A 56,619-nucleotide genomic window follows, 5' to 3' on the forward strand; every position below is an offset into this window, starting at 1 on the left:
CGCTGCGCCTCGGTCAACGAACTATACGGATTCAAACAACTACTCCCCGGAAGCGGAACTGATTTCTCAGTCCAACATCCGGGGAGCTGTTCAGAACGGTGCGGCCCTTTCTTCAAGTGGCTAGAAGCCCTTGTCCCTCAATGGGATTCGGTGCTTACCAGTCCTGCGCGGCGCGGCGGCGGCGCATGATCAGGAAGATGGCGGCGGCGGCCACGATGAGCGCGGCGGCCGAGCCGATCATGATCGTCATCGAGCTACCGGTGGTGGGCAGCTGCGGCTGAGCGGACGGGGTGCCGCTGGGCGAGGGGGTCTCCTCGTCGCAGGGGGCCCAGTACAGCTCGCCGCCGGTGGCGTCCTTCGGGGTCTCGATGTAGTACCAGACCCAGAACTCCTCGTCCGCGGCCGGGATCTCCACGACCTGGGTCTCGCCCGGGGCGAGGGTGTAAGGCTCGGCCAGCTCGTCGCCGTCCTTGTAGACCTCGAAGTAGGTCTCTTCGCCGTCGGCGGGGACGGTGAGCGTGATCGTCAGGCCGTCGCAGTCGGACTCGACCGCGATGTAGGAGCACAGCTCGTTGTCGTACCACTCGATGGTGTCGACCAGTTCCTCGCCGACGAAGATGTCGACCGAGAGGCCCTCTTCGGCGCTGTCGACGTAGAAGTACTCGTAGAAGCCCTCGTCCACCTCAGGGGTGTAGGTGACGGCGTCGCCGTTGCTCGGAGCGAAGGTGAACTCCGCCAGGGCGTCGGGGTTGTAGTTGTCGGCCCAGACGTAGACGCCGACGCAGTCGCTGCCGCCGCCGAACTCGTACTCGGGCTCCGGCTCGGCCGGGGGCTCCTCGGTGCAGCCGCCCTCAGGAGCGGAGACCGTGACGGAGCGCTCCCCCGGGAAGCCATTGTTCCACGCGCCCTTGATCGTGATCGAGGCGAGGTCCACGTCGGCGCTGAAGTTCTGGCTGCCTTCGAGGTAATCGCCCGAGTCGTAGGCCGGGAGCGACGCGCCGACGACGATCTCGGTGCCTTCGTTGAAGTCGGTGTCGGTCAGGATCTCGGTGATCGTGCCGACCGCGCCGTTGTCCGAGTCCCAGTCCTTGACCTGCCAGACGACGGTCCAGCCGCCGTCAGGGGTGCATTCGGTGATGCCCTGGATCTCCGGGTGGTGGGCTTGGGCACCGGAAGCGAAGGCGACCGCTCCTGCGAGGCCGAGGACGACGCTGCCGCTCAGTCCCAGCACCCGCTTGAGGGTACGGTTCATGATTCTCCTAAGGATGCAATTGCATTGGGGGGATTGGAAGCCGCGCGGCCGAGGGGTGTGAGTGCTCGACCGGCTTCGGCAACTTACCAAATGAGACACGCCGGAACATGAGCAGAGGTCGCATAACGATCAGATAACGACCCGGCCGCGACGCTCGGTGAGCGCATGAGAACCCTTGGGGCACAAGGAAACGGCCGGGCGCAAGCCCGGCCGTCGCGCAGTGTCCCGTGCGGAGGCTAGTCCTCGTCGGCCGGGGCGTTGTCGATCTCCTCCTCGGTGATGTACTCCGAGTCGACGACGATCTCCTGATAGTTCTCGGCGGTCACGTCGACCGGTTCGAGCAGGAACGACGGGATGAACTTGAAGCCGTTGTCATAGGTGCCGTTGTCGTTGACCTCGGGGGTCGAGCCGCCCACGATGGCCTTCACCATGTTCACGGCGACCTCGGCGAGATCACGGGTGTCCTTGAAGACCGTCTGGGTCTGGCCGGTGCCCTCCTTGATCGCCTTGAGGGAGCGCGCTTCGGCGTCCTGGCCGGTGATGACCGGGAAGTCGTCCGAGCCGGGCTCGAAGTCGGCCGCGACCAGTGCCTCGACGATGCCGCGGCTGATGCCGTCGTAGGGCGAGAGCACGGCGTGGAGCGGCTCGTCCTTGTAGAAGTCGTCGAGCAGCCGGGCCATGCGCTCGCGTGCGATCACGGGGTCCCACTGCTGGGTGGAGGTGGGCTCCTGCTCGGTCTCGTTCGAGGGGATGACGATCTGGCCGCCGTAGATGAACGGCTCGAGGGTGTCCATCCCGCCCTGGAAGAAGTACTGCGAGTTGTTGTCGTCCAGCGAGCCGGAGAACAGCTCGATGTTGAACGTCTCGGTGCTGTCCTGGGAGAGGCCGAGCCGCGAGATGATGTGCTTGGCCTGGAGCACGCCGACCTGGTAGTTGTCGAACGAGGCGTAGTAGTCGACGTCGGGGGTCTCGAGGATGAGGCGGTCGTACGAGATGATCGTGAGGCCCTTGTTCTTCGCCTCGCTGAGCACCTCGCCGAGCGAGGTGTTGCCGATGGCGCCGATGATGAGGAACTCGACGCCCGCGTCGATCATCGACTGGATCTGCTGGATCTGCGTGGGGACGTCGTCCTCGCCGTACTCGAGGATGGTCTTGTAGCCGAGGGCCTGTAGCCGCTTCTCCAGGTCCGCGCCCTCGATCACCCACCGGTCCGAGGCGGTGGTGGGCATGGCGATCCCGGTGTGCCCGGTCAGCTGCTTCGACTCCTCGCCTTTCCCGCACGCCGCGAGCGACGCCGCTGCGGCGCCCGCCGTTCCGAAAAGCAGTCCGCGACGATTGAGACGCATGAGGGAGGTACTCCTTCGTACAGGTGAGGGGGTTCATTGCACCCTCGAAACTTACACGAGTGAAAAGCTCGCCAAACCGGGTCATTCCGTGATCGAACCGTGTCCTGGAAGGAGCGACGAAACAGGATGCAAAGGCGGATCGCGCCCCATTCTTCCCGCAGCGTTCAAGGACCGTGCCCGGCGATTCCGCGAGCCTTCCAGAGCGAACGGTAAACCCGCCGGTAATGCGCGACCGGGCCGCCCCGCCTGAAAGCGACCGGTCTCGCTCCCATTCGAACCCGGTGATCATCGTCGATATGTCCTCGCGCGGACCGCATACCATTGCGCGCATGAGCGAACGGTGGATCGAGGTGGCCCCCCGGGTGTGGGCGCTGCGCGTGCAGGAACTCGACCAGACGCTGGGTCTGGTCATCGGCGACGAGAGCTGCCTGGTGATCGACACCGGCGTCAGCGCCGAGGCGGGCTACGCGTTCGCCACCGCGATCAGGGAGAAGACGGACCTGCCGTGGCAGGTGGCCTACACGCACGACCACTTCGACCACTGGTTCGGGACCTCGGCGTTCGGCGAAGCCGCGATCTGGGCGGTGGGCGACGGCGCCCACTACATCCGCATCGGCGACGAGCAGCGCCAGGCCTGGGCCGCGCGGTACCGCCGGGAGGGCCGCGAGGAGGACGCCCGCAGCATCGCCCGCTCGAAGCTCGTGCCGCCGAACTGCCGCGTGCAGGGCGCGGTCGGGCTGAACCTGGGCGGGCGCACAGTCGTCCTGCGCCAGGCGGGCCTCGCGCACAGCGACAACGACTTGGTGGTCGAGGTGCCCGACGCGGGCGTCCTGTTCGCGGGGGACCTGCTGGAGAACGGCGCGGCCCCGTCGTACACCGCGGCGTTCCCGTACGAGTGGCCGCAGGCGGTCGAGTACCTGCTGAGCTGGAAGCCCGCGGTCGTGGTCCCGGGCCACGGCGATCCGGCGGACTACTGGTGGGCGCGGGCGCAGGTGCGCGACATGGCAGAGACGGCGCGGATGTGCGCGGAAGTGGCGCAGGGGTTCCTCACCGAGGAGGAGGCGCTCGCGCACAGCCCGTTCGGCGAGGCGACCATGCGCGCGGCGCTGGACCGGTGCCAGGAGCTGACGCCTCCCCCGCCGCCGGCGCCCGAGGTCCCGGCCGCGAAGCCGCAGACCCCGCCGCCGCCGGTGGTCGTCTACGACATCTTCGACTACGACATCGACCTGACGCGGTAGGTCAGTCGCCGAACGGCTGGTCCTCGAAGCCGAGGTGGAGCTTGCGCAGCAGCGCGCCGAGCTGGGCCTGCTCCTCCTCGGTGAGCACGGCGAGGGTCTCGAGCTGCAGGTCGATGCCGGTGCGCACGGCCTCTTCGATGACCTCGCGGCCGCGTTCGGTCATGCGGACCTTCAAGCCGCGCCGGTCGGCCGGGTCGGGCAGGCGCTCGACGAACCCGGCGGCCTCGAGCTTGTCGAGCCGCCCGGTGAGCCCGCCCGAGCTGAGCATGAGGGTCGCGCCGATCTCCTTGGGCGAGAGCGTGAACGGCTCGCCCGAGCGGCGGATCGAGGCGAGCACGTCGAACTCGTTGCGCCCCAGGCCCTGGCGCACCCGCATCTCGTGCAGGCGCGCGCCGAGCTTCTGCGAGATGCGGTGCATGCGCCCGTAGAGGGCCATGGACTCGAGTTCGAGGTCGGGCAGCTCGCGGTGCCACTGCGCCACGATCTTGTCCACGGCGTCCTGGTCATCGGCCTTGGCGGCGTCTTCGGTCATGCGCGTCATTGTGGCGCATCGTCCTTCCGGTCGCTGAAGTACCTCAGGCGTGATTTAACTCAAGACAGAGCATCTTGACAAAAAATAGCTTGAGGGTAAGCTACTTCTTATCAAGCTACACCCCGAAGGAGCCACGATGAACCGCAGCACGAAGGACCTCCTCCTCACGGCCCTCGCCCCCGTCATGTGGGGCACCACCTACGTGGTGACCACCGAATCCCTCCCCGCCGACCGCCCGTTCCTCACCGCCCTGCTCCGCGCGCTCCCCGCCGGACTCCTCCTCATCCTCCTGTCACGAAGGCTCCCAAGGGGTTCGTGGTGGTGGAAGTCGGCCGTGATCGGCACGCTCAACATCGCCGCGTTCTTCGCGCTGCTGTTCATCGCGACCTACCGGCTCCCCGGCGGCGTCGCCGCGGTCGCCGCCGCCGTCGGCCCGCTGGCGACGGCCGGTGCGACCCTGCTCATCCTGCACCAGCGGGTGCGGCTGCGCACCTGGCTGCTCGGCCTCGCCGGCGTCGGCGGCGTGGCCATGGTCGTCCTGACCGCCGAAGCGAAGCTCGACACCATCGGCGCGCTCGCCGGGATCGGCGGCGCGGTCTCCATGGCGGTCGCCGTGACCCTCACGAAGCGCTGGGGCATGCCGAAGGACGCGGGACCGGCCGCCCTCGCGGGCTGGCAGCTCACCGCGGGCGGGCTCCTGCTCATCCCCCTGGCCTTCGCCGTCGAGGGCGGCATCCCGGCGCTCACCGGCACGAACATGCTCGGCTACCTCTACCTCGGCCTCGTCAACACCGCCCTGGGCTACTGGCTCTGGTTCCGCGGCATCGGCCGCCTCTCGATCGTGCCCCTGAGCTTCCTGGGGCTGCTCTCGCCGCTCACCGCCGCGACGGTCGGCTGGATCGCCCTCGGCGAGACCTTCTCGGCCTGGCAGACCGCGGGCTTCGCCGTCGCCCTCGCCGCCACGGTCACCGCCCAGCTCCAGGCCAGGCAGAAGGCGCCCGCGCCTGAGCCCCTGGAAGCACCGAAGACCCTCGCCCGGGTCTGAGCGCAGCGACGGCCCCCGCCTTCCGGCGGGGGCCGCTGTTCACTTGCGGTCCTTTAGGACTCCGAGTCCGCCTTCAGGGCCTCCCAGACCGGCTCGGTGTCGAGGTCGGCGGCGAGCGCCGTGATCTGCTCGACCGAGACGTCGACCGCCTCGCCGTTCATGTCGCCCCACCACACGGTGGCGACGGAGCCGTCCTCGAAGAACGCGGCGGCCTCCACATAGGTCCCGTCGGTGGTCCAGGCGACCACGGTGCCGTCCTCGAGTTCCTCCTCACCGCACTCGGTGTCGCTCTCGCGGCAGTGGATCAGGTAGTGCATGTCGAAGTCGTCCCCGCCGGTGACGTCCTGGACACCCGTGCTGATCCCGCCGGGCAGGTACAGCGCGGTCTCCAGGCCCTCACCGGTCTGGTCGACGTAGAAGTCGGCGCGGAACTTGCGCTGCACCGGCGTCTCGTTCTCGCCGTCGATGTAGTAGTTCTGGAGCCGCTTCATCTCCAGCGAGGCGTCGAAGGTCCAGTCCTCGAAGTGCTCGTTGAGCTGCTCCGCGGTCTCCTCGTGGGCTTCCGCGGTGTACTCGTCCTGGACGAAGTCCCACTGCTCGGAGTACTCCCAGCCCTCGGCGGGGATCTCCGGCTCCGCCGCCGCGGCCGCGGTCGCGGGGAGGAACACCGCCGCGGCCGAGGCCGCGACGATCGCAGAGCGCTTGAATGAGGCCATGATGGTCCCTTTCGGTAGGTCCGGTGTCCTCTGTAATATGCGCCGGACCCGGCGAAGGGTTGCCTCTGTGCCCGATGTCCTCACGCGGCCGCCCGGTACGCGGCTTCGAGCCAGGTCCGCACCTCGGCGTCGATCGCGTCGGGATCCTCGACCTCGAGGTGGTGCATCCAGCCTTTCGGCGCGGTGTGCACCACCTCCTTGAACCGGTCGGAGTCGAGGCGCGCCGGCAGCGCGATGGACAGGACGGCGGGCACCTCGGAGTCGATGTACCGCCCGGGCCGCCACACGTACGCGAAGCCCCTGCGGCGCCGGAACGCGATCTGGCTCTTGGTGGTCCGGACCTCGGCTGCGCCGATCCCGGCCACCGCTTCGGCGACGGCCTCGTAGACCGCGAGCCCGTCGGGGTGGCCCTCGAAGAGGTCGCCCGGCACCGGGGCCATCGCGCGGTCGCCTCAGACCATCTTGCGGCGGTAGGCGCGCATCGCCAGCGGAGCGGTCACCGCGAAGATCGCCGCGGCCCACACGAACGTCCACATCATCGGCTCGGCCACGGGGCCGAAGGACAGCAGGCCCCGCATCGTGTCCGCCAGGTGCGTCACCGGGTTGACCTTCGCCCACGCCTGCATGAAGCCCGGCATCGTGTTGATGTCGACGAACGCGCTGGAGGTGAAGGTCAGCGGCATGATGATCACGAACGCGTAGATCTGGACCTTCTCCTCGGAGTCGGCCACGACCCCCATGAGGACCGAGATCCACGAGATCGCCAGCGCGAACACCACGAGGGTCAGCGTGGCGAGCAGCGCGCCCGCGACGGTGCGCAGCTCGAAGCCCATGAGCAGGCCCAGGCTCAGCATGACCACGACGGACCAGACCTGCTTGAACATGTCGGCGAAGATCTTCCCGGCCAGGGGCGCCGAGCGGGCGATCGGCAGCGACCGGAACCGGTCGTAGACGCCCTTGCGCAGGTCGGCGTTGATGCCGGTGCCGGTGTACATGGTGAGGAAGATGGCGTTCTGCGCGATGAGGCCGCCGAGGACGTACTGCAGGTAGTCCGAGGTGGACCCGGCCATCTGGCCGCCGAAGACGTAGACGAACAGCAGCAGGAACATGATCGGGCTGAGGCTGAGGTCGACCAGTTCGAACGGGTTGTGCTTGATGCGGACCATCTGGCGCCAGGCCATGGTGAGGACCTGGCTGACCGTGGCGCCCAGGCCCGGCCGGTGGACAACGGGGACTTCGATGGTGGCGGCGGTCATTTCGCGGGCTCCTCGTTCTCGGCGGCGCCTTCGTCGTCGGCGTCGTCGTCGGTCTCGGTGCGGCGGCCGGTCAGGGTCAGGAAGACCTCGTCGAGGCTGGAGAGACCGAGGTGGAACTCGGTGAGCGCGATGCCGCGGTCGCGCAGGTCGGCGGCGAGGGCCGGCATGATGCCGTCGTCGTTGACGCCGAGGGTGATCGCTCCGGCCTCGACGACGGGGTCGAGGTCGGGGAAGCGTTCGGCGATGAGGCCGCGCACGGTGTCGAGCTGGCCGTGGTCCTCCGGCTGGATGCGCAGGCTCTGGCCGCCGATCTTGGCCTTGAGCTGCGTGGGCGTGCCGGTGGCGATGACCTTGCCGTGGTCGATCACGGCGATCTCGTGGGCGAGCTGGTCGGCCTCCTCGAGGTACTGGGTGGTGAGCAGGACGGTGGTGCCGTCGGCGACGAGGCCGCGCACGAGGCCCCAGAGTTCGCCGCGGGCGCGCGGGTCCAGGCCGGTGGTGGGCTCGTCGAGGAAGAGGATGCGGGGCCGGCCGACGAGGCTGGCGGCCAGGTCGAGGCGGCGGCGCATGCCGCCGGAGTAGGCCTTCGCGGGCTTCTCGGCGGCGTCGGAGAGGTTGAACTGGGCGAGCAGTTCGCGCGCGCGGGCCTTGGCGTCCCGGGTGGGCATGCCGAGGAGGCGGCCGATGAACCGCAGGTTCTCCTCGCCGGTGAGCAGTTCGTCGACGCCGGCGAACTGGCCGGTGAGGCCGATGAACGTGCGCACCTGGGCGCCGTCCTTCACGATGTCGTAGCCGCCGACGCGGGCGGTGCCCGCGGTCGGCTGGGAGAGGGTGGCGAGCATGCGGACCATGGTGGTCTTGCCCGCGCCGTTGGGCCCGAGGACGCCGAGCACGGTCCCGGTGCGGGCCGCTAGGTCGACGTGGTCGAGGGCGACGAGGTCGCCGAAGTGCTTGGTCAGGCCCTCGGTTTCGATGGCGTTGTCTGTCGACACTTCGTCCTCCTTCGGAGTGGTGTCGTGTGCAAGGGTTCTGGTTTCCGGAGTGGTGTGCACCCGGGTTCATCGTGTCATTTTCGACGTGTTCTCACAGCACCTTTACGGCGGCGTGCGGCCGTACGGTGCGCGGCGTACGGCGGAACCCGATCATGCACCCCGGGTGTGACATCCCGGGTGCGAATGGAGGTCAGAGGGTCTGGAGGAGCTTGCGGACGCGCTTCTCGCTGACCTGGTAGCGGGTGCCGAGCTGCTGGGCGAAGAAGCTGACGCGCAGTTCTTCGAGCATCCAGCGGACTTCGCGGCCCTCGCCGGAGCGGAGCGCGGCGGGCCGGGTGCGGGCGAGCGCGTCGCGTTCGGCCTCAAGGGACTGAATCACGTCCATCTTGCCCTTGTCCCCCGCGATGTCGGCGACGGCGCGCTTGGCGCGGAAGCTGATGGCCTTCACGTAGCGGTGCAGGTCGTCGAGGCGCCACCAGCCGGTCGAGCCGATGAAGCCGTCGGCGCCGACGAGCGCTTCGAGCTGGCGGCGCATGTCGCTCAGGGCCGGGAGGGCGCGCAGGTCGAATTTGCCTTCGAGGAGGCGGGACGCTTCGCGGGCCTCGGTGAGGACCGCGGCGGCTTTGCGGGCCACGGCGGCGGACTCCCCCGCGACCTCGGGCCGGGCGCGTTTGAGCAGGGCTTCGAAGCCTTCGCGGTCCCAGGCCGGGCCGCCGCCTTCGATGAGGACCTTGTCGAGGACGGTGCGCACGCAGTCGGCGAGGAGCGCGTCCACGTTCGCGTAGGGGCCGGTGGCGAGCGCGAGCTGCTCGTTGCGGGTGAGCGCTTCTTTGAGTCGTGGGTCGGGAATGTTGAGGCGCAGGAGGCGGCGCGTGCCGGCCCACATGTTCGCGGCCTGCGATCCGGGGTCGGGGAATGCCTTGACGCCGACCGTGCCGCCTTCATCGACGAGCGCCGGGTAGGCCTTGGCGGTATAGCCCTTGCGCGGGGTCTCGTGGAGCTTCGGGAGGGCGTCGAAGTCCCAGGTCTTGAGGCCGGTGCGCTCGAGGTCGAAGGCCTCGGCGGCGGCCTCCTGGGTCTTGGGGGCGAGCTGGCGCTGGAGGGCGCCGAGTTCCTTGCCTTCGGCGAGGACCTGGCCGTCCTCGTCCTTGACCTGGAAGGTGACGAGGAGGTGCCCGGGGACCTTGGTGAGGTCGAAGGCGTCGGCCGGGACGTGCGTGTTCGTCATCGACTTGAGGGTGTCGGCGAGCGCGGCCATCATGGGGCGGCCGGGGGCCGGGGCCATGCGGGCGACGGCGGCCTTGGCGAAGTCGGGGGCGGGCACGAAGTTGCGGCGCAGGGTCTTGGGGAGGCTCTTGATGAGCGCTTCGGCGAACTCGGCGCGCAGGCCCGGGACCTGCCAGGTGAAGGCGTCCTGGTCGAGCTGCTGGAGGGCCGGGAGCGGGACGGCGACGGTGACGCCGTCGCGGGCCGAGCCGGGTTCGAACTCGTAGTCGAGTTCGAGGTCGGCGCCTTCGGAGGTCCAGACCTCGGGGTACTGCTCGGCGGCGACCCCTTCGGCGCGGTCGCCCAGGAGCAGGGCCTCGTCGAAGTCGAGGAGGGTCTTGTCCTTCTGCTTCTTCCACCACGAGTCGAAGTGGCGGCCCGAGACGATGTCGGCGGGGAGGCGCTCGTCGTAGAAGTCGAAGAGGGTCTGCTCGTCGGCGAGGAGGCCGCGCTGGCGCACCCGGTTCTCGAGGTCTTCGACCTCGCTGATCTTGGCGAGGTTCCGCGCCAGGAACTGGTGGTGGGTGTCCCATTCGGCCTGGACGAGGGCGTGCCGGATGAAGAGTTCGCGGCTGGTCTCGACGTCGATGCGTCCGAAGTTGACCTTGCGGCGGGCGACGATCGGGACGCCGTAGAGCGTGACGCGCTCGAAGGCGAGCACGGCGCCGGCCTTCTTCGACCAGTGCGGTTCGGAGTAGGTGCGCTTGCTGAGGTGCTCGGCGAGCGGTTCGACCCATTCGGGTTCGATCTTGGCGCACACGCGGCCCCACAGGCGGCTGGTCTCGACGAGCTCGCCGGCGACGACCCAGCGCGGCTGCTTCTTGGCGAGGCCGGAGCCGGGGAAGATCGCGAACTTGGCGTTGCGGCCGCCGAGGTACTCGCGGGTGTCGGCCTCTTTGACGCCGATGTGCGAGAGGAGCCCGGCGAGGAGCGCGGTATGGACGCGCCGGGGGTCGGGGACCGTGTCGGTCGGCCCGATCTCGATCTTGAGGCTCTTGAGGACGCCGAGGATCTGGCGGACCAGGTCCTGCCACTCGCGGATGCGCAGGTAGTGCAGGTACTCCTGCTTGCACATGCGGCGGAAGGAGGACGAGGAGCGGGAGCGGCGCTCGTCCTCGAGGTACTTCCACAGGTTGAGGTACGCGGAGAAGTCGGAGTCGGGGTCGTTGAAGCGCGCGTGGGACTGGTCGGCCTGGGCCTTCTTGTCCGCCGGGCGCTCCTTCGGGTCCTGGATGGACATGGCGGCGGTGATGACCGCCACGGCGTGGACGCAGCCCTCGTTCTGGGCCTGCAGGATCATGCGGGCCAGGCGCGGGTCGATCGGCAGGCGCGCGATGTCGCGCCCGGCCTTCGTCAGGCGCCGCTCGCCGCTGCGCACGTCCTCGAGCGCGCCGAGCTCCACCAGGAGGTCCATGCCGTCCTTGATGTTGCGCGAGTCGGGGGCGTCCACGAACGGGAACGACTCGACCCGGCCGAGCTTCGCGGCCGTCATCTGCAGGATGACGCTGGCGAGGTTGGTGCGCAGGATCTCCGCGTCCGTGAACTCGGGGCGGGCGTTGAAGTCGTCCTCGGAGTACAGGCGGATGCAGATGCCCTCGGCGACGCGGCCGCAGCGGCCGGCGCGCTGGTTGGCGCTGGCCTGGCTGATCGCCTCGATGGGCAGGCGCTGGACCTTCGTGCGGGCCGAGTAGCGGGAGATGCGGGCGTATCCGGCGTCGATCACGTACCGGATGCCCGGCACGGTCAGGGAGGTCTCGGCGACGTTGGTGGAGAGGATGATCCGGCGGCCGGTGTGCGGGGAGAACACCCGGTGCTGCTCCTGCGCGGAGAGGCGGGCGTAGAGCGGAACGATCTCGGTGTGGCGGAGCTTGGCCTTCTCGAGGGCGTCGGCGGTGTCGCGGATCTCCTGCTCGCCGGAGAGGAAGACGAGGATGTCGCCGTCGCCGACCCGGCCGAGCTCGTTGACGGCGTCGAGGATGCCGTCGATCTGGTCGCGCTGCTCCTCGCCGTCCTCGTCGCGCAGCGGCCGGTAGCGGATCTCGACCGGGTAGGTGCGGCCGGAGACCTCGAGGATCGGGGCCGGGGACTCCGTCGCGCCGCTCTGCCGGTTCGGTTCGCCTCCGGCGCCCTGCTTATTCCGTTCGCCTCCGGCGCCCTGCTGGTTCCGTTCGCCTCCGGCGCCCTGCTGGTTCCGTTCGCCTCCGGCGCCCTGCTGGTTCCGTTCGCCTCCGGCGAAGTGCTTGGCGAAGCGTTCGGGGTCGATGGTCGCGGAGGTGACGATGACCTTGAGGTCGGGGCGCTTGGGGAGGATCTGCTTGAGGCAGCCGAGGATGAAGTCGATGTTGAGGCTGCGCTCGTGCGCCTCGTCGATGATGATCGTGTCGTAGGCGCTCAGCAGCCGATCGTGCTGGATCTCGGTGAGCAGGATGCCGTCCGTCATGAGCTTGATGTAGGAGTTGTCCGACACCTGGTCGGTGAAGCGGACCTTCCAGCCCACGGCCTCGCCCAGCGGCGAGCCCAGCTCCTCGGCGATGCGCTCGGCGACCGCGCGGGCGGCGATCCGCCGCGGCTGGGTGTGCCCGATCATGCCGCGCACCCCGCGGCCGAGTTCGAGGCAGATCTTCGGAATCTGCGTGGTCTTGCCCGAGCCGGTCTCACCGGCGATGATGACGACCTGGTGGTCCCGGATCGCCTCGAGGATGTCGTCCTTGCGCTGCGAGACCGGCAGGGCCTCGGGGTAGACGATCTTCGGGACGCCTGCCGCGCGGGCCGCCAGGGCGGCCTCCTTGCGCTCGACGTCGGCCTCGAGTCTCGCGAAGGCCTCGGCGCGGGCGGGGCCGTCGAGTTCGCGGGCCTCGCGCAGGCGGCGGCGCAGCGCGCGCTGATCGGCCGTACGCAGGGCGAAGACGCGCTCGCGCAGGCTGGTTCGGGAGTCAGGGACGCTGCTGGGCATGACGATCGTCAAGGATACGCGGGCGGCCCGCCGCCGCGCCATCCATTAAGCCGCGCAGTGACCTCAGACGTCTTCGAGGTCCCCGCACAGGACCCGGTCGGAGTCGAGGCCTTCTGACCGGGTGAGCGCTTCGGGCGCGTGGACGACGACGCTTTCGGCCCGTCCGTCGGAGATGAGGTCGCTGGAGACGTCGGCCGAGCCGATGCCCGTGGAGGAGGTCGTGAAGCTCAGCTCGATGATGTTCCCGGCCGCGTCCTCGCCCTCCGGGTCCTCGAGCCAGTGGCCGCCGCCGGGCGGGGTCTCGTCGCATTCGCCGTCGTGGAGGTGCGCCGTGTAGTCGGTGTCCGGGGCGAGTCCGGCGACGGCGAGCCGCACCGAGGTGCTGCCGGTCGATGAGATGTCGGCGGTCCCGGTGGCCTGCGGGGCGGCCTGGCTCCAGGCGGCGGTGACCGCGAGCGTGGCGTTCCAGGCCCCGCCCAGGTCGGGGTCTTTGGGGTCGGTGGCGTCCTCGTCGCCGCCGCAGCCCGCAAGGGCTCCGGCGAGGACGACCGCGGCGGTCAGGGCTCGGATGGACGGCATCGGCGCTCCTTCGTCAGTGCCCCTTGTCGGTGGGCGCACCCAGTATCGGGCCGCCGGGGCCGTCCATCCGGTATTCCACGCCGCTACGCGACCGGGGCGTCGACCGCGATCCCCTCCCCGCGCGTCAGCTCGAGGCGGCGCGTCAGACCCAGGCCTTCCAGGAACGCCTCATCATGGCTGACCACGACGAGCGCGCCGCGGAACGCCGTGAGCGCCTGCTGGAGCTGCCGGATCGAGCTCATGTCGAGGTTGTTCGTCGGCTCGTCGAGCAGGAGCAGCTGCGGCGCGGGCTGCGAGGACAGGACCGCGGCGAGGGCCGCGCGCAGGCGCTGCCCCCCCGAGAGGGTCGAGACCTGCTGGAACACCGCGTCGCGGCGCAGCCCGAAGCGGGCCAGGCGGGTCCGCAGGAGCGACTGGTCGGCCTCGGGCGCGCGGGCGCGCACGTTGTCGAGCACGCTCGCCTCGTCGTCGAGCAGTTCCAGCCGCTGCGTGAGGAACCCGTGCGGGACGCGGGCGGCGTCGGCGATCGCGCGCAGCAGCGTGGTCTTGCCCGCGCCGTTGTCCCCCGTGACCGCGACGCGCTCGGGTCCCCGCAAGTGCAGGCCGAGGCCTTCGCCGTAGAGGTCGCTCACTTTGAGGCCCTTGAGGATCGCGATGTCGCGGTGCGAGGAGACGCTGGTCTCGGGCAGGTCGACGTTGATGCCGCCGTCATCGCGCAGGCCCTCCTCGGCCTCGTCGAGGCGGTCGCGGGCCTCGGCCACGTCGTCGAGCTTCGCGTTGAGCAGCTTCGCGGACGACACCTCCCCCGCGTTCTTCTTGGCGTTGAGCAGTATCTTCGGCGTGCCGCCACGCGCCTGCTCGCGGCGCCAGGACGAGGCGCCCCTGTCGTTCTGGGTGCGGGCGGCGACGAGCTCCTTCTTCTGGCGCACCAGGTCCTGCTTGGCGTCGCGCACGGCGCGCGCGGCCGCCTCCTTCTCGGCCGCGATGACCTCCTCGTAGACGCTGTAGTTGCCCTCGAAGACGCGGATGCGTCCCTTGTAGAGTTCGGCGACGGCGTCCACGTGCTCCAGCAGCGCCCGGTCGTGGCTGACCACCACGAGGGTGCCGTTGAACCGCCGGATCGCCTGGTACAGGCGGTTCCTCGCCGAACCGTCGAGGTTGTTCGAGGGCTCGTCCAGCAGCAGCACGTCGGGGCGGCGCACGAGCCGCCCGGCCAGGCCCACGAGCATCGACTCGCCGCCGGAGAGCGTGGCGACGGTGCGGTCGAAGCCCACGTGGTCGAGGCCCAGCTCGTCGAGCGCGACGCGGGAGCGGTCCAGGAAGTCCCAGTCCTCCCCGATCACGTTGAAGTTCGCCTCGTCCGCGTCGCCGGCCTCGATCGCGGCCAGCGCGCGTCGCTGGTCGGCGATCCCCAGCAGGTCGGACACGGTGTCGCCCAAGCGGAGCGGAAGCTCCTGCGGCAGGTACTCGATGAGCCCGGAGGCGGTGATCGTCCCCGACTCGGGCTTGAGGAGCCCTGCGACGAGCTTGAGCAGTGTGGACTTGCCGGTGCCGTTGTCGCCGATGAGCGCGGTGCGGCCGTCGGAGAAGACGGCGTCGAGGCCGTCGAAGATCCTCTCGCCTTCAGGCCAGAGGAAGCGGAGCTGCTGGACGTTGATATAGGTGGTCATGAGACCTCTCTCAGGTCGATGCGGAACGGGATCGAGATGAGAGACATCGCGCCGAAGAGGGCGGGATACAGAAAAGTCCCCGGAAACAGGCACTCTCTTGATCGAAGACACACCGGTCACGTGCGCAGAGACGTGATGGGCGCGATGTCTGCGACCTAGAGCTTCAAGTGAGTGCCTAACGTCGGGAACAAGGACTCGTCAAGGGTAGGGCAGGCCCGGGGCGGCGTCAAGCGAGATGCGCGACACGGGCGGCCGTGTCGGCGGCCCGTGTCGCTTGCAGGGGAAGCAGGTTGTCTAGCAGGAGGCGATGGGCTTCCAGACGCCCCATTGGCCGGTCGTGCCGGGCTCTTCGCCGGTCGTCCACCAGTCGGCGCGGTACTCGGCGCCGTCGTGGGTGACCGTGTCGCCGGCGGTGTAGACCGCGGTCGCGTCCCAGGCGCCGCAGTCGGCGGGTTGGCCGGTCGGGGTGGAGGACGGCGTCGGGGTCGGTTCGCCGCCGGTCGGGTTCGCGGTCGGGGTCCCGCCGCCGCCGAAGTCGACGTCGATGCAGGAGTAGAAGGCGTTCACCGTGTCGGCGATGTTCCAGACGCTGAGGATCAGCTGCCGGCCGCTGCGCTCGGGCAGGGTCACCTGGTGGGTCATCGTGTGGTCGGGTTTGGCCCCGCCCATCGCGAAGGAGGCGAAGGGCTCGAGGTCGAGCATGTCGCGGGTGAGCGGTCGGTTCGGGTCGTACCGGTCGTTGGTGAGGTAGTAGTCGAAGGTCGCGGTGGCGTGGGCGGCGGTCATGGTCCACGTGAAGGTTCGGGTCCCGGCGTTGACGGCGGTGGCGGGCCAGCCGCCGCCTCGCGGGTCGTCGAGTTCGGCGAACTCGGCGTGGCCGGCGGAGCAGATCTGGCCGTCGGCGGGTCCGGCGGCGGGGAAGCCCTTGGTGCCCTCGACGCTCTGGGGTTCGTATGAGATGGCGCCGCAGTTGGAGACTTCGCCGCTCGCGCAGAGGGCCGAGCGGCTGGGCGGGTCGGAGGTGTAGCCGTGGCCCCAGGCGAGGGCCGCCATGGAGGCCGAGACCGCGAGGGTCGCGGCGCTGGCGATGGACAGGATGATTCTGCGCTTCGTGCGCATCTTCGTCTCCTATCGACGATGGGTCAGCGGTACTTCGGCGTGCCGGTGGGGAACCGGGTTCGGGAGACCGAACTAAAAAGTAACCTAACAGTTAAGATTGCTTCACACAAGGAGCAAGCGCGCGCCGATCGCCGCAAGCCGAATGAGCGTTCCCTTTTCGCGCACAACGGCAATGGCCGCACACGGTTCGTGTGCGGCCATCGTCGACGGAGCGGAGGCTAGACGGTCTCTGCGACCGGCTCCTCCTCGACCTGCTGCGACAGGGGACGGCGCCAGAGCACCGCGGTCATGATGAGGCCGAACAGGATCATGGCCCCGCCGACGCCCCAGTTGATGTAGATGAGCTCGTCGGCCACCGCGGGGTCCGAGAGGTCGGCGATCTGGCCCTGGACGCTCCGGTAGAGCGTGTACACGAGCACCACCGCGGTCAGCCCCAGGCAGGCGTACCAGACGTACCCGAGTTTGAGCATCGACGTCCGGTTCGCCTCGGCGGCGAGGGACTTGATCTTGCCCGTGGCGAAGGCCAGCACGATCGTCGCGAGCCCGCCGAGGACCAGCCCGTAACCCGAGACGGCGAAGTCCACCGCGTCCACCATGGACGAACCGTTGGCGGTCGGGTAGACCAGCAGCGAGAACGCCGCCATCGGCAGGCCCAGCACCACCACGCTCTTCTTGCGGCTCCATCCGAAGCGGTCCTCGAAGGAGCTGAACGGCACGATCACCATGGAGATCAGCGAGGAGACGCCAGCGACGACCAGTGTGGCGAAGAACAGCACGCCGATGAAGGCCCCGCCGGGCATCTGGCTGAGGATGGTCGGGAATGTCACGAACGCGACGCCGCCGCCGGTGCCGACCAGCTGGTCGATGGGCAGTCCGCTCTGGCCGGACATGAAGCCCAGCACCGCGAAGACGCCGATGCCGGCGAGCAGTTCGAACGAGGAGTTCGCGAAGCCGACCGTCACGGCCGTCGTCGACAGCTCGCTGCGCTTGCGCAGGTAGGACGAGTACGCGATCATCGTGCCCATGCCGATCGACAGGGAGAAGAAGACCTGCGCGTAGGCGGCGAGCCAGATCTCCGGATCGGCGATCTTGTCCCACTGCGGCGTGAAGAACGCGTTCAGGCCGTCGACGGCGCCATCCAGGGTCAGCGCGCGGACCACGACGATGCCGAACAGCCCCACCAGCAGCGGGATGCAGATCCGGTTGGCCAGCTCGACGCCCTTGCGCACGCCGCCGGCCATGATGAGCAGTACCAGCGCCCACACCGCGGCCAGCGCCGCGAGCATGACCGGGCGGTACTCGAAGAAGTCGAGGGGCTTCCCCGCCTGCAGGAACTCCCCGCCGAAGAACGCCCCGGCGTCGTCGCCCCAGGACAGGCCGGGCGCGTAGAAGACGTAGCAGAGCGCCCAGGCGATGATGACCGCGTAGAAGGTGGCGAGGAAGAACGCGATGCCGTTCTGCCACCAGCCGACGCCTTCCGCGGGCCGGTGCAGGGCGCGGAACGCTGAGGGCGGCCCCGCCTGGTACTTGCGGCCGATCGTGTACTCGAGCAGCAGGAGGGGGATGCCGGCGGTGAGGATCGCGAACAGGTAGGGCAGCAGGAAGGCGCCCCCGCCGAACTCGTACGCCTCGCCTGGGAAGCGCCAGATGTTCCCCAGGCCGATGGCCGATCCGGCCGCGGCGAGGATGAACCCCGCGCGGGTCCCCCAGGTTTCTCTCGTGGTCATGGGTTGGGTCCTCTAGGGTCTCGACTGCGGAGGGGGCGCAGGGCGGAGGGGCCGATCCGGGGATCGGCCCCTCCGGGACTGTCAGTCTTCGGTCTCTTCAGGGTGGGTCATGAGGGTGATCGCCGAGACGACCAGTCCCCCGAAGATGACGACGATGGCGATGATCATCATCGCCACTGCGCTTCCGCTCACTGGATCTCCTCCTTCCCGGCGGTCAGGGCGGCTTCGCCTTCGACTTCTTCTTCGTCGACCAGCGCGGGCACTTCCCTGCGGCGCAGGACGAGCGCCATCAGGACACCCAGCGCCAGGGCACCGCCCGCGACGCTCCAGCCGTAGACGAGGGTGTTCTGGTCGACCCCGGCCTCGTTGTCGATGGTGGCGCGGATGTTGTCGAAGAGCATCCAGCCCAGGATCGCCGGAGTGACGAGGCCCAGGGCGCCCAGCCACAGGTAGCCGACCTTGATCGTCGAGGTGCGGTTGGCGTCCTGGCGCAGTTCGGCCCACTTCCAGGCGATCCAGACGACCGAGACGATGCTGACGAGCGCCGCGACGGCGATGCCGTAGCGGTTGATGAAGCCGTCGGCGGTGTCGAGCAGCCACAGGCCGTTGGTCGCCGGGAACAGCACGATCGAGAGCAGCGCGATGCCGCCGCCCACGAAGACGGTGCCGGCGAGGCGGCTGACGCCGAAGCGGTCCTCGACGGCCGCGACCGGCACCTGCACGATGCTGACGAGCGAGGTGAACCCGGCGATGACCAGGCTGGCGAAGAACAGCACGCCGAACAGTCCCGCCGCGTACGGCATCGTGTTGATGATGGTCGGGAAGGCCACGAACGCCAGGCCCACACCGTCGCTGACCTGCTCGTCGATCGGCGTGCCCGCCTGCAGGGCCATGTATCCGAGTACGGAGAACACGCCGATGCCAGCGAGCAGCTCGAACGAGGAGTTCGCGAAGCCGACGGTGAACGCCGAGGTCGTGATGTCGGACTTGCGCTTGAGGTACGAGGCGTAGGTGACCATGATGCCGAAGCCGACCGACAGCGAGAAGAAGATCTGGCCGTAGGCCGACACCCAGACGGTCGAATCCTGGAGCGCGCTCCAGTCGGGCGTGAAGAACGCGTCGAGGCCGGCGGTGGCGCCGTCGAGGGTCAGCGCTTGGACGACCAGGACGCCGAACATGACGACGAGCAGCGGGATGAACACCTTCGCGGTGTTCTCGATGCCCTTGCGGACGCCGGCGCCGATGATGAGCAGCGTCAGGACCCAGATGGCGGCGAGCACCACCGTCAGCGCGGGCACCCAGGTGCCGAAGTCGAAGGTCCCGACCGCTTCGCCTTCGGCGTTCATCGCGCCGAGGAAGTCCACGAACAGGAAGCCGTCCGGCGAGTCGCCCCAGGTCTGGCCGATCGAGTAGTAGGTGTACATGGCGGCCCAGGCGATGATGACCGCGTAGTAGGCGGCGATCACGATGCAGATGGCCACCTGCCACCAGCCGATGAACTCGGCGTTCTTGTTCAGGCGGCGGAACGCGACCGGGGCGGAGCCCTTGAATCGCCGCCCGATGGTGAACTCCATGATGAGCAGCGGGATGCCCGCCGTCAGCAGGGCCACCAGGTAGGGCACGAGGAAGGCGCCGCCGCCGTTGTCGTAGGCGACCGCGGGGAAGCGCCAGATGTTGCCCAGTCCGACCGCCGATCCGATGGCGGCCAAGATGAATCCGAGCCTGGTCCCCCAGTTCTCCCTGATGAGTCGCTCTCTGGCCATAGGTCCTTCTTTCCGGTCACGCCGACGCCGAGCTCATAACGGGCCAACCCTAATGGGACGACTAGAGCAGGTCAAATGCTCGTTATGCGGACGTTACCAATGCTCACATAGTGGAACAGGGCTTGTGCGGACAACCGGCGCAGCCGCCGTCGAGCGGACGGTCACGTTCACGCCTGGAACGAGACGATGCCCCCTCGCAAGCGCTAAGCTTTTTCAGTTGCGCCTCACGCGGCCTAGGAGACACTGGCGAGTCGATCGGGTTGAAAGTGCCCAGGCTCGCAGCGCCCAGGACCATTCCGCGCATCTCGTCTTGAATCCGTCCGCTCCGCTTCAGAGGAGAGCCGTGTCCGCTGCCATCAATCCGGCCGTCATGCAGGCGATACTGTTCGAGCAGCAGCGCCTCGACGAGCTGTACGCCCGCCTCGACCGGCTGCGCGACGAGAGCGGCGAGCGGCTCGGCGAGTCGCGCCGCAAGCATGTGGAGAACGACCAGGAGCGCTCGCAGCGCGACGCCGAGACGCACCTGTACCGCCGGCGCATCGCCGAGCTCGACGCCGTCGAAGAGGGCCTGTGCTTCGGGCGGCTCGACTACCTCAACGGCGATGCGCCGATGTACTTGGGCCGCATCGGCATCCACGCCGAAGGCGGCGAGCAGATGCTCGTCGACTGGCGCAGCGAGGCCGGCCGCCGCTTCTACCTCGCCACCGCCGCGTCCCCGGCCGGGGTGCGCCGCCGCCGCCACCTCCACACCAAGGGCCGCCGCCTGCGCTCGGTGAACGACGAGGTCCTGGACCTGGACGCCGCGGGCGAGTCGGGTTCCACGATCGGCTCCGAGGGCGCGCTCATGGCCGCGCTCGACGCGGCCCGCACCGGCACGATGCAGGACATCGTGGCCACGATCCAGGCCGAGCAGGACCGGATCATCCGCGCGCCTTTGGAGGGCGTCATGATCGTCGACGGCGCGCCGGGCACCGGCAAGACCGCCGTCGCCCTGCACCGCGCCGCCTACCTCCTCTACGAGCACCGCGAGCGGCTCAAGCGCCAGGGCGTGCTCATCATCGGCCCCGGCAAGCAGTTCCTGCGCTACATCTCCGAGGTGCTGCCCGGCCTCGCCGAGTCCGACGTGCTGCTGCGCACGCCCGCGCAGCTGTTCCCCGGCGTCGTCGCCGACCGGCCCGAGATCGAGGCCGCGGCCGCCGTCAAGGGCCGGGCCGTCATGGCCGGCGTCATCGCCAGCGCGGTGGCCGACCGCCAGGTGGTGCCGCGCGAGCCCGTGCCGGTCGACTTCGAGGGCCACGAGCTGTTCCTGCGGCCCGAGAAGATCACGGCGGCGCGGGACGCGGCGCGCGAGACGGGCCTGCCCCACAACGAGGCGCGCGAGACCTTCCACAAGCGGGTGATCGCCGACCTGGCGATCCAGTACGCGGACATCATCGGCGAGGACCCGCTCGGCGGGGAGAACCTGCTGGGCCTGGAGGACCGGGCGCAGTTCGCGGTCGAGATCGCCTCCGATCCGGTGATCAGGGGCCAGATCGAGGTGCTGTGGCCCGAGCTGACGCCGAAGGAGCTGCTGGAGGACCTGTTCTCGTCCCGGGAGCTCATCGCCTCGGCGGCGGCGGTGCTCAAGAAGGAGGAGCGGGCGCTGCTGCTGCGCGAGCCGGGCGGCTGGAGCGAGGCCGACATCGCGCTGCTCGACGAGGCCGCCGAGCACCTGGGCGAGGTCGAGGTGAAGCAGCGGGCCGGCGAGCTGACGGCCGAGCAGATCGCGTACGCGCAGGACGTGCTCACGATCGCGGCCGGTTCGGCCTCGTTCGACTTCGAGGACGAGGAGTCGGAGATCCTGCAGGCCACCGACGTCATCGACGAGTTCTGGCTCGGCGAGCGGCAGGTGGACGAGCGGTTCGTGTCCGTGGCGGAGCGGGCGGCGGCCGACCGGCGCTGGATCTTCGGGCACGTGATCGTCGACGAGGCCCAGGAATTGTCCCCTATGGAGTGGCGGGCGCTGCTGCGGCGGTGCGTGACGCGGTCGTTCACCGTCGCCGGGGATCTGGCGCAGGCCGCCGGCCCGACCGCGCCGAAGCGCTGGGGCGAGGTGTTCGGGAACGCCGGGCTCGACTGGCGGGCCGAGCAGCTGACGGTCTCGTACCGGACCCCGGCCGAGATCATGGAGGTCGCGGTGCGGGTGCTCGACGCGATCGACGTCGAGGCGGCCCGGCCGCGCTCGGTGCGCGAGTCGGGGCACCGGCCGTGGCTCGAGATCGCGCAGGAGGACTTGGACGCGCGGGTCGAGGAGCTGGTCGCGGCCGAGAAGGCGGCGGTCGGCGAGGGCAGCGTGGCGATCGTGACCACGCCCGAGCGCGCGGCGGGGCTCGCGGGAATCGCCGATGCGGCGGTGCTCACCGTCAAGCAGGCCAAAGGACTCGAGTTCGACTCCGTGATCGTCGTCGACCCGGACGCGATCGCGGGCACGGGCCTGCGGAACCTCTATGTGGCGTTGACGCGGGCCACGAAGCGCCTCGGCGTCGTGGCGCCTGACAAGCCTGTGTTCCCCGGCGCAGAGGTCCTGTAAGAGTCGTGGCGAACTCCTACACTGTTGACCAAGTAGGAGGTGCGGGTTGACAACGACGACTGGGGACCTGACCGGCGCGCGTATCGACGGGCGGTACCGGCTCGAGCGGCTCATCGCGCGCGGCGGCATGGCCGATGTCTACGAGGCGCGGGACGAGCGCCTCGACCGCACCGTGGCGGTGAAGATCATCACCAACGCGGCGGTCGCCGGGTTCGACGTGAAGGCCTTCGCCGACGAGGCCAAGACCATCGCGCGCCTCTCGCACCCGAACATCGTGGCCGTGTTCGACCAGGGCGTCCACGAGGGACTGCCGTACGTCGTCATGGAGTACGTGCCCGGCACGACCCTGCGGGACCTGCTCAACCGGCGCCGCCGCCTGCGCCTCGAAGAGGCGGTGGAGCTGTGCGGCCAGGTCCTCGACGGACTCCAGGCCGCGCACGACGCCGGGCTCGTGCACCGCGACATCAAACCCGAGAACATCCTGCTCAAGAACGGCGGCCGCGGCGACCGCGTCAAGGTGGTGGACTTCGGTCTGGCCGAAGCGGTCCACGGCGACCGCGACACGGGCGGCCCGCTCGTCGCCACCGCCGCGTACGTGGCGCCCGAGCTGGTGAACGGCAAGCCCGCCACGACCGCGAGCGACGTGTACTCGACCGCGATCCTCCTGTACGAGCTGCTGACCGGGGAGGTGCCCTTCGACGGCCCCGACTCCGGGGCGGTGGCGCGCCGGCACGTCGACGAGGACGTGCCGTCACCGCAGGTGAAGGCCCCCGACGTGCCGGACGGCCTCGCGGAGCTGGTGACGACGGCGGCCGCGCGGCGGCCCGGCGCGCGCCCGGTCGACGCCGGGGCGTTCCTGCGCCGGCTCAACGCGATCGACGTGCGGCCCGCCAAGGGCAGCACCGGGAAGGTCCCGCGGCCCACGCGGGTCGTGCAGACGACGATGGTCGTCGATCCGCCGAAGGCAAAGCGGTCGTGGAAGGCCCTGCTGACGCTCGGCCTCATCGTGGCGCTGCTCGTCGGCGTCGCCGCGGCCGGATGGTGGATCGGCATCGGCCGGTACACGGCCGCGCCGTCGCTGCTCGACCAGTCGCGGGAGTCCGTGGAGGCGTTCGCCGAAGAGGCGGGCTTCGAGGTCGAGATCGTCGACGGCTACAGCGAGAGCGTGCCCGTGGGCGGGATCGTCTCGCAGGACCCCGATGTGGGCGACCGCGTCCGCCGCGGCTCCACGATCACCGTGGTCGTCTCGCAAGGGCCCGAACGGTACCAGGTGCCGAACCTGGCCGGGCTCCCCGAGGACGAGGCTCGCGAGGAGCTCTCGAAGTTCGACGCCGAGGTCAAGGTCGAGCACGAGTACAGCGTCGACATCAGGGCGGGCGAGGTGACCCGCACCGACCCTGCCGCGGGTGAGGAGGTCAAGGCCGGGACCCCGGTGACGGTCTTCGTCTCCGACGGGTTCCCGCCGCTCACCGTCCCGAATGTGGTGGGCAAGTCCGAGGACGACGCCCGCGCGGACATCACGACCGAGGGCCTGGAGATCGGCGAGGTCACCCGCAGCCACAGCGACACCATCGAGGCGGGTCTCGTCATCTCGCAGACCCCCGCGGGCGAGGCCCCCGCCGGGCCGGGCGACACCGTCGACCTCGTCATCAGCGACGGCCCCGAGCCCGTCGAGGTCCCCGACGTGGTCGGCATGGACATCGAGAAGGCCACCGAAGAGCTCGAAAGCCTCGGGTTCACCGTCAAGACCGCGCAGATCTGGTTCACCGGGACGGTCTTCGAGCAGTCCCTCGACGCCGGCAGCGAGCACCCCAAGGGGACCGAGATCTGGCTCTGGGCGAGATAAGGCGAAGGGCCGGACGGTCACCCGTCCGGCCCTCCTCCGTATGACGCTAGTTCGCCCCGGCCGACTTCAGCTCGGTCATCGTGAACAGCGGCCGGATCGCCACGCCGATCTCGGCGAGGTTCTTCAGGCCGCCCGACTCGCGGTCGATGACGCACAGGCCGCCCTCGACGATCCCGCCCCGGTTCCGCAGCTCCGCCACGGCGTCGAGCACGGCGCCGCCCGAGGTGATGACGTCCTCCACGATGAACAGTCGCCGCCCCTCGACCTCGCCGCCCTCGGCCAGGCGGCACGTGCCGTACGTCTTGGCCTCCTTGCGCACGAACAGGGCCGGAAGCCCCGTCACCTGCGACAGCATCGTCACGATGGGGATGCCGCCGGTCTCGAGCCCGGCCAGCGCGTCCACGCCGTGCGCGGGCACCAGCGGCGCCAGCGCTTCGGCGATGCGCCGCAGCAGGACCGGGTCGGACTCGAACAGGTACTTGTCGAAGTACTCGTGCGCGACCACACCGGACCGGAGGGTGAACTCCCCGGTCAGGTGCGAGCGGTTGAAGATGTCGCGGGCGAGGTCAGTGGTGCTCATGCGGCCAGCCTGCCACGTGCGGGCCCTTACGGGCGCAGCGGCGGGTAATCCGGGTCGAGGAGGTCACGCTCGGCGAGCCAGTTGTACAGCGGCGTCTCCTTCGGCCAGTGGCCCCAGCCGTGGTCGCCGGTGGCCATGTGGCCGCCGAGCATCTGCTGCTGCACCGGGTCGAGGTCGTTCCACCACGGCTCGTTCGGCAGGTGGTCGACGATGTCGCGGGCGCGGATCCAGCGCGGCGTGAACCCGAAGAACGCGACCTTGCGGGTCAGGTCCGAGTAGTTGTCGCTGCGGGCGTGCCAGATGCGGCGGTCGAAGAACATGACGTCGCCGGCGTTGCCGGTGACCTCGATGGCGCCTTCGGGGTCGGGCCACTCCATGTCGCGGCGGGGCGGGCCGTCGATCCGGTTCCACTTGTGGGAGCCGGGGATGATCTTGGTGTTGCCGCGGCCCTCTTCGGCCAGGTCGGTGAAGAAGTAGGCGAGCTTGACGGACAGGCGCGGGCGCGGGTCGGTCTCGGTCTCGCGGTTCTGGCGGCCGCCGTCCTGGTGCCATTCGAACCGGAAGGGGCGCTTGCCCTCGATCGGCGGGTGCTTGTCCACGTGCGAGTGGTAGACGTGGAAGTTCCAGCCCAGGATCGACCACACGTAGTGGAAGGTCTTGGGGTGGTTGAGGAGGAACGCGAGTTCCGGGCAGGAAGTGACGGCGTCGAGGCGGTGCATCGCGCCCTCGGGGCTCAGGCGCCCCGCTTCCTTCTCGAGCTCGTACACGCGGTCCAGAGCGTCGTTGCAACGCTGGATCTCAGCGGCGTCGAGCGCGCCGCGGATCATCAGATAGCCGTCGCGATCGAAGGCTTCGCGCTGCTCAGGGGTGAGAGCTGCGGCACCGACCGATGTCAATGCGGTCATCTCAATGCCTTTCCGGTTTCCAGGGGGATCTTGTCGTCTACTTAGACGCGTGATCCGCCCTCGGCGGTTGCACCGCGGGAATCGGAAAATCAGGCAAGATTCCCGCGGCGTTCATTACGGGAAATGGTAGGCGCGATCACTTCGGAAGCGCTGGAGAAAGACTCGAAGTTCCATGGGAAGTCGCGAAACCTCCCCCATAGTGCCGGTTCCGCTACTCTCCGAAAAGATCGGTGATCCAGTCGAACCAGCCGAAGTCGAGCGAGATCCAAGACCAGCTGAGCTGGTCGAGGTAACTCATGCCGACCATGAACAGGAAGACCCCGGTCGCGAGGTGCGCGAGGCGCGCCGACTTGCGCTTGGCGTGCAGCCAGCGGCCCCACAGGATGCCGCCCGCGACGCGGATCAGGAAGAACACGCCGACGGCCACGGCGAGCACGAACAGGTAGCTGAAGACCTGGCTGCCGAGCGTCTCCATGCCCTGCTGGAGGGCCCAGATGAGCCACATGATGAGCGAGAACAGGGCGCCGATCACGGAGAGCTCGAAGCCCTTCGAGAGCGATCCGGGCGGGCCGAGCAGCGGCGGCCGGTCGGCCTTGTCGAGCTCGCGCTCGCTCGGCTCCTCGGGGTCGGTGGCGAGCTTGAGGCGCGGCAGCGGGCCGCGCTCGGGGGACGGCCCGGCGGAGCGGCCGGGCGAGTAGGCGTCGGGGCGCTCGTTCTGGCCGGGCACGCGGACGCGGCCGGTGATCGGCTTCTCCTGCGGGGCCGGGCTCTGCGGGGGAACGCCGGCCTCCATGACGCGGGTGCCGTCGGCCATCACGCGGGTGCCGTCGGACATGACGCGGGTGCTGTCGGCGGGCGGCGCCGAAGCGGGCGTCACCTGCGTGGGCGCGGCGAGCGGCGGGGGCGCCAAGTCGAGGCGGCGGGTCGCGGCGGAGTCGATGGGATTGCCGCCGAGCGGCATCGAGTGCGGGCCGCCCTGGTGCTGGGTGTTCCAGTCGACGCCGAGGTCGGGGAGGTTCGAGCGGGAGACGACGGCGCACAGCTCGCCGATCCAGCGCGGCAGCTCCTCGGTGCGCGGCCGGTTGTCCGGGTTGTCGTCCAGCGGCGCGGTCAAGAGCTCGCGCAGGCGCGGGTTCGACTCCAGGACCGGGTGCTTGCGCAGCCGCGCCCACGGCACCGACTGCTCCTGCCCGGGCGAGTCGGTGCGCGCGCTCGCGCCCGTGACGAGGTAGAACGCGATCGAGCCGAAGCCGTGCACGTCGTAGGCGGGGCCGACGCTCCCCTGGTGCGCTTCGGGCCCGGCGGTCTCGCGGGTGTACGCGATGGTGGTCAAGTGCGCGGGCGTGTAGTAGCGGGCGCCGGTGAAGTCGATGACCTTCGCCGAGCCGTCGGGGCCGATGATCACGTTCGCGGGCTTGAGGTCCATGTGCAGGACGGGGTGCGCGCCCGTGGGCGGGTGGTGCATCGCCCGCATGACATCGGCGACGGACTTGAGGGTGCGCGCGGCGTCGACGCGGCCGAGCCGCCACTGCAGGAGCTGGCGCAGGTCGTGGCCCGGCAGGTACTCGAGGACCTGGAACGGCACCGGCTCGCCCTGCGGGGCCTGGCCGGGCGGGTGCGGCAGCCGGCCGTAGAACGCGTCGATGCGGCGGCAGATCGAGCCCACGTCGCGGCCGTGGAGGTCCATGAGGACCGCGTCGCCCTTGTCCCAGGAGCGGAACTGGTGCTCGCGGGTGTCGTGGGGGTTGAGGCGCAGGACCTTGACGCTCAGCGGCGCCGAGGCGACCCCGGCGGAGACGCGCACGGCCTGGTACACGTCGGCCTGCCCGCCCGAGCCGAGCAGGCCGGTCAGCCGGTAGCTCTGCTCTGACCCCGGCAGGGGGTCGGCCGGTCCGCAGACGAGGTCGACGGTGGCGTGCGACATGAGGTGGTCCTTCGCGATGAATAGATCCGAGCCCATAGCGTAACGCCCGGAATCCACCTTCCACGGCCCCCAGAGGCGGTGCTGTTCGCATCGTCTCAGCTGACAACCCGGCGCGGGGTCCGCGGACTCAGCGCCCCGGGTTCCAGGGGCTGCCGGCCTGCGGCGAGGAGGCCGGGGTGATGCCGCCCGCGGAGGGCTGGCCGTACGAGCTGGCGGGCGGGGCGGGCGCCTGGCTCGCGTTCATCGGCTCGAACGCGTTGCCCGGCTGCTGCTGGGCGGGGACGGGCGCGGGCGGGACGCGGTCGTAGCTGCCGATGGAGGCGGGTGCGGCGGCCTGGCTTCCCGCTCGGGAGAGCGACCAGAGCGAAGGCGAGAGTGCGATCGACAGCACGGTGAGGCCGATGATCCAGGTGTTGAGATGCTGGATCTCCCCGTCGCTGAGGCCGAAGTCGAAGTAGGCGTTGCGGAAACTGAAGGACAGGTACCACAGGGCTCCCAAGAGCGACAGCAGCTGCAGTATGTGGAGGAGAACGCGAAAACCCTTGGACATGTGTCGACGCTACCAACACCGGTCCAATTACTCCAGATGCGCTGTACCGAATTCGCCTGGTTTTCAGGCAACGAGAAAGGCCCGAGCCGGAGCCCGGGCCTTCGTGTGCTCGTTGCGGCTTAAGGCAGTTCGGGCAGCTCGTGAGTGGCCTCCCACTCGGTGAGCATGTCGATGCGGCGCTGGTGGCGCTCGGCCCCGGAGAAGGCCTCGTCCACGAACGCGTCGGCGAAGCTCGTGGCCTCCTCGAGCGAGTGCATGCGGCCGCCGATGGCGACCACGTTCGCGTCGTTGTGCTGGCGGCCGAGCTTGGCGGTCTCCACGCTCCAGGCCAGGGCCGCACGGCAGCCCGGGACCTTGTTCGCGGCGATCTGCTCGCCGTTGCCGGAGCCGCCGATCACGATGCCGAGGCTGCCCTTGTCGGCCACGACCTGCGAGGCGGCGTTGAGGCAGAACGGCGGGTAGTCGTCCTCGGCGTCGTACTGGTGCGGGCCCACGTCGACGACCTCGAAGCCGCGGCCGCCCAGGTGCTTCACCAGGTGGTCCTTGAGTTCGAGGCCCGCGTGGTCGGAGGCGAGATAAATGCGCACGATGGGACCTTAGCCTTTCGGGAGCTCGACGATGGCGAGACCGGCGCGCGCCTTCGGCACGAACCAGGTGGACTTGCGCGGCATCTTGAGCCGCTGGAGGTTCACGTCGATGAAGTCGGGGACCGTGACCGGCGCGATGAGGATCGCCAGGTCGGCCTTGCCCGCGTCCACCTGCTCGGCGAGCCACGACGCCGGGTAGTCGCCGCCCACGTACGTGATGCGCTTGTCCCCCGCGTCCCAGCCGAGCAGACCCGTGAAGACCTCGTTCTCGACCTGCGTGTGGTCGAGCCGGTCCACGACCGAGCCCTCCACGGCGGGGAACGCGATCTCCCAGGTGCGGCCCTGGCCGTAGACGACGACGGTGCCGCCCTCGGCCGGGGTCTCCGGCGGGCCGTCGGTCTCGACGACCGAGGCGCCGATCTGGCCGATCTGCTCCACCAGCTGCGCGGCCGAACCGGGCAGGCCCTTGACGAGGCGGTGATAGGGGCGGATCACGACCGACTGCGGGGTGGTGATGACCGCGAGGAACCGGTCGAGCTCGCCGACCTGCGCGGCGAGCGAGCGGTGGTTGCCGTCGGCGACGATCAGGTCGCCGTCGCCGGCCAGCGCGGTCAGGGCCTCGCCGGCGTCGCCGCCGATGGCCCAGATCTCATGAGAGCGCCCGGCCTCGTCCACATCCTTCGCGACGGGATCGCCGGCGCCGGCGATCGCGGTCTCGATCGCGGCGTGCAGCTCCTCGCCGCGGCTCGACTGGAGCAGCAGCACGGGGCTGAGGAGGTGGCGCAGGCGCTGGTTGAGCTCGTTGCGCTGCTTGACCTTCTCGATGAAGACGTCCTCGTTGCGGATGACCTTGCCGGGCTCCTCGGCGGAGGAGGAGATCTCGGCGGTGTCGACGAGGCAGAACACACCGTAGGCGGTGGGCTCCTCGCCCCCGGAGATCCGGTAGGCGACGGCCACGTCGCCGAACGCGGCGAAGCGCCCGGCTTCCTTGAGCGCGGCGAGGCGTTCGGCGGCGGCCGGGAGGGCCTGCTCGAACGTCAGGCCCGCGGCCACCGCCTCGGGCGTGTGGGCGGGCATCTCGACGCCCAGCATGGACGCGGGGTTCGCCTCGATGATCCGCGTGATCTCGGTTTCGTCGGGGAACTCGTCGTAGTTCTTCGCGCCAGTGCTACCGGTGGAGAGCCAGGCCTGGTCGATCGGGTGTGCAGCAGTCACGCCACGAGCGTAATCGACCCTGTTCGTCGCCGACGTGGCCGCCGAGTGAACTCCCGAGATGTGACACACTTCTTTCATATCCGAACCCTGACTGGAGGCATTGTGGCGGCAACGCACATTCTCACTCGAGACGAGGCTCAGCGACGCGCTGAGCTGCTCCACGTCGAGTCCTACACCGTGGAGCTCGACCTCACCGGGCACGAGCAGGGCGACACCTTCGGCTCGCGCACCGCCGTCAAGTTCTCCTGCACCGAACCGGGTGCCGAGACGTTCATCGAGATCGCCGCCGAGCGCATCGAAGACGCCTACCTCAACGGGGAGCCGGTCGACCTCACGGCCTTCGACCCCAAGGCCGGGCTGAAGATCACGGGCCTCGCGGCCGAGAACGAGCTGGTCGTCAACGCGGTCTGCGCGTACTCGACCGACGGCCAGGGCCTGCACCGCATGGTCGACCCGGTCGACAAGGAGACCTACCTCTACTCGCAGTTCGAGGTGGCCGACGCGCAGCGCGTGTACGCCTGCTTCGACCAGCCCGACCTCAAGGCCGCGTTCACGTTCCAGGTGCGCACCCCGAAGCACTGGACCGTCATCTCGAACATGCCCGCCGAGTCCGAGACCGTCGTCGACGAGGTCGGCCTGAAGGTGACCCTGTTCGAGCAGTCGGTGCGGATGAGCCCGTACATCACCGCGATCTGCGCGGGCCCGTACTACGGGGTGCACGAGGAACACGACGGGATCGGCCTGGGGCTGTACTGCCGCCAGTCGATGAAGGACTACCTCGACCCCGAAGGGGTCTTCGAGGTCACCCGCCAGGGCTTCGACCACTTCCACGAGCACTTCGGGGTGCGCTACCCGCTGCCGAAGTACGACCAGGTCTTCGCCCCCGAGTACAACTTCGGCGCCATGGAGAACTTCGGCTGCATCACGATCGCCGAGGCCTCGTTCCTGTTCCGCTCCCAGGTCACCGACTTCGAGCTCGAGCAGCGCGCGAACGTGATCCTGCACGAGATGGCGCACATGTGGTTCGGCGACCTCGTGACCATGCGCTGGTGGGACGACCTGTGGCTGAACGAGTCCTTCGCGGAGTGGGCCAGCCACTGGGCGAACGTCGAGGCCACCCGGTTCGACGGCGCGTGGACGACGTTCCTGTCGGCCCGCAAGAACTGGGGTTACGGCGCCGACCAGCAGCCGACCACGCACCCGGTGTACACGGCCGCGGGCGACACCGAGGAGATCCAGGCCAACTTCGACGGCATCACCTACTCCAAGGGCGCCTCGATCCTCAAGCAGCTCGTCGCCTACGTCGGCATCGACCCGTTCCTGGCCGGGCTGCGCTCGTACTTCCAGAAGCACCAGTTCTCGAACGCAGTCTTCCAGGACCTGCTGGGCGAGCTGGAGGCCGCGAGCGGCAAGCCGCTCAAGGACTTCGCGGACACGTGGCTGCGCACCGCCGGCGTCTCGACCCTGCGCCCCGACGTGGCGGTCGACGCGGCCGGGAACTACACGAGCGTCACGGTGCTGCAGGAGGTCCCCGCCGAGCACCCGACCCACCGCACGCACCGCATCGCGATCGGCCTCTACGACCTCGAGGGCGGCGCGCTCGTGCGCCGCGACCGGATCGAAGTGGACGTCACCGGTGAAGCGACCGAGATCGCCGCGCTGGCGGGCGTGAAGCAGCCGGACCTGCTGCTGCTCAACGACGACGACCTCACCTACGCGAAGCTGCGCCTTGACGAGCGGAGCCTGGCCACGGCCGTCGAGCACACCTCGGCGCTCGAGGACTCGCTCGCCCGCGCCCTCATCTGGGCCGCGGCCTGGGACATGCTGCGCGACGCCGAGCTCTCCGCGACGCAGTTCGTGGCGCTGGGCACCAAGAGCCTCACCACCGAGACGGACATCAACATCGTCACCGTCGCGCAGCGGCAGGTCGCCGGGGCGCTCGCCTACGCCGACCCCGCGCACCGGGCCGCGCTGCGCGAGTCCTGGGCGCAGGCCGCGAAGGCCGCCATGGAGGCCGCGGCACCGGGCTCGGACCCGCAGCGGTCGTGGGCGAAGGCCTACGCGTCCGCGTCGCGCTCCGAGGCCGACCTGGCCCGCATCGCCGGGTGGCTCGAGGACCGCGAGGTCCCCGAGGGCCTGGCCGTCGACGCCGACCTGCGGTGGGCGCTGCTCACCGGGCTCGCCGGCAACGGCGCGGTCCCCGAGGACGCCATCGACGCCGAGCTCGACCGCGACTCGACCGCCGACGGCCAGCGCCTGGCGATCATCGCCCGAGCGGTCGTGCCGGACGCGGAAGCGAAGCAGCGCGCCTGGGAGCGGATCACCGACCCGAACTCCGAGAACTGGGTCCGCCGGTCCTCGATGCTCGGTTTCGCGCCGCTCGACCAGGCCGACCTGGTGCGCCCGTACCTGCGCCCGTACCTGGAGGCGGTGCCGGAGCTGTGGGAGAAGCTGGGCGCGCAGCAGGCCGTCGAGTTCTCCAAGCTCGCGTTCCCGTCGAACCTGATCGAGGCCGCCACCCTCGAAGCGCTCGACGCGTGGCTCGCCGAGGACCGGCCCGCGCCGGTCAAGCGCGGCGTCGCCGAGGGCCGGGCCGATGTGGCCCGCGCCCTGAAGGGCCGTGAACTGGACAAGTCCGCCTAACACCGGATCCACTCCCATCGGGGCTCCGGGGCTGCCGCGCACAACGGCGGTCCCGGAGCCCTGAGCGCTTCTCGCGCCGTTGGTAAGCTCGCCGTGTTCCACCCCCCGGTGCCTGCCTGCGCCGACCCGGACAGAGAAGAGGAGAAGAGCCGCCTTGTCCGCGCTTTTGCCGGTGACCGTCCTGAGCGCCACCTTGGTCGCGTTGTTCGGGATCGTCCTGCCGCTCCTGCTTCTCGGGCCGGTGCTCGCCTCGCGCACCCGGCCGCAGCCCCAGCAGCTGATGTTCGCCGTCGTGCTGCTCATCCCGACCGTGCTCATCGGCTCCGGTTTCATGGCCTGGTGGGCCGTGGACTGGCTGCGCCGCTACGACGTGCCCGCGCCGGAGCTCACGGGGATCGCGCTGGTCGCGGCGGCCGTGATCGGCTTGATGGCACCGCTGCGCATGCCGGGCGGGAACGGGCCGTTCTGGCTCAAGCCGCTCCTGGGCCTCGCTTCGGGCGTGCTGGTGCCGATGTCGATCATCTGGTCGCTCGACGCCGGGCTGCACGAGGTGGCCGCGGTCGGCATCGGCGTGCTCGTCCTCGCGGTGCTCGTGGTGGCGTTCCGGGTCGTGGCGAAGCCGCTCGCCGAGCGGCGCCAGGCCAAGCAGGCGCGCAGCTCGGTGCGGCGCTTCCAGGGGCAGCTCGTGGACGTCGTCGACACGGCGTGGAGCCTGTCGAGCGCGCGGGGGGACGCGAACCGGATCGTGCTCACCTACAGCGGCGAGTCCGGCGGCAAGGCCGTCGGCGCGGCGCTGGTGCTCAAGCGCGACATGGAATGGGTGCCGAAGGCCAAGGAGAACGAGTCGGCGGTGTTCGAGCTCGCGAAGGGCCTCAACGGCCAGCCGACCGAAGCGGTCCTGGCCCAGAAGCAGATCGGCTCCCCCGCGACCCTGACGATGCGCATCCCGGGGACGACCATCCTGTCGATCCGCGAGACCGTCGCCGATTCGCTCTCGTGGGTCGAGTTCATCTCCAAGCTCGAGCTCACCGAGGCCGAGGATCTCCTCAAGCGCCAGTTCCCGGCCGAGGCCGGCAAGTCGAAGTAGCCCTGAGCAGTGCGAAGGCCCGGAAGCCGCGGCTTCCGGGCCTTCGTCGTACGTCGAGGTCTAGCGGCTCGCGGCGGTCTCCGCGAGCATGCGCAGGCCGGTGATGATGCCGCCGGCGAGCTGGCCGGCGCCGAACGCGGCCTCCATCGAGAAGACCACGAGGGCCGCTGAGCGGTCCGGGATCTTCTCCTGGGCGAGCTTGCCGGTCACGATCTCCAGCTGCCGCTGCTCGGGCGAGACGGCGATGAGGATCGAGCGGTCCGGGTCGGCGAGCTTGTCGTGCAGGGACTCGGCCGCGCCGCGGACCGGGTCGTGCAGCGGGCCGACGTAGACGCTGTAGTGGAGGCCGCCGCCGTCGCGCTCGGCCACGGACAGGGCCTCGTCGATGTGCAGCAGCTCGCGGGTGTCGAAGGGGCCTTCGAGGACGGCCGGCTGGACCTCCTCGGGGCTCTTGTCGACGCCCTCGACGATGACCACCTGGTTACCACTTGCCATGCGAGCCTCCCTTGGGTCCACTGGCGACGGTCGGGGCGACGTGAGCGCCCGACTCGAGTTCGGCCAAGCCGGACTCGCCTGCCACCGCGCCATTGCGGGCGACGAACCACACCGGTTTGAAGTTGTAGGGCTCACCCGCGCGGTAGCGGGACTGCGGCCGCGGGTGCCGCAGGAAGATCACGGCGAAGACCGCGACCACAACCAGGATCGGGGCGCCGAACAGTATCAGCCAGTCCTGGAACGTCATGTTGCTCCCCTAAATGCAGGTACAGGGTGGTCGGCATGCGGGCGCCGACACCCCGCTTCGTTGCGGCTGGTTAGCGGGCGCCGGCCGCCCGGTCGTGCCGGGCCGGCAGGCGGGCTCCTCGGCCTATTTCATCTACGGCTGGCAAGTGGGCGCCGTGCCTGGCCCTCAGACTAATCCAATTACGCCCCTCACATCGCCGCAGGTGGTAACTCCGGTGCACCCGGTCGCACAAGCCCGGGATGCGTTGGTGCGGAGGAGCATGCGCGCGAACGGGGCCCGCCGTCGGTCTCACGACCGGCGACGGGCCCCGCGCGTCCGATGGCGGCTCCTAAGAGAGCCGTGCGCGCTCCTTTCCGTGCTTGGGAAGCCATGCTTCCCAGGCCGGGTCGGGGCGGCGCTGGCCGCGGAAGCCGCGCAGCTGCCAGCCCGAGGGCGGCCGGGGCACCCGAGGGAGGCGCCAGCCGAGCTCGGCCAGGGTCTTGTCGCTCTTGCGGTGGTTGCAGGGGGCGCACGCCGCCACGACGTTGTCCCACGTGTGCGTCCCGCCGCGCGAGCGGGGCACCACGTGGTCGATGGTCTCGGCCGAGGCGTTGCAGTAGACGCAGCGCCAGTCGTCGCGGGCGAACACGCCGCGCCGCGAAGGGCTGGCCCCGACCTGCCTCGGAATCGGCACGTACCGGTTGAGGCGGACCACCGAGGGGACGGGTATGTGCATGGATTCCGAGCGCAGAAAACCGTCACCAGGAGTGACGGTTTCGGCCTTCCGAGTGAGCAGCAGCACTGCAGCCCGCTTGACTGGTATCACGCACAGGGGCTCGTAACTCTGGTTGAGGACGAGGGCGGAGCCCAGCGTGGACGCGTGGTGCGTGAAGAGATTCGGGAGCATCCCTGGGGCAGGGTCGCTGTCGAGCGTGCTCCTATGTCGAGGACCTATCACGGTGACGTACCTCCAAGCCATCGGTCCCGTCAAGTTTGACCTAAATCTCAGAAAATTGCACCCTGGTTCCGTGGGATCTTGAATGACGCGCGAATATCGTCTGTGCGAACCCGAGGCGACGCCGCATGTGGCGGACGTCGGCAAGGGTGCGAGCGGCCTGTGAACACTGCGGCCGCACCCTCATGACCTTGAGAAGGACGAACGTGGAACTGCTTGCCGCCACCGAGGAGGCCTCGCCCTGCGAAGCGGGCTTCAACTCGTGCTCGATGCTGTGGAGCATCACCAAGAGCGAGGGCTTCGCCGTCGACGGCGGCGCGGTCTTCGACAAGATCGGGCAGGTCCTGCTCATCGTCCTCGCGGCCTTCTTCCTCCGCTGGCTCGTCAACCGCGCGATCGGCCGCATCATCAAGCAGGTCACCTCCATCAAGGGCCCGCAGTCGATCGCCGAGCTCGCGGACAAGCTCGGCTCGGGCAACGCCCGCCGCGACGAGCTCCTCGGCGACCGCAGCGAGAAGCGCGCCGAGACCCTCACCGGCGTGCTCCAGCACGTCGCCGGGATCGTCATCTTCTCCGTCGCGTTCATGCTGGTCCTGAGCGCCTTCAACGTGAACCTCGCGCCGATCCTCGCCAGCGCGGGCATCGCCGGCATCGCCATCGGCTTCGGCGCCCAGAACCTCGTGCAGGACTACCTGGCCGGGATCTTCATCCTCATCGAGGACCAGTACGGCGTGGGCGACAACGTCGATGTCGGCGACGCCACGGGCACCGTGGTGGACATGGGCCTGCGCGTCACCACGCTGCGGTCGCTCGACGGGACGCTGTGGTACGTGCGCAACGGCCAGATCCTGCGGGTCGGCAACTCCAGCCAGAGCTGGGCGTACGTGGTCGTGGACACCCCGCTGCCGCCGACGGCGGACATCGACCGGGCGGGGGAGATCATCACTCAGGTCGCCGAGGGCTTCGTCGAGGACGAGGAGTGGAGCGAGCACATCCTCAAGGAGCCCGAGTACCTGGGCCCGATCGAGATGACGATCGACGAGATCAAGGTGCGCCTGGGCGTGCGGACGACCTCGGACAAGCAGTGGGCGGCCGGCCGCGAGCTGCGGCTGCGGGTCACCGAGGCGCTGCGGGCGGCCGGGATCATCGACCTCGGGTCGGCCGGGCGGATCTACGTGCCCCGGACCGTCGCGAACGGCGGGGCCGCTGGTGCTCCAGGGGCGGCCGGGACGACCGCTTAGGTGATGTGCGGCCCATTCGGTGTGACGCGCGCCGGATGGGCTTTCCAGTCGGTCCCGCCCTTGGCACGATTGGGAGATGCCTAGTGACAGCCCGCGCGCCGTGGTCGCCTTGACCCCGACCGGACAGCCTGCGCCCACGCAGTCCTTCTACGAGGCCGTGGGCGGCGAGGAAACCTTCGAGCGCCTGACGAACGCGTTCTACGCGCAGGTCGCCGACGACCCGATCATGCGGCCGATGTACCCCGAAGAGGACCTGGCCCCGGCCGCCCGGCGGCTGAAGATGTTCCTCGAGCAGTACTGGGGCGGGCCGCACACGTACTCGGAGGAGCGGGGCCACCCGCGCCTGCGGATGCGCCACGCGCCTTACACGATCGGCGAGCGCGAGCGCGACGCCTGGCTGCGCTGCATGCGCCACGCCATGGACGAGGTCGCGCTCGCTCCCGAGTACGACAAGGTCATGTGGGAGTACATGGAGCGGGCCGCGGACTTCATGCGGAACGCATGAAGCATGTGAGCAGTATGCGGAACGCGTGAAGCATGTGAGCAGCATGCGGAACGCATGAAGCATGTGAGCAGTACGCGGAGCGCATGAAGCCCGCGACAGACGCGGAGCGCATGAACCATGTGACCAGCACGCGGAACGCATGAACCAAGTGACCAGCACGCGGAGCGCGTAGCGCTCAAGAGACACCAGACGTGAAACGGAGCGGCGGGGAGACCCGCCGCTCCGTCGTCGTGTCAGCGTCGGATCAGACGAGGCACTGGCGCTGGACCTCGCGGTAGAGCTCGTCGTGGGCTTCGGCCCAGGTCAGGTACTCGGCGCTGGCGAAGTCTTCGAGGCTGTCGACGGTGCCCGGGTACTCGTCGGCGATGAGGACGTCGAGCGCGTCGGAGCAGACCTGGCGGGCTTCGGAGTCGGCCTGGAGGTTGTCGCGCTCCAGTTGGAGGGCGACGATCTCGTCCTCGAGTTCGGTCTTCGCGGCTTCGAGCTCGTCGCGTTCGGCCTCGACGGCGGCGAGCCGGTCGGCCTGATCGGAGAAGTCGTTCGCCTTCTCGGAGTAGAGGATCCCGAACGCGGCGGCGGCGATGAACAGCACGATCGCGATGACCGCGAACGTGATCGCGCCCTGGTTGCGGGGCTTGCGCGGGGCCGGGGGCAGCGGCACGGGACCGGTCGGCATGGCGGGCGGTGCGGGCGGTGCCCCGCCCGGAGAACCCATGGGGGGCGGGGTCATCGCGTAGGCGGGGGCGGGCGGGGCCACCGGCGACGGGAGGGTCGTCTGCGGCATGGCGCCGGTCGAGGAGACCGGTGCCGGGGGCACCGCTCCCGGGGCGACCGCGGGCGCCTGGGCCTCGGTGAGGAAGTCGTCGTCCTTTTCGAACGCGGACGGTGCGGGTGCCGCCGGGGGATGCGAGGCGGCGCCCGGGACGACCTTCACGGTCGCGTCGTTCTCGCCGGTGAAGACCGGGGGAGCGGGGAGTTTGGCCGTGGCTTCCGCTTGCGGCGCTTCGGGGTCGGCGCTCGGTGCGGCCGGTGCGGGTGCGGCGGGCTCAGGTGGTCGCGAGCCTTGGGGTGCGGGGTCCATGGGGTCTCCTATCCAATTTGGAGGTGGGGGTTCCTCATGATCGTACCGGCCGAAAGCCGTTCGCACCTGCGCAAAAGCGCCGCCCCGGGCTCCTTTCGGAGCCCGGGGCGGCGGACGCAACGGTCAGACCGGCAGGGTTCAGAGCAGTTCGCCCTCGAGCCACTCCACGAACGTGCCCGAGATCGCGGTGCCGCAGTCGATGAGCTCTTCGAGCAGGGCGGTGGTGATGCCGGGGCGGACGGGGACCTGGATCTCGCCGAAGACCGGGAGCGCGCCCGAGTCGGTCGGCTCGCCGAGGTAGGCCTTGAGGAACCGGCGGGTGCGGTTCCACTCGTTCATGGCCGCGTAGCCGCGCTCGGCCCACTCGCGGGGGACGGTCTGGTAGGCGCGGGCGCGCAGCACCAGGATGTCGGCGTCCGGGCCCTCGGCGCGGACCTGGACGATGTGGCGCTCCCAGAGGGCCACGATGCCGCCGTTCTCGTCGACGAGGTAGCGGATGTCGAGGTTCTTCAGGGCCGCGATGATGCGGTCCGAGTCGAGCGGCGCGGCCTCGTCGGCCTCCTGGGCGACCGCGTCGGCGGCGATCTGCTCCAGGTCGCTGATGAACTCCGGGTCGATCTCCTCGAGATCCCGCTTGATGAGGTGCCAGCGGTCGACCTCGGAGATCTGCTCGCGCTCGGGGCCGAGCAGGAGCTGCTCCGCGGTGAGCTCGTGACGCAGCTCGCGGGAGGCGAACTCGAGGTCGATCTCGAGCGCTTCGGCGTCGACCTCGGGGTCCTCGTGCCGCTCGGCGCGCGGGTTCGGGACCGCGCTCGGCTGGCTGCCGCGCGCTTGGGCGCGCTCGGCGGCTCCGCCGAGCTCGCTGTCGGCTTCGGCGACCGCCTCGGCGGTCGACTCTTGCTGTGCGTCGCGTTTTCTGCTGCGCCACCATGCCATGGTGTTGTCCGCCTTCCCACCCAAAATGCGAATCACTGGCAGTGTTGGGTAATACGTTGGCATTCATGCTGAGCTGAACCATTGGTGCGATTGGTCGTGCTTCGCGGGGCATAGCCAAGTTACGTCGTGTTGCAGTGAGCAGACTAGGGCTCGCCACTGACATGGCACAACCGTCAACCAATCCTGACCAAAAGTATGAACCGTCGCGCGTTTGTTCGCAGGCGCGAACGGGGTACTGTCACCGGTTTCATATGTATCAGAACAGGAAGGGACGTCCCATCCTCCGGACGTCGGGTATCCGTCACCGATCGTGTGACAGTCACTCAGTGTTCTGAATCGGTCACAGCATCGGCAGGCCGCGGTCGCGGTCCCAGACGGTGCCGAAGGTCCCGGCGAGGCCGATCCGCCGTCCCGCCTTGAGCACCCGCACCGGATCCTCGCCGAGGAAGCCCATGCGGCACAGGCCGGCCACGAGCCGGAATTCGACCGGATAGATCCGGCCGTCGTGTTCGACGCGGAGGGTGACGTGGTCGAGCATGGCGTCGCGCAGGCGCCGGTCGCCCACCCCTTGGCCGCGCCGCTCCCGCAGCGCCTGTGCGGCCTTGCGGTCGATCTCGGCGATGTCGGCGGCCGGGACGGTCTCGACGGTCGTCCACGGCTGTTTGGGGAGCCGCCCGCGCCATTCGGCGGCGGGCCGAGGTGTCGCCGTCCCGGCCGCGAGGTCGCCGGCGCGGTAAACGCCGTCGGGCAAGGCGCCGCCGCCGTCGGAGCCGGCCTCGCGCACGGCGAGGACCCCGAAGGGCAGGGCAGCCCAGAGGCGGCCGCCCTGCGCGAGCACGATGGTGTCGGGGTCGAGCCTGGCGGCGCGGGCGGCGAAGGCCGCGTCGTCCCCGGCAGTGGTGGGATCGGTCATCGGAGTGCAGTCACCGCAGGCTTCAGTCGGTCCACTGCTCGAGGTAGACGCGCTCCTCGGCGGTGAGGCGCCGGGGCCGCTGACTGGCGGTGTCGAACGGCACCATCACGGTCTTGGCGCGCAGCGCGAGCTTGTCGTTCGCCATGAGCTCGTAGGCGAACGAGAACGAGGAGTTCCCGATCCGCTCGACCCACAGCTCGACGCGGGTCTCGGCGGGCACGACCACGGGCAGCAGGAAGTCCACCTCGTGGCGGGCCACGACGACGCCCTCGCGGAAGCCGGGGATGCCGGACTCGGCCGCGGCGGAGAACATCATCGCGACCCGGGCCTCTTCGAGCAGCACCATGAACTTGTTGTTGTTCACGTGCCCGAAGGCGTCCATGTCCGACCAGCGCAGGGCGACATCGGTCTTGAAGCGCGCCACGGCTAGTCCCGGGTGAGCTTCCGGTGGGTGACCCGGTGCGGGTTCAGGGCCTCGGGGCCGAGCCGCTCGGCCTTGTTCTTCTCGTAGGCCTCGAAGTTGCCCTCGTACCAGAACCACTTCGGCAGGCCGTTCTCATCGTCGCCTTCCCAGGCGAGGATGTGGGTGGCGACCTTGTCGAGGAAGGCCCGGTCGTGGCTGATGACCACGGCGCAGCCGGGGAACTCCAGGAGCGCGTTCTCGAGGCTCGAGAGGGTCTCGACGTCGAGGTCGTTGGTGGGCTCGTCGAGCAGGAGCACGTTGCCGCCCTGCTTGAGGGTGAGCGCCAGGTTGAGCCGGTTGCGCTCGCCGCCCGAGAGGACCTTGGTGGGCTTCTGCTGGTCCGGGCCCTTGAAGCCGAACGCGGCGATGTAAGCGCGCGAAGGCATCTCGACCTTGCCGACCATGAGGTAGTCGAGGCCGTCGGAGACGACCTGCCACACGGACTTGTCGCCGTCGAGGCCCGCCCGGTTCTGGTCCACATAGGAGATGTCGACCGTGCCGCCGATGTTCACGGTGCCCGAGTCGGGCTTCTCGAGGCCGACGATGGTCTTGAACAGGGTGGTCTTGCCCACGCCGTTCGGGCCGATGATGCCGATGATGCCGTTGCGCGGCAGGTTGAAGTCCAGCCCGTTGATGAGCGTCTCGCCGTCGAAGCCCTTGACCAGGTCCTTGACCTCAATGACGGTGGAGCCGAGGCGCGGGCCCGGCGGGATCTGGATCTCCTCGAAGTCGAGCTTGCGGGTCTTCTCGGCTTCGGCGGCCATCTCCTCGTAGCGGCCGAGGCGGGCCTTGGACTTGGTCTGGCGGCCCTTGGCGTTCGAGCGGACCCACTCGAGCTCGTCCTTGAGGCGCTTCTGGAGCTTGGAGTCCTTGCGGCCCTCCACCTTCATGCGCTCGGCCTTCTTCTCCAGGTAAGTGGAGTAGTTGCCCTCGTAGGGGTAGGTGCGGCCGCGGTCGAGCTCGAGGATCCACTCCGCGACGTTGTCGAGGAAGTACCGGTCGTGGGTGATGGCGATCACGGCGCCGGCGTAGGAGGCGAGGTGGCGCTCCAGCCAGAGCACGGACTCGGCGTCGAGGTGGTTGGTGGGCTCGTCGAGGAGCAGCAGGTCGGGCGCCTCGAGCAGCAGCTTGCAGAGCGCCACGCGGCGGCGCTCGCCGCCGGAGAGGTTGGTGACGGGCCAGTCGCCGGGCGGGCAGCGCAGCGCGTCCATGGCCTGCTCGATCTTCGAGTCGAGCTCCCAGGCGTTGGCGGCGTCGAGCTCCTCCTGGAGGCGGCCCATCTCGGCCATGAGCTCGTCGGTGTAGTCGGTGGCCATCTCCATGGCGACCTCGTTGAACCGGTCGAGCTTGCCCTGGATGTCCGCGACGGCCTCCATCACGTTCTCCATGACGGTCTTCGACTCGTTCAGCGGCGGCTCCTGCGCGAGCATGCCCACGGTCGCGCCGTTGGCGAGCTTCGCCTCGCCGTTGGAGACCTGGTCCTGACCCGCCATGATGCGCAGGAGGCTGGACTTACCGGCGCCGTTGGGGCCGACCACGCCGATCTTCGCACCCGGGTTGAAGTACAGGGTGACGTCGTCGAGGACGACCTTGTCACCGTGCGCCTTGCGCGCCTTTTCCAAGGTGTAGATGAACTGCGCCACGCTGATCCTTCGCTTTGCGACGAGCTGGACTGAACTGACCGGTGTCAATGATGTCAAGTCCACGCGGGTAACCGCCAATCGGGCCTTCGCGGGGACCGTCTGCGTCACCGCCGCCGCCCGCTCGGCGCTCCCGGTAGGCTTGTCAAAAGGAGGAAAACCGAATTGAGCAACGCATCCTTCATTGTCGTAGCCAACCGCCTCCCCGTCGACTCCGTGGTCGACGACGAGGGAAACCGAACCTGGCGCCGATCCCCTGGCGGCCTCGTCACCGCCCTCGAACCCGTTCTCCAGGCCAATCACGGCACGTGGATCGGCTGGGCCGGCACCGCCGGCGAAGCGCCCGCCGCCTTCGAGTCCGACGGCGTCACGCTCCTGCCGGTCTCACTGAGCGAGAACGAGGTCCTGCGCTACTACGAGGGGTTCTCGAACGCCTCGCTGTGGCCGCTCTACCACGACGCGGTCGAGCCCCGCGTCTTCCGCCGCTCCTGGTGGAAGTCCTACTACGAGGTCAACGAGCGGTTCGCCGACGTCTGCGCCCGCGAGGCCGCCCCCGGGGCGGTCGTGTGGGTCCAGGACTACCAGCTCCAGCTCGTCCCCGGGATGCTGCGCGAGAGGCGCCCCGACCTGCGGATCGGGTTCTTCCTGCACATCCCGTTCCCGCCGGTCGAGCTGTTCATGCAGCTCCCCCACCGCATGGAGATCCTCAAGGGCCTCCTGGGGGCCGACCTGGTGGGCTTCCAGCGCCCGCTCGCGGCGCAGAACTTCCTGGCGCTCACCCGGCACCTCCTCGGCTACCGGCCGCGGGGGCACTACGTCACCGTCGACGACCGGCTCGTGCGCGCCGACGCCTTCCCCATCTCCATCGACACCGCCCACAACGAAGAGGTCGCGGGCACCGAGCGGGTCCGTCAGCGCGCCAAGGAGATCCGCGCCGAGCTCGGCGAGCCGGAGACGATCTTCCTCGGCGTCGACCGGCTCGACTACACCAAGGGCATCGAGCAGCGGCTCAAAGCCTTCCGGGAGCTCCTGGAGGACGGCCGGCTGCAGGTGCCGAACGCGGTCATGGTCCAGGTCGCGACCCCCAGCCGCGAGCGCGTCGACCAGTACATGAAGCTGCGCGAGCGGGTCGAGCGCCAGGTCGGGCGCATCAACGGCGAGTACGGGCAGGTGGGGCTCCCGGCGGTGCACTACCTGCACCAGAGCTTCGACCGGTATGAGCTGGCGGCGCTGTACCAGGCGGCCGACGTGATGGCGGTAACCCCGCTGCGCGACGGCATGAACCTGGTCGCGAAGGAGTACGTGGCGAGCCGCATCGACAACCGCGGGGCGCTCGTCCTGAGCGAGTTCGCCGGCGCCGCAGGCGATCTGCGGCAGGCGTTCCTGGTGAATCCGCATGATTTGACCGATTTGAAAGACGGATTTGTGACAGCGGCGAACGCGTCGCTCGACGATAAGATGAAGAGGATGCGCGCCATGAGGCGTTATCTGCGCAAGCACGATGTGAGTCGCTGGGCGCGCAGTTTCCTCACAGCGCTAGGAGTTCCGGAGCGCAGCGCGGCGTACAATCCGGGCAGCCCGCCTGCCGAAGTCTGATACCCGGCGGTCGGGCGGCAGGCACAGACATTTCCGCAACGACGGTGTTGGAGAGATACGCCACGATGACCGCACCACGCCCTGAGGGCCCCGCGCCGGAGGACTTCAGCTCCTCCGAGGAGCTGCGCTCGGCTCTCACTTTGCTCGCCCGTGTTCCGCAGCTGCTGATCGCGTGCGACTACGACGGCACGCTCGCGCCGATCGTCACCGATCCCTCGCAGGCCATGCCGATTCCCGAGTCGGTCTCTGCCCTGCGGACGCTGGCGAACCTGCCGCAGACGAAGGTCGCGGTCATCTCCGGCCGGGCGCTGCGGGACCTGGCGGCGCTCTCCCGCCTACCGTCCGAGATCCACCTGGTCGGGTCCCACGGATCCGAGTTCGACATCGGCTTCACCCGGGCGCTCTCCAGCGAGGACCAGCGGTTGCGCGACAAGCTCGTGGCCGAGCTGTCGGCGATCGCCGAACGCTACGAGGGCGCCCGGGTCGAGCCGAAGCCGGCCGGGTGCGCGCTGCACGTCCGCGAAGCGTCCGAAGCGGATGCGATGCGGGCGGTCGAGGACGTCCGCGAGGGTCCGTCCACATGGGACGGCGTGCAGACCACCGAGGGCAAGGCCGTCATCGACCTGTCCGTGGTCACCACCCACAAGGGCGACGCGCTCGACAAGCTGCGGCACCAGCTGGGGGCCTCCGCGGTCCTCTTCCTGGGCGACGACGTCACCGACGAGAATGCGTTTGCGCACCTGCACGGCCCGGACGTCGGCGTCCGCGTCGGCCCCGGCCCCACCCGCGCCGCGTTCCGCATCGGCGACCCCACCGACGTCGCGAAGCTCCTCGCGCGCCTCGTCGACACCCGCCGGGCCTGGCTCCAGGGCGAATCGGCGCAGCTCATCGAGCGGCACACGATGCTCGCCGACGGCGCCAACCACGCCCTCCTCACCCCTGACGGGCGCGTCACCTGGATGTGCCACCCCCGGCCGGACTCCGGCTCGGTCTTCGCCGACCTGCTCGGCGGCGAGCACGCCGGCCACTTCACCGTCCAGCCCGTCAACGCCGGCATCCCGCTCGGGCAGCGGTACGTCTCCGGCACCATGACCGTCGAGACCCGCTGGCCGGGCCTGTCGGTCACCGACTGGCTCGACTCGACGCCGAGGCGCCGCGGCGACCTCAACGCCACCGTGCTCGTGCGCGAGATCAGCGGCGAGGTCCCCGTCAAGCTCACCTTCGCGCCGCGGCCGGAGTTCGGGCAGCTGCCCGTGCAGCTCCAGCCCGTCGGCGACGACGGCCTGCACGTTCTCGGCGGCCGCGAGCCGATCAGCCTGCGCTCGCCCGGCGTGGACTGGCACATCGAGTACGACGGGCAGCACTCGCTGGCCGTCGCCACCGTCGACCTCGCCGCGATCGGCGGGTCCCTGGTGCTCGAGATGCGCGCCGGCTCCTCGGACCTCGACGCGTGGACGCCCGCCGTCAACGTCCGCCGCCGCACCACCGAGGCCGGCTGGCGCAACTGGTCGGACTCGCTCAAGCTCCCGCGCGTCGAGACCGAGATGGTCTCCCGCTCGGCGCTGGCGCTCAAGGCCCTCTGCTACCAGCCCACGGGCGCGATCCTCGCGGCCGGGACCACCTCGCTGCCCGAAGAGCTCGGCGGCGTGCGCAACTGGGACTACCGCTTCTGCTGGATCCGCGACGCCGCGATGACCGCGAACGCCCTGGTCGACCTCGGCTCGCTGCAGGAGGCCGAGTCGTACTTCGCGTGGGTCGCGGGCATCATCGAGCGCACCGCGGGCCACCCCGAGCGGCTGGCCCCGCTGTACGACATCGAGGGCATGGCCCCGAGCCCCGAGGCGATCATCGACACGCTCCCCGGCTACGCCGGGGCGCGGCCGGTGCGCATCAACAACGCCGCGTCGAACCAGGTCCAGCTGGACGTGTTCGGCCCGGTGGCGATGCTCGTCGAGGCCGTCGCGCAGCGCCGCGGGCACCTCTCGGACTTCGAGCAGCAGGTCCTCGGCAGCATGGTCGAGGCCGTCGCCAAGCGCTGGCACGAGCCCGACCACGGCATCTGGGAGGCCCGCCAGGCCCCGCGGCACCACGTGTACTCGAAGGTCATGTGCTGGGTGACCGTGGACCGCGCGCTCAAGGTCGCCGAGCACTTCGGCATGGAGTACGGCCCCGACTGGCACGAGCTGCGCGACCAGATCGCCAAGAACGTGCTGGAGCTGGGCTGGAACGACGAGGCCGGGGCCTACACGGCCGCGTACGGCCACGACGACCTCGACGCCGCCTCGCTGTGGATCGGCCTTTCGGGGCTGCTCCCGCCGGACGACCCGCGCTACCTCAAGACCGTGCTCAGGATCGAGGCCGGGCTGCGCTCGGGCCCGACGGTCTACCGCTACCACCGCGACGACGGCCTGCCGGGCACCGAGGGCGGGTTCATCATCTGCGCCGCGTGGCTCGCCGAGGCGTACCTGCAGGTGGGGCGCCGCACCGACGCCGAGGAGCTGTTCGAGCAGATCCTCGCGTGCGCGGGACCGACCGGCCTGCTGCCCGAGCAGTGGGACCCGATCGCCGAGCGCGGCCTGGGCAACCACCCGCAGGCGTACTCGCACCTGGGCCTCATCCGGGTGGCGAACCTGCTGAACGGCCAAAGCGGACGCATCTGAGGCACCCTCAAGGCGAGGGCTACTCTGTTCAGGACGGCACGGCGAAGCTTGCGAGCCGTGCATGGACAATCTGCTGCATCCTGACAGGAAGCCCTCGCCTTGAGCTCCCCCACTCCTGCCATCCCCGGCTACCGCGACTTCGCGATGGTCGCGCACGGTTCGACCGCGTTCGTCTACACGGCCGTCCAGGAGCGCCTCGACCGCACGGTCGCCGTCAAGGTCCTGCTCGTCGACGACGACATGACCACCGCGGACTCGGTCGAGAAGGAGCTCGAGGCCACCGTCGCGGTCTCGAACCACCCCCACATCGTCTCGATCATCGACACCGGCCACACCGAGGCCGCGCAGCCGTACATCGTCATGGAGTACTGCGAAGGCGGCTCGTACTCGGCGATCCTCAAGGCCGGCGGGCCGCTCCCCGTCGAAGACGTCATCGACGTGGGCGTCAAGATCGGGCAGGCCCTCCAGGCCGCGCACAACGCGGACATCCTCCACCGGGACGTCAAGCCCCAGAACATCCTGCGCGGCCAGTACGGCCCCGCGCTCGCCGACTTCGGCATCGCCCGCAGCGGCGCCTCGCTCGCCGCCACCGCCGCGATCGACAAGCTCACGCCGCTCCACGCCTCCCCTGAGGCGCTGCTGCGCCAGGCGCAGACGCCCGCGAGCGACCTGTTCAGCCTCGCGTCGAGCATGTGGCACCTCCTCGCCGGGTTCGCGCCGTTCGCGAACCCCGAGGGCGGGACCGACCCCGACACGCACCGCGCGCGCGTCACCTCCGACGCTCCGCCGCCGAAGCTCCCCCGCGACGACGTGCCCGATTGGCTGGAGAGCCTGCTCGTGCGCGGCCTCTCCCGCGACCCGGCGCGCAGGCCCGCCTCGGGCCAGGCGTTCGCCGAGGAGCTGCAGCGCGGCATGTACGGCGGCGGGGTCGGCAAGGCCGCCGCGCCCGCCGTGATCGGCGACGTGAGCAACGAGGAGACGGTCTACCGACCCGAGGTCGCCTCACGGGGCACGCGGGTGCCGCTCGACCCGTTCGCTCCGGTGCAGCCCATGCCGCAGCCCGAACGCGGCGGCACGCTCGGCAGCGGCCTCACCGGAGGCCGCACCGGCGGCGGGTTCGCCGGGGAACTCGGCCACGCCGTGGACCCGCGGTACGCGCAACTCGATGGGCACGCTGAGCAGACCTCCGGCTCCGCAAGCTCCGCCGTGGCTGGCGGTCCGGTCTCGGCGGCGCCGTTCTCCGGCGCCCCGATGAGCGCCCAGCCGTTCTCGGGGGCGCCCATGAGCGCCCAGCCGTTCTCCGGCGCGCCGCAGCAGCAGGCGCTGCACAGCGGTCTCGCGCCCTACTCGGCGCCGCCGCAGGCGCCGGTGAGCATGCAGCCGCCGCCGATGCCGTGGAGCCCGCAGGCCGCGCAGCAGGCGCCGCCGATGCAGGCGGCCCCGCAGGAGCAGGTGTTCGCGCCGCCGGTGATCGGCCGCGACGGCTCCAAGCCGCGGAAGACCAAGGCGTACAAGGCCCCCAAGCAGATCCAGCCGCGCCAGAAGGACGAGCGCGGCCTCAAGTCGTACGTGTACCTCGGGCTCGCGATCACGGTGCTGCTCGGCACGGTCATGACGGTGTGGCTGTGGCTCCTGACCCCCGACAAGACCCCCGACGACCTCGACCAGGCGAACACCGACGGCAAGGGCGCGCCGACCGACGTGACCATCGCGTCCTGGAGCGACGGCGAGGTGACGCTCACCTGGACCGAACCCGAGGGCGCGACCGATTCGCTGCGGTACATCGTGTTCGCCCAGCGGGTGGGCGACGAGAAGGCCGAGGCGCTCGACGAGGTGGGCACCACCGAGCCGACCTACACCTCGGCGGGGTTCAACCCCGACCAGGACTACTGCTTCCTGGTGAGCGCCTTGTGGGAGATCAACGAGGTCCCGAAGTCCGAACCGGTCTGCACCGCCGATCTCGCCGACTGAACGTCCACCCCATTGGGGATCGTCCGATCGGGTGAGGCAAGCCCCTTCGGGTCCTTATTCGGAGTGCCTTCGATAAACGCCAATGCCATTTGCATCCGCAATCGCATCGGCGCAGTGTCGTACAAGCGATCGAGCAATTCGGAGCATGGATCGGGGACAGAGAAAAGCGCTCCACGCCCTGGCGGGCATGGAGCGCGAACGTCGCGGGTGCGAGACCTAGGCGGCGACGGCCTCGGCGGCGAAGGCGCCGGCCTCTTCGAGGGTCTTGAGGGTGGTGTCCCAGCCCTGCTCCGCGGGGAGCTTGGCGGCGAGGCCCTCGATCTCGGCCTTGATCTTCTCACCGTGGCCGGCGGCGGCGAGGGCCTTGACGGCCTCGGTGAACGCCTCGGAGCCGGTGGCGAGGTGCAGGGTCTTGCCGTCGGTCAGGTTGCGCAGGTACACGTGCTTGCCGTTGTTCAGCGGGATCAGGTACTTGAACTCGCCGAGGACGCTGAGGCCGGCGGTGCCCTTGCCCTGGCCGGCCTTGACGGAAGCGCGTGCTGTCTTGGAAGTGTTGGCTGCCACGCCGGTCTCCTCACCTTGTCGTGTAAGACGAATCTTCGGCCTGACACAGGAAGAGCAGCCCTCATGGCGGGCACTGAACCTGGGTTGGACCACAAAAGAAAACCGACAGTACGCCGGTCATGCGCAAGTGTAGCTCAGGTGCCGGGTGCGGCAACTAGCACACGTACCGGGTGTGACGCATCGAATGATCGAAAAAGTGAGCCCCCGGAGCGGTTTAAGCCTAGCGCGATGCTTTCGAAGCTGTCAGTATGTAACTGAGCGGAATAGCGCGCCGGGTTCGAGTTCATCCCACTCTCATCCCGGCCGATACCCGTTGCACGACTTCAAGTCGTTATGAAATGACCACAAGGAGTGAGCCAGTACTCAGATACGCCGATTCCCAAGGAGGTGCGCGATGCAGACACGCGGCGTGATCTACATCCACTCCAGCCCGTCTGCGGTCTGCCCGCATGTCGAGTGGGCGATCGGCCGTGTCCTGGAGCGCTCCGGTTCCGCGAGCCAGGGCGTGAAGCTGGGCTGGACCCCCCAGCAGGCCGAGCGCAGCACCATGCGCGCCGAGCGCGCCTGGACGGGCTACGCCGGCATGGGCGCCGAGTTCGCGAAGGCCCTCGCCCAGTGGCCGATGCTGCGTTTCGAGGTCACCGAGGACCCGAGCGCGGGCGTCGACGGCGAGCGGATCATGCACGTCCCCGGTCGCGGCATCTACCGCGCGGCGATGAGCGCCGGCGGCGAGATCATGATCGCCGAGGACCGCATCCGCGCGCTCCTGGCGACCACCACCAGCGCCGAGGCCCTGCGCAACGGGCTCGACCAGCTGCTGGGCCTGGAATGGGACCGCGAACTGCGCCCCTACCGCCAGGCCGCCGGCGGCAGCGAGCAGTCCTGGCTGTCCCAGGTCGGCTGACGCCGCCGGACGGCCTTGCCGCCCAAGGAGACCACCGTTCGGTCCCCGCGCGATCGTCGCGCGGGGACCGAACGCATCACGGCCGTCCCGAGTCGGCGTGCCCCTGGGCCGCCTTTGATGTCGTACCCCCGCGCCACCATTGATGTGGGGCGACGGCGACCGGACACACCCGACCCCGGGGGACGGAACCCTCTACTGAATACGCCGATGCCCGCGACGCAGAGCGTCGCGGGCATCGGCGTGCTCGTCCGCCTAGAGGTCGGCGGTGAGGTTGTCGAAGTTCGGGCCGTCGGTGCGGGAGCGCTTGAGCTCGTAGAAGCCCGGCGTGGTGGCCACGGCGTAGACGCCGTCCCACAGCTTCGCGGCGGCCTCGCCCATCGGGGCGGGGGTGACGACGGGGCCGAAGAGGCCGACCTGCACGCCCTCGTCGTTCTCCACGGCCACGACCGGGGTACCGACGTCGGTGCCGACGAGGCCGATGCCGCGCTGGTGCGAGGCCTCCAGCGCCTCGTCCCACTCCTCGCTCTTGCCGGCGTCGGCCAGCTCGACGGGGAGGCCGACCGCTTCGAGCGCGGCCGGGATGTAGATCTCGGAGTCCTTCTCGCCGCCGATGTGGATGCGGTTGCCGAGGGCCGTGTAGAGGCGGCCGAGGGTCTCGTTGTCGTACTGCTCGGCGACCGCGGTCGCGACCCGCACAGCCGGACGGGTCTTCGGCAGCAGATCCTGGTAGAACTCGGGGAGCTCGTCGAGCTTCGGCTCGTTGAGCACCCACAGGCTCATCACGTTCCAGCGCACGTTGATCGGGCGGAGCTTCGCGGCCTCGAGGATCCAGCGGGAGGTCATCCACGCCCACGGGCAGGCGGGGTCGAACCAGAAGTCGACGGTCTTGGTTTCAGCCATGCGCATTAGACTACTTCAAATTTAAACAAGTTTCCTGGGCGGCTCGACCCTATGATCGAGACACAACGTGGAACCACGATAAAAGGGATAAACTTGCCGTCGATGCTGGTGAATACGCGACAAGATGACATAACGGGCCGCCTTTTCGCGCCCGCCATGGAGCCGGCCGCGCACGACGGCCGCGGCCCTTCGATCGAGATCGTCACGCTCTCGCGCCTCCGCGCGGGCGGCGACGCCTCCGCGCTGACGCGGCCCTTCCGCTCCGAGCTGCACTGCCTGCTCACGCTCTCCTCGGGCGCGATGCGGCACTCGGTCGACTTCACCGAGCATGCGCTGACCCCCGGCCAGTGGCTGTGGGCGCGGCCGGGCCAGGTGCAGCAGTGGAGCGGCCTCGACCAGGCCGAAGGCACCGTCATCCGCTTCGCCACCGACTTCTTGGACCCCGACACCGCGATCGGTGTGTGCGTCGACGACCCGCACGCTCCGGTGGTGCGCGTCCCCACGGCCGAGGACCACGCGCTGCTGCGGGCGGCGACCACGCAGCTGCAATGGGAGCACTCGGCCGACCGACTGCCTCTGGACACGCGGCTGCAGGTGCTGCGGCACCTGCTCGCAGTCCTGGTCCTGCGCGTGGCGAGCCTGCCCGCACCGCAGGCCGGTCCCGATCCGAGCGAGGTGTACCTGGCCTTCCGCGACGCGGTCGAGCGCGACTTCGCGAACTCGCGCCGGCTCAGCGACTACGCCGAAGCCCTCGCCTACTCCCCCAGGACGCTCTCCCGGGCCACCCTCGCGGCCGCAGGGATCCCCGCGAAGGAGTTCATCGACCGCCGCGTCATCCTCGAAGCCAAGCGCATGCTCGCCTGCTCCCCCATCCCCGCCGCCCGCATCGGCGAACGCCTCGGCTTCACCAGCGCCACCAACTTCAACAAGTTCTTCGCCCAACGAACGGGGACCACCCCGATCGCCTTCCGGGCGACAGCCCACAAGCAGCCGGCCTGACCCACCCCGCAACCTGCGAAAACGAACAATGTCGCCCCCGCATGCGACCATCGTCCTTTTCGGTTGGCAGGAAGGCGGACGCGGGTGGGAAGGGGCACGCCGCGCCGCCGCCGCTCAGCTCGCGGCCGCGAACACCGTCTCGGGCTTGGCCTTGCCGTCGCGCTCGGTCATGACCGCGAGGAGGTCGCCGGCCTCGCTGAGGACCGCGTACCGGCCCTCGATCCCGGCCGCGTCGAGCGGCTTCCCGTACGACAGCGCCTTCGCCTCGGCGTCGGTCGCCGTGCGCGTCGGCATCAGCCGCGCCGCCGCCTCGCCCATCGCGAGCGCGCCGAGCGGCTCGCCCGCCTCCGAGCGCTCCGCGAGCGTCTCCAAGGTCGCGGCCACGTCGATGCCGAAACCACCGATCCTGGTGCGCCGCAACGCGGTCAGGTGCCCGCCGACGTTCAGCGCGTCGCCGAGGTCGCGCGCGATCGCGCGGATGTACGTGCCCGAAGAGCACGAGACGTCGACGTCGACGTCGACGAACTCGCCTTCGCGCCGGATCGCCAGCACCTCGATCGAAGCGATCGTGACCCGCCGGGCCTTGAGCTCCACGGTCTCGCCCTCGCGCACCCGCTTGTACGCGCGCTGGCCGTCGACCTTCACGGCGCTCACCGCGCTCGGCACCTGGTCGATCTCGCCGGTCATCGCCGCGAGCCCGTCGCGGATCGCGGCGTCGGCCACCACCGAGGCGTCGGCGCTCGCGATCACCTCGCCCTCGGCGTCGTCGGTGACCGTGGCCTGGCCGAGCCGGATCGTCGCGGCGTAGGACTTGTCCAGGCCGGACACGTACGTGAGCAGCTTGGTGGCCTTGCCGACCGCGACGATGAGCACGCCGGTCGCCATCGGGTCGAGCGTGCCGCCGTGGCCGACCTTGCGGGTGCCGCAGATGCGGCGCATCCGGGACACGACCCCGTGCGAGGTGATGCCCTGCGGCTTGTCGACGACGATGAGGCCCGGCTCGGCGGGCTTGGCGGAATTGGAGGTCACGGACGTAGAGGCTAATCGCGTCTTCGGCCGCGCCCGCCGCGCGGGTGGTCACTGGTGCCGGTCGAGCGATTCCTGGAGGGCGCGCAGGGCCTCCGCCTTCTCCTCGTCCCAATTATCGGGACGGTGTCGGCGCTTCCGTCGAGTCGATGAATGAGTCTTCATCCTCGACACCTTAACGAAGGTTCAGGCGAGATTCCGCGCACAATTCACATGGTGAGACAAGAATTCTCAGGCGCGCTCGGCGCCGGTGACGGCCCACTCGCCCGAGCGCAGCCGCCAGAGGATCATCGCGAGGCGCACGAGCATGAACACGGCGATGCCGCCCCAGATGCCGGCGAGGCCCCACCCGAAGACGAGCGTGAGCCACGTGAACGGCAGGCCGCTCGCGATCGATATGACGGTCATGTTCCGCATGAACCGCAGGTCGCCCGCGCCGATGAGCACCCCGTCGAGCGCGAACACGACCCCGGCCACCGGCAGGAGGAGCACGAGCCAGGGCCAGATGTAGACGAGCTGGTCGTGCACGTCGGCCGAGGCGGTGAACAGGTCCGGCAGGATCGGCAGCAGCACGAGGATCGCGAGCAGGAACGCCACGCCGTAGCCGAACCCGACGAGCGTCAACCGCTTCGCGGTGGCCCGCGCGGCGACAGGCCGGCCCGCGCCGAGGTCGGCGCCGATGAGCGCCTGCGCCGCGATCGCGACGGCGTCGAGGGCGAGCGCCGCGAAGAACCACAGCTGCATGCCGATCTGGTGCGCGCCGAGCGCGGCGGTGCCGACCCGGGCCGCCACGGCGGTGGCCGAGAAGGAGCTGACTTGGAAGGCGACGCCGCGGATGATCAAGTCGCCGTTGGCGACGAGCTGCTTCGACATGAGCGGCCGGTCGAGGCGCAGCGGCACGCCTTCACGGCGCAGCGCGAGAAGGAACAGCACGCCCGAGACGGCCTGCGCGGCGACGTTCGCCCACGCGGAACCGACCAGCCCGAGCCCGACCGGGTAGACCAGGACCGGCGCGAGGATCGCGGAGAGGAGGAACGAGGCGGTGACGAACCACATGGGGCGCTTGGTGTCCTGCACCGCGCGCATCCAGCCCTGCCCGGCCCCGGCGACGAGGAGGAAGGGCGCGCCGAGGACGGCGACGCGCAGCCATTCGGCGGCCGCGGCCTCGACGGCCGGGTCGTCGCCCATGAGTCCGGCGACCGAGCCGGCGAGGAACTGGAACGCGACGATCATCGCGAGTCCCGCGGCGAGCGCCAGCCAGGTCCCTTGGACGCCTTCGGCCACCGCGCCGGGCCGGTCCCCGGCGCCGAAGCGGCGGGAGGCCCGGGCAGTGGTGCCGTAGGCGAGGACCGCGCCGATGAACGGCGCGAGGCCCATGATGACGCCGCCGAGGGCGAGGCCCCCGAGCGGGACGGCACCGAGGTGGCCGACGACGGCCGTGTCGATGAGGAGGTAGATCGGCTCGGCGGCGAGCACGACCAGGGCCGGGATCGCGAGGGACGCGATGCGCCGGTACGAGGCCGGGCGCGGTTCGGCGTCCCGCGAGGCCGGGGTCACCGGGTGGACTCTTCCGAGTCCTCCTCTTCGTCCTTCTCTATGTACGGGTTCTCGTCGCCCGCGTACGAGGCGCCCTCGGCGAGCTTGTGCACCTCGGCGTCGGCCGCGGCGGCCTGCGCGAGGAGCGCTTCGATCCGGTTGGCCTGGTCGGGGACGGTGTCGGCCACGAACGTGAGGGACGGCGTGTGGCGCATGCCGAGCGCGCGTCCCACGGTGGTGCGGAGGTGCCCGGTGGCGCGCTCGAGACCCGCCGCGGAGGCCTTGACCTGCTCTTCGTCGCCGAGGACGGTGTAGAAGACCGTCGCTTCGCGCAGGTCGGGGGTCATGCGCGCATCGGTGATGGTGACCATGCCGACCCGGGGGTCCTTCAGCTTGCGCACCGCCTGGGCGGTGAGCTCCATGACCCGCTTCGATACCTGGGCCCGCTTCGCCGCGTCTGCCATCTTCCTGCCTTCCGCTTCACGCGCACCTCGCTTCGGGTGCGCCATACTCGTTCTCCGCCCGGGGCTTCCCCGCGGCGGCGCTGCCGCCCGCCTCCCGGCGGGCCGCAACTGGTCATGCAGCAATGCCGCGTCTACTCGTCTTCCGGGCCGAAGAGGCGGCGTCTGACGCTCAGGAGCTCCACTTCGGGCCGCCCGGCGATGTGGTGCTCGCAGGCGTCCAGGAGCTCGCGGACGTGCCGGTGCTCGCCCGCCACGGCGGCGACGCCGATGGTGGTGCGGCCGTGGACGTCCTGGTCGCCGACTTCGGCCACCGCCACCTCGTACTTCCGCAGCGAGGCGACGATCGGGCGCACATAGGAGCGCTTGGCCTTCAGCGAGCGGGAGTCCGGCGGGAGGAGAAGGTCGAATTCTGCGCATCCGGTGAACACCGCTCTAGATTACGCGCCGCCTCCGACAACTCCAAGATCTTTACCCGCCGCGGCGATCGCGGCGCATCGTGAGCTTGGAGACTCGGCGCGGTGTGAAGGACGTGAATCCGTCAAGTCCGAAAACAGCGTTTCGCGACCTCTGTACCGGGTTACTGCCACCATGAGCCGAGAAGCGGGCCGCTCGAAGCCCGCGTGGACGGCCGAGAAGGAGGAGCCATGTCCGCACCGCAAGGCGGTTGGGCCGGGAACCACGAGGAGCCGACGAGGCGGTACCAGGCGGCGGCCGAACCGCAGCCGCAGTCGGACCGCCCGCCGATCGACGCCGCGAAGCTGTGGGCGGGCGGGTTCGGCACGGGCGTGGTCGCCGCGCTGGTCGCCCTGGTGGGCATCCTGCTCGTGCGCGGGGTCTTCGGCATCCACATCCTCTCGCCGTCCGAGGCGGGCGCCTACGGCAGCTCGGCGACGACGACGTACGCGTTCGGCGCGTTCGGCGTGGCGATCCTCGCGACAGGGGTCGTCCACATGCTGCTGCTGCTCATGCCGCGCCCCATGAGCTTCTTCATCTGGATCATGCTGCTGGTGATCGCGGTGGGCGTGCTCATCCCGTTCACCGTCGTGGCCGACCTCGAGTCGCAGATCGCGACGGCCGGACTGAACTTCATCATCGGCATCTGCATCATGAGCCTGCTCAACTCGGTGGCCGGGATCGCCACCCGGGAGCCGCGCCGACCAGGGGCGGGAGTGGGCTGAGGTAGGGCTGTCCCCACCCCGAAGACACAGGACGGCCGGGTCGCCGCGGCGACCCGGCCTTTCTAGTGTTGACACATGCGAAAAACCCTGCGGCAACTGGGCGTCGACACCGGCTATCTGCTGTCGATGTTCTTCATCGCCCTGCCCTCGTTCATCATCGGCGTGGTCGGCACCGTGCTCGGCGTCGGCACGGCCGTCATCTGGATCGGCGTGCCCATCGCCGCGGCCACCCTCTTCGCGATGCGCGGCATGGCCGCCGCCGGCAGGTCCATGATCCCCGCGGTGCTGCGCCGCGAGCTGCCCCGCCCCCGCTACAAGCGCGCCCGCGAGGACGCGTCCGCCCTGCGCCGCTTCCTGACGCCGCTCACCGACGGGCAGTCCTGGCTCAACGTGCTGTGGGCGGTCGCGATCCTGCCGATCGCCATCGTCGGCTTCGCGGTCGCGATCGCATGGTGGACGGCGACCGCGGCGACGCTGCTGTACCCCGCCTACACGTGGATCATCGAGGCCGCGACGAACGGCAGCGACGACGGCCTGCACTACGCCACCGAGTGGCTGGGCTGGGGCGACTCGTACCTCGCCCGGTCGATCCTGGCGATGAGCGGCGGCGTGATCATGGCGCTGACGCTGGTGCCGGTGCTGCGCGGTCTGGCGCTGGCCCAGGCGTTCGTCGGCAAGGGCATGCTCACCTCGATCAGCGGCCTGCACGAGCGGATCGACCAGCTCGAGGAGTCCCGCAACGCGGCCACCTCGGCCGAGGCCGACGCGCTGCGCCGCATCGAGCGCGACATCCACGACGGCCCGCAGCAGCGGCTCGTGGGCCTGGGCATGGAGCTGGCCCGCGTCAAGCGCCAGCTCGCGACCAACCCCGAAGCGGCGCAAGCGACGCTGGAGGCCGCGATCGCGCAGACCCGGGAGACCATCGACGAGCTGCGGTCGCTCTCGCGCGGCATCGCCCCGCCGATCCTCACCGACCGGGGCCTCGACGCGGCGCTCGCGGCCCTCG

49 protein-coding genes (1 of these 49 only partly in view) are annotated in these 56,619 nt (G+C 69.8%); 15 read left to right on the forward strand and 34 right to left on the reverse strand.

Features of this window, described 5'->3' with window-relative positions; translation table 11 throughout:
* Positions 1-154 precede the first annotated feature (154 nt).
* Together AB0K52_RS22895 and AB0K52_RS22900 are read right to left on the reverse strand one after the other, a co-directional pair.
* The gene (locus AB0K52_RS22895) at positions 155-1,252 is read right to left on the reverse strand and encodes an LPXTG cell wall anchor domain-containing protein (RefSeq protein ID WP_363535881.1); all 1,098 of its coding nucleotides are present in this window, start codon (positions 1,250-1,252) and stop codon (positions 155-157) included.
* A gap of 236 nt (positions 1,253-1,488) precedes the next feature.
* The gene (locus AB0K52_RS22900; protein WP_363535884.1) at positions 1,489-2,598 is read right to left on the reverse strand and encodes a sugar-binding protein; all 1,110 of its coding nucleotides are present in this window, start codon (positions 2,596-2,598) and stop codon (positions 1,489-1,491) included.
* 329 nt (positions 2,599-2,927) lie between these two features.
* Between AB0K52_RS22900 and AB0K52_RS22905 the strand changes: the two genes are divergently transcribed.
* Positions 2,928-3,836 (forward strand): MBL fold metallo-hydrolase, encoded by a 909-nt coding sequence (locus AB0K52_RS22905; protein ID WP_363535887.1) that lies wholly within the window; start codon positions 2,928-2,930, stop codon positions 3,834-3,836.
* Position 3,837: 1 nt separating this feature from the next.
* Here AB0K52_RS22905 and AB0K52_RS22910 read toward each other — a convergent pair whose 3' ends face one another.
* Entirely contained in the window at positions 3,838-4,368 is a 531-nt protein-coding gene (locus AB0K52_RS22910) for a MarR family transcriptional regulator (protein WP_363535890.1), read from the reverse strand.
* A gap of 136 nt (positions 4,369-4,504) precedes the next feature.
* Here AB0K52_RS22910 and AB0K52_RS22915 point away from each other — a divergent pair, with 136 nt between their 5' ends.
* Positions 4,505-5,413, forward strand: a complete 909-nt coding sequence (locus AB0K52_RS22915; protein ID WP_363535893.1) for an EamA family transporter — start codon at positions 4,505-4,507, stop codon at positions 5,411-5,413.
* Positions 5,414-5,466: 53 nt separating this feature from the next.
* On the opposite strand, the gene AB0K52_RS22920 is transcribed toward AB0K52_RS22915, so the two are convergent.
* From AB0K52_RS22920 to AB0K52_RS22970, 11 genes are all read right to left on the reverse strand, one after another.
* Positions 5,467-6,129, reverse strand: coding sequence for a hypothetical protein (locus tag AB0K52_RS22920; protein WP_363535896.1), 663 nt, complete (start codon positions 6,127-6,129; stop codon positions 5,467-5,469).
* An 80-nt stretch (positions 6,130-6,209) separates the two neighbouring features.
* Complete coding sequence (locus AB0K52_RS22925; protein WP_363535898.1) at positions 6,210-6,569, reverse strand: DUF5655 domain-containing protein; 360 nt, start codon at positions 6,567-6,569, stop codon at positions 6,210-6,212.
* A 12-nt stretch (positions 6,570-6,581) separates the two neighbouring features.
* Positions 6,582-7,385 (reverse strand): ABC transporter permease, encoded by an 804-nt coding sequence (locus AB0K52_RS22930; protein WP_363535901.1) that lies wholly within the window; start codon positions 7,383-7,385, stop codon positions 6,582-6,584.
* On the reverse strand, positions 7,382-8,377 hold the full coding sequence (locus AB0K52_RS22935) for an ATP-binding cassette domain-containing protein (RefSeq protein WP_363535904.1): 996 nt from the start codon (positions 8,375-8,377) through the stop codon (positions 7,382-7,384). Before AB0K52_RS22935 ends, AB0K52_RS22930 begins: the two co-directional genes overlap by 4 nt.
* A 190-nt stretch (positions 8,378-8,567) precedes the next feature.
* Positions 8,568-12,596 (reverse strand): ATP-dependent RNA helicase HrpA, encoded by a 4,029-nt coding sequence (hrpA, locus tag AB0K52_RS22940; RefSeq protein WP_363535907.1) that lies wholly within the window; start codon positions 12,594-12,596, stop codon positions 8,568-8,570.
* Positions 12,597-12,659: 63 nt separating this feature from the next.
* Entirely contained in the window at positions 12,660-13,175 is a 516-nt protein-coding gene (locus tag AB0K52_RS22945) for a hypothetical protein (RefSeq protein WP_363535910.1), read from the reverse strand.
* A gap of 83 nt (positions 13,176-13,258) precedes the next feature.
* Positions 13,259-14,845 (reverse strand): ATP-binding cassette domain-containing protein, encoded by a 1,587-nt coding sequence (locus tag AB0K52_RS22950; protein WP_363535913.1) that lies wholly within the window; start codon positions 14,843-14,845, stop codon positions 13,259-13,261.
* 294 nt (positions 14,846-15,139) lie between these two features.
* The gene (locus tag AB0K52_RS22955; protein ID WP_363535916.1) at positions 15,140-15,964 is read right to left on the reverse strand and encodes a lytic polysaccharide monooxygenase; all 825 of its coding nucleotides are present in this window, start codon (positions 15,962-15,964) and stop codon (positions 15,140-15,142) included.
* Between the two features lie 218 nt (positions 15,965-16,182).
* Positions 16,183-17,691 carry a sodium-dependent transporter gene (locus AB0K52_RS22960; RefSeq protein ID WP_363535919.1) on the reverse strand — a complete coding sequence of 503 codons (1,509 nt, stop codon included), beginning with the start codon at positions 17,689-17,691 and terminating at the stop codon, positions 16,183-16,185.
* A gap of 81 nt (positions 17,692-17,772) precedes the next feature.
* On the reverse strand, positions 17,773-17,883 hold the full coding sequence (locus AB0K52_RS22965; RefSeq protein ID WP_363535922.1) for a methionine/alanine import family NSS transporter small subunit: 111 nt from the start codon (positions 17,881-17,883) through the stop codon (positions 17,773-17,775).
* On the reverse strand, positions 17,880-19,454 hold the full coding sequence (locus tag AB0K52_RS22970; protein WP_363535925.1) for a sodium-dependent transporter: 1,575 nt from the start codon (positions 19,452-19,454) through the stop codon (positions 17,880-17,882). The genes AB0K52_RS22965 and AB0K52_RS22970 overlap by 4 nt, the downstream gene beginning before the upstream one ends.
* A gap of 370 nt (positions 19,455-19,824) precedes the next feature.
* Here AB0K52_RS22970 and AB0K52_RS22975 point away from each other — a divergent pair, with 370 nt between their 5' ends.
* Complete coding sequence (locus AB0K52_RS22975; protein WP_363536025.1) at positions 19,825-22,023, forward strand: ATP-binding domain-containing protein; 2,199 nt, start codon at positions 19,825-19,827, stop codon at positions 22,021-22,023.
* Between the two features lie 46 nt (positions 22,024-22,069).
* A complete protein-coding gene (locus AB0K52_RS22980; RefSeq protein ID WP_363535928.1) occupies positions 22,070-23,869 on the forward strand; it encodes a PASTA domain-containing protein in 1,800 nt (599 codons plus the stop codon).
* Between the two features lie 46 nt (positions 23,870-23,915).
* Here the strand turns inward: AB0K52_RS22980 and pyrE are convergent, their stop codons facing one another.
* From pyrE to AB0K52_RS23010, 6 genes are all read right to left on the reverse strand, one after another.
* Entirely contained in the window at positions 23,916-24,449 is a 534-nt protein-coding gene (gene pyrE / locus AB0K52_RS22985; protein ID WP_363535931.1) for an orotate phosphoribosyltransferase, read from the reverse strand.
* Between the two features lie 26 nt (positions 24,450-24,475).
* Positions 24,476-25,354, reverse strand: a complete 879-nt coding sequence (locus AB0K52_RS22990; protein ID WP_363535934.1) for a phytanoyl-CoA dioxygenase family protein — start codon at positions 25,352-25,354, stop codon at positions 24,476-24,478.
* Positions 25,355-25,565: 211 nt separating this feature from the next.
* On the reverse strand, positions 25,566-27,278 hold the full coding sequence (locus AB0K52_RS22995; protein WP_363535940.1) for a protein kinase: 1,713 nt from the start codon (positions 27,276-27,278) through the stop codon (positions 25,566-25,568).
* Between the two features lie 127 nt (positions 27,279-27,405).
* Positions 27,406-27,828, reverse strand: a complete 423-nt coding sequence (locus tag AB0K52_RS23000; protein ID WP_363535943.1) for a hypothetical protein — start codon at positions 27,826-27,828, stop codon at positions 27,406-27,408.
* 119 nt (positions 27,829-27,947) lie between these two features.
* Positions 27,948-28,415, reverse strand: coding sequence for a ribose-5-phosphate isomerase (locus AB0K52_RS23005; protein ID WP_208493884.1), 468 nt, complete (start codon positions 28,413-28,415; stop codon positions 27,948-27,950).
* A gap of 9 nt (positions 28,416-28,424) precedes the next feature.
* Complete coding sequence (locus tag AB0K52_RS23010; RefSeq protein ID WP_363535946.1) at positions 28,425-29,630, reverse strand: DUF1015 family protein; 1,206 nt, start codon at positions 29,628-29,630, stop codon at positions 28,425-28,427.
* 102 nt (positions 29,631-29,732) lie between these two features.
* Between AB0K52_RS23010 and pepN the strand changes: the two genes are divergently transcribed.
* On the forward strand, positions 29,733-32,273 hold the full coding sequence (gene pepN / locus AB0K52_RS23015; protein WP_363535949.1) for an aminopeptidase N: 2,541 nt from the start codon (positions 29,733-29,735) through the stop codon (positions 32,271-32,273).
* A gap of 154 nt (positions 32,274-32,427) precedes the next feature.
* On the forward strand, positions 32,428-33,360 hold the full coding sequence (locus AB0K52_RS23020; RefSeq protein ID WP_363535952.1) for a hypothetical protein: 933 nt from the start codon (positions 32,428-32,430) through the stop codon (positions 33,358-33,360).
* Positions 33,361-33,420: 60 nt separating this feature from the next.
* Here AB0K52_RS23020 and AB0K52_RS23025 read toward each other — a convergent pair whose 3' ends face one another.
* The 3 genes from AB0K52_RS23025 to AB0K52_RS23035 all read right to left on the reverse strand — a co-directional run bounded on the left by AB0K52_RS23025 (position 33,421) and on the right by AB0K52_RS23035 (position 34,988).
* A complete protein-coding gene (locus tag AB0K52_RS23025) occupies positions 33,421-33,855 on the reverse strand; it encodes a DUF5130 family protein (protein ID WP_363535955.1) in 435 nt (144 codons plus the stop codon).
* A complete protein-coding gene (locus AB0K52_RS23030) occupies positions 33,842-34,102 on the reverse strand; it encodes a hypothetical protein (protein ID WP_363535958.1) in 261 nt (86 codons plus the stop codon). Before AB0K52_RS23030 ends, AB0K52_RS23025 begins: the two co-directional genes overlap by 14 nt.
* A 328-nt stretch (positions 34,103-34,430) precedes the next feature.
* Entirely contained in the window at positions 34,431-34,988 is a 558-nt protein-coding gene (locus AB0K52_RS23035; RefSeq protein ID WP_363535961.1) for an HNH endonuclease, read from the reverse strand.
* Positions 34,989-35,242: 254 nt separating this feature from the next.
* Here AB0K52_RS23035 and AB0K52_RS23040 point away from each other — a divergent pair, with 254 nt between their 5' ends.
* The gene (locus tag AB0K52_RS23040; RefSeq protein ID WP_363535964.1) at positions 35,243-36,277 is read left to right on the forward strand and encodes a mechanosensitive ion channel family protein; all 1,035 of its coding nucleotides are present in this window, start codon (positions 35,243-35,245) and stop codon (positions 36,275-36,277) included.
* A 76-nt stretch (positions 36,278-36,353) separates the two neighbouring features.
* Positions 36,354-36,782, forward strand: a complete 429-nt coding sequence (locus AB0K52_RS23045) for a globin (protein ID WP_363535966.1) — start codon at positions 36,354-36,356, stop codon at positions 36,780-36,782.
* A 244-nt stretch (positions 36,783-37,026) separates the two neighbouring features.
* On the opposite strand, the gene AB0K52_RS23050 is transcribed toward AB0K52_RS23045, so the two are convergent.
* The 5 genes from AB0K52_RS23050 to ettA all read right to left on the reverse strand — a co-directional run bounded on the left by AB0K52_RS23050 (position 37,027) and on the right by ettA (position 41,818).
* Complete coding sequence (locus tag AB0K52_RS23050; protein WP_363535969.1) at positions 37,027-37,863, reverse strand: hypothetical protein; 837 nt, start codon at positions 37,861-37,863, stop codon at positions 37,027-37,029.
* Positions 37,864-38,001: 138 nt separating this feature from the next.
* Positions 38,002-38,799: a YbjN domain-containing protein gene (locus tag AB0K52_RS23055; RefSeq protein WP_363535972.1), complete on the reverse strand. Its 798-nt coding sequence runs from the start codon at positions 38,797-38,799 to the stop codon at positions 38,002-38,004.
* A gap of 340 nt (positions 38,800-39,139) precedes the next feature.
* Positions 39,140-39,712 (reverse strand): hypothetical protein, encoded by a 573-nt coding sequence (locus AB0K52_RS23060; protein WP_363535974.1) that lies wholly within the window; start codon positions 39,710-39,712, stop codon positions 39,140-39,142.
* A 22-nt stretch (positions 39,713-39,734) separates the two neighbouring features.
* Positions 39,735-40,136 carry a thioesterase family protein gene (locus tag AB0K52_RS23065; protein WP_363535977.1) on the reverse strand — a complete coding sequence of 134 codons (402 nt, stop codon included), beginning with the start codon at positions 40,134-40,136 and terminating at the stop codon, positions 39,735-39,737.
* Positions 40,137-40,138: 2 nt separating this feature from the next.
* Entirely contained in the window at positions 40,139-41,818 is a 1,680-nt protein-coding gene (gene ettA / locus AB0K52_RS23070) for an energy-dependent translational throttle protein EttA (protein ID WP_363535980.1), read from the reverse strand.
* A 162-nt stretch (positions 41,819-41,980) separates the two neighbouring features.
* On the opposite strand from ettA, the gene AB0K52_RS23075 reads away from it, so the two are divergent.
* The 3 genes from AB0K52_RS23075 (at position 41,981) to AB0K52_RS23085 (ending at position 48,042) form a co-directional block, all read left to right on the forward strand.
* The gene (locus AB0K52_RS23075; protein WP_208493871.1) at positions 41,981-43,411 is read left to right on the forward strand and encodes a trehalose-6-phosphate synthase; all 1,431 of its coding nucleotides are present in this window, start codon (positions 41,981-41,983) and stop codon (positions 43,409-43,411) included.
* A 65-nt stretch (positions 43,412-43,476) separates the two neighbouring features.
* Positions 43,477-46,071 (forward strand): trehalose-phosphatase, encoded by a 2,595-nt coding sequence (gene otsB, locus AB0K52_RS23080; RefSeq protein ID WP_363535985.1) that lies wholly within the window; start codon positions 43,477-43,479, stop codon positions 46,069-46,071.
* 99 nt (positions 46,072-46,170) lie between these two features.
* Positions 46,171-48,042 carry a protein kinase gene (locus tag AB0K52_RS23085; protein WP_363535988.1) on the forward strand — a complete coding sequence of 624 codons (1,872 nt, stop codon included), beginning with the start codon at positions 46,171-46,173 and terminating at the stop codon, positions 48,040-48,042.
* Positions 48,043-48,258: 216 nt separating this feature from the next.
* Here the strand turns inward: AB0K52_RS23085 and AB0K52_RS23090 are convergent, their stop codons facing one another.
* Entirely contained in the window at positions 48,259-48,606 is a 348-nt protein-coding gene (locus AB0K52_RS23090) for a hypothetical protein (RefSeq protein ID WP_363535991.1), read from the reverse strand.
* A 394-nt stretch (positions 48,607-49,000) separates the two neighbouring features.
* Between AB0K52_RS23090 and AB0K52_RS23095 the strand changes: the two genes are divergently transcribed.
* Positions 49,001-49,510, forward strand: a complete 510-nt coding sequence (locus AB0K52_RS23095) for a DUF3145 domain-containing protein (RefSeq protein ID WP_363535994.1) — start codon at positions 49,001-49,003, stop codon at positions 49,508-49,510.
* A gap of 252 nt (positions 49,511-49,762) precedes the next feature.
* Here AB0K52_RS23095 and AB0K52_RS23100 read toward each other — a convergent pair whose 3' ends face one another.
* On the reverse strand, positions 49,763-50,410 hold the full coding sequence (locus AB0K52_RS23100; RefSeq protein WP_363535997.1) for a disulfide bond formation protein DsbA: 648 nt from the start codon (positions 50,408-50,410) through the stop codon (positions 49,763-49,765).
* Positions 50,411-50,566: 156 nt separating this feature from the next.
* On the opposite strand from AB0K52_RS23100, the gene AB0K52_RS23105 reads away from it, so the two are divergent.
* Entirely contained in the window at positions 50,567-51,409 is an 843-nt protein-coding gene (locus AB0K52_RS23105) for a helix-turn-helix domain-containing protein (protein WP_363536000.1), read from the forward strand.
* Positions 51,410-51,523: 114 nt separating this feature from the next.
* Here the strand turns inward: AB0K52_RS23105 and truB are convergent, their stop codons facing one another.
* The 4 genes from truB to AB0K52_RS23125 form a co-directional block, all read right to left on the reverse strand.
* Positions 51,524-52,438: a tRNA pseudouridine(55) synthase TruB gene (gene truB / locus AB0K52_RS23110; RefSeq protein WP_363536003.1), complete on the reverse strand. Its 915-nt coding sequence runs from the start codon at positions 52,436-52,438 to the stop codon at positions 51,524-51,526.
* Between the two features lie 228 nt (positions 52,439-52,666).
* Positions 52,667-53,992: an MATE family efflux transporter gene (locus AB0K52_RS23115; protein WP_363536006.1), complete on the reverse strand. Its 1,326-nt coding sequence runs from the start codon at positions 53,990-53,992 to the stop codon at positions 52,667-52,669.
* Positions 53,989-54,435 carry a 30S ribosome-binding factor RbfA gene (gene rbfA, locus AB0K52_RS23120; protein WP_363536008.1) on the reverse strand — a complete coding sequence of 149 codons (447 nt, stop codon included), beginning with the start codon at positions 54,433-54,435 and terminating at the stop codon, positions 53,989-53,991. The genes AB0K52_RS23115 and rbfA overlap by 4 nt, the downstream gene beginning before the upstream one ends.
* A gap of 131 nt (positions 54,436-54,566) precedes the next feature.
* Positions 54,567-54,863 (reverse strand): DUF503 domain-containing protein, encoded by a 297-nt coding sequence (locus AB0K52_RS23125; RefSeq protein ID WP_208493861.1) that lies wholly within the window; start codon positions 54,861-54,863, stop codon positions 54,567-54,569.
* A 216-nt stretch (positions 54,864-55,079) separates the two neighbouring features.
* On the opposite strand from AB0K52_RS23125, the gene AB0K52_RS23130 reads away from it, so the two are divergent.
* Positions 55,080-55,613 carry a DUF6069 family protein gene (locus AB0K52_RS23130; protein ID WP_363536011.1) on the forward strand — a complete coding sequence of 178 codons (534 nt, stop codon included), beginning with the start codon at positions 55,080-55,082 and terminating at the stop codon, positions 55,611-55,613.
* Positions 55,614-55,688: 75 nt separating this feature from the next.
* Positions 55,689-56,619 carry the 5' portion of a sensor domain-containing protein gene (locus tag AB0K52_RS23135; protein ID WP_363536013.1) on the forward strand. 332 nt of this gene lie beyond the right edge of the window, so 931 of the gene's 1,263 nt are visible here — the first part of the coding sequence; it begins with the start codon at positions 55,689-55,691; its stop codon lies beyond the right edge, outside the window.

Origin of the sequence: Glycomyces sp. NPDC049804 (genome assembly GCF_040674615.1) — a bacterium.
GTDB lineage: Bacteria > Actinomycetota > Actinomycetes > Mycobacteriales > Micromonosporaceae > Glycomyces > Glycomyces niveus.

Excerpts from the sequence above, each read along its gene's own strand:
- AB0K52_RS23035 (WP_363535961.1), bottom strand. The coding sequence starts at position 34,988 with ATGCTCCCGAATCTCTTCACGCACCACGCGTCCACGCTGGGCTCCGCC.
- hrpA (WP_363535907.1), bottom strand. The coding sequence starts at position 12,596 with ATGCCCAGCAGCGTCCCTGACTCCCGAACCAGCCTGCGCGAGCGCGTC.
- AB0K52_RS22970 (WP_363535925.1), bottom strand. The coding sequence starts at position 19,454 with ATGGCCAGAGAGCGACTCATCAGGGAGAACTGGGGGACCAGGCTCGGA.
- AB0K52_RS23050 (WP_363535969.1), bottom strand. The coding sequence starts at position 37,863 with ATGGACCCCGCACCCCAAGGCTCGCGACCACCTGAGCCCGCCGCACCC.
- AB0K52_RS22915 (WP_363535893.1), top strand. The coding sequence starts at position 4,505 with ATGAACCGCAGCACGAAGGACCTCCTCCTCACGGCCCTCGCCCCCGTC.
- rbfA (WP_363536008.1), bottom strand. The coding sequence starts at position 54,435 with ATGGCAGACGCGGCGAAGCGGGCCCAGGTATCGAAGCGGGTCATGGAG.
- pyrE (WP_363535931.1), bottom strand. The coding sequence starts at position 24,449 with ATGAGCACCACTGACCTCGCCCGCGACATCTTCAACCGCTCGCACCTG.
- AB0K52_RS22900 (WP_363535884.1), bottom strand. The coding sequence starts at position 2,598 with ATGCGTCTCAATCGTCGCGGACTGCTTTTCGGAACGGCGGGCGCCGCA.
- otsB (WP_363535985.1), top strand. The coding sequence starts at position 43,477 with ATGACCGCACCACGCCCTGAGGGCCCCGCGCCGGAGGACTTCAGCTCC.
- AB0K52_RS22950 (WP_363535913.1), bottom strand. The coding sequence starts at position 14,845 with ATGACCACCTATATCAACGTCCAGCAGCTCCGCTTCCTCTGGCCTGAA.
- AB0K52_RS23105 (WP_363536000.1), top strand. The coding sequence starts at position 50,567 with ATGGAGCCGGCCGCGCACGACGGCCGCGGCCCTTCGATCGAGATCGTC.
- AB0K52_RS22930 (WP_363535901.1), bottom strand. The coding sequence starts at position 7,385 with ATGACCGCCGCCACCATCGAAGTCCCCGTTGTCCACCGGCCGGGCCTG.
- AB0K52_RS23025 (WP_363535955.1), bottom strand. The coding sequence starts at position 33,855 with ATGGCAAGTGGTAACCAGGTGGTCATCGTCGAGGGCGTCGACAAGAGC.
- AB0K52_RS23095 (WP_363535994.1), top strand. The coding sequence starts at position 49,001 with ATGCAGACACGCGGCGTGATCTACATCCACTCCAGCCCGTCTGCGGTC.
- AB0K52_RS22925 (WP_363535898.1), bottom strand. The coding sequence starts at position 6,569 with ATGGCCCCGGTGCCGGGCGACCTCTTCGAGGGCCACCCCGACGGGCTC.
- AB0K52_RS23060 (WP_363535974.1), bottom strand. The coding sequence starts at position 39,712 with ATGACCGATCCCACCACTGCCGGGGACGACGCGGCCTTCGCCGCCCGC.
- AB0K52_RS22990 (WP_363535934.1), bottom strand. The coding sequence starts at position 25,354 with ATGACCGCATTGACATCGGTCGGTGCCGCAGCTCTCACCCCTGAGCAG.
- AB0K52_RS22995 (WP_363535940.1), bottom strand. The coding sequence starts at position 27,278 with ATGTCGCACGCCACCGTCGACCTCGTCTGCGGACCGGCCGACCCCCTG.
- AB0K52_RS22960 (WP_363535919.1), bottom strand. The coding sequence starts at position 17,691 with ATGACCACGAGAGAAACCTGGGGGACCCGCGCGGGGTTCATCCTCGCC.
- AB0K52_RS22910 (WP_363535890.1), bottom strand. The coding sequence starts at position 4,368 with ATGACCGAAGACGCCGCCAAGGCCGATGACCAGGACGCCGTGGACAAG.
- AB0K52_RS23045 (WP_363535966.1), top strand. The coding sequence starts at position 36,354 with ATGCCTAGTGACAGCCCGCGCGCCGTGGTCGCCTTGACCCCGACCGGA.
- AB0K52_RS22920 (WP_363535896.1), bottom strand. The coding sequence starts at position 6,129 with ATGGCCTCATTCAAGCGCTCTGCGATCGTCGCGGCCTCGGCCGCGGCG.
- AB0K52_RS22895 (WP_363535881.1), bottom strand. The coding sequence starts at position 1,252 with ATGAACCGTACCCTCAAGCGGGTGCTGGGACTGAGCGGCAGCGTCGTC.
- AB0K52_RS23100 (WP_363535997.1), bottom strand. The coding sequence starts at position 50,410 with ATGGCTGAAACCAAGACCGTCGACTTCTGGTTCGACCCCGCCTGCCCG.
- AB0K52_RS22945 (WP_363535910.1), bottom strand. The coding sequence starts at position 13,175 with ATGCCGTCCATCCGAGCCCTGACCGCCGCGGTCGTCCTCGCCGGAGCC.
- AB0K52_RS23030 (WP_363535958.1), bottom strand. The coding sequence starts at position 34,102 with ATGACGTTCCAGGACTGGCTGATACTGTTCGGCGCCCCGATCCTGGTT.
- AB0K52_RS22905 (WP_363535887.1), top strand. The coding sequence starts at position 2,928 with ATGAGCGAACGGTGGATCGAGGTGGCCCCCCGGGTGTGGGCGCTGCGC.
- AB0K52_RS22955 (WP_363535916.1), bottom strand. The coding sequence starts at position 15,964 with ATGCGCACGAAGCGCAGAATCATCCTGTCCATCGCCAGCGCCGCGACC.
- AB0K52_RS22975 (WP_363536025.1), top strand. The coding sequence starts at position 19,825 with ATGCAGGCGATACTGTTCGAGCAGCAGCGCCTCGACGAGCTGTACGCC.
- AB0K52_RS23130 (WP_363536011.1), top strand. The coding sequence starts at position 55,080 with ATGTCCGCACCGCAAGGCGGTTGGGCCGGGAACCACGAGGAGCCGACG.
- AB0K52_RS23000 (WP_363535943.1), bottom strand. The coding sequence starts at position 27,828 with ATGTCCAAGGGTTTTCGCGTTCTCCTCCACATACTGCAGCTGCTGTCG.
- AB0K52_RS23055 (WP_363535972.1), bottom strand. The coding sequence starts at position 38,799 with ATGGCATGGTGGCGCAGCAGAAAACGCGACGCACAGCAAGAGTCGACC.